General features: G+C 40.3%; 48 protein-coding genes and 1 tRNA gene (1 of these 49 running past the window's edge). 13 read left to right on the forward strand and 36 right to left on the reverse strand.

Annotation, left to right across the window (positions count from 1 at the left end; genetic code table 11):
* The first annotated feature begins 100 nt into the window (after window positions 1-100).
* From BIZ36_RS01260 to BIZ36_RS01285, 6 genes are all read left to right on the forward strand, one after another.
* Window positions 101-174 (forward strand) — tRNA-Arg (locus BIZ36_RS01260).
* Window positions 175-655: 481 nt separating this feature from the next.
* Window positions 656-913 carry a GIY-YIG nuclease family protein gene (locus tag BIZ36_RS01265; RefSeq protein WP_187456049.1) on the forward strand — a complete coding sequence of 86 codons (258 nt, stop codon included), beginning with the start codon at window positions 656-658 and terminating at the stop codon, window positions 911-913.
* Between the two features lie 320 nt (window positions 914-1,233).
* A complete protein-coding gene (locus tag BIZ36_RS01270) occupies window positions 1,234-1,539 on the forward strand; it encodes a hypothetical protein (RefSeq protein ID WP_187456050.1) in 306 nt (101 codons plus the stop codon).
* Window positions 1,540-1,594: 55 nt separating this feature from the next.
* A complete protein-coding gene (locus tag BIZ36_RS01275; RefSeq protein ID WP_187456051.1) occupies window positions 1,595-2,230 on the forward strand; it encodes a SanA/YdcF family protein in 636 nt (211 codons plus the stop codon).
* A gap of 54 nt (window positions 2,231-2,284) precedes the next feature.
* Entirely contained in the window at window positions 2,285-3,538 is a 1,254-nt protein-coding gene (locus BIZ36_RS01280; RefSeq protein ID WP_187456052.1) for an NRAMP family divalent metal transporter, read from the forward strand.
* A 102-nt stretch (window positions 3,539-3,640) separates the two neighbouring features.
* The gene (locus BIZ36_RS01285) at window positions 3,641-3,832 is read left to right on the forward strand and encodes a hypothetical protein (RefSeq protein WP_187456053.1); all 192 of its coding nucleotides are present in this window, start codon (window positions 3,641-3,643) and stop codon (window positions 3,830-3,832) included.
* Here the strand turns inward: BIZ36_RS01285 and BIZ36_RS01290 are convergent.
* The 7 genes from BIZ36_RS01290 to BIZ36_RS01320 form a co-directional block, all read right to left on the reverse strand.
* Complete coding sequence (locus tag BIZ36_RS01290; protein ID WP_187456054.1) at window positions 3,829-5,763, reverse strand: OmpA family protein; 1,935 nt, start codon at window positions 5,761-5,763, stop codon at window positions 3,829-3,831. The two genes, BIZ36_RS01285 and BIZ36_RS01290, sit on opposite strands and share 4 nt — an antisense overlap.
* An 8-nt stretch (window positions 5,764-5,771) precedes the next feature.
* The gene (locus tag BIZ36_RS01295; protein ID WP_222937150.1) at window positions 5,772-6,758 is read right to left on the reverse strand and encodes a PorP/SprF family type IX secretion system membrane protein; all 987 of its coding nucleotides are present in this window, start codon (window positions 6,756-6,758) and stop codon (window positions 5,772-5,774) included.
* Window positions 6,758-10,465: a T9SS type B sorting domain-containing protein gene (locus BIZ36_RS01300; protein WP_187456055.1), complete on the reverse strand. Its 3,708-nt coding sequence runs from the start codon at window positions 10,463-10,465 to the stop codon at window positions 6,758-6,760. Before BIZ36_RS01300 ends, BIZ36_RS01295 begins: the two co-directional genes overlap by 1 nt.
* A gap of 158 nt (window positions 10,466-10,623) precedes the next feature.
* Complete coding sequence (gene fabD, locus BIZ36_RS01305) at window positions 10,624-11,511, reverse strand: ACP S-malonyltransferase (protein WP_187456056.1); 888 nt, start codon at window positions 11,509-11,511, stop codon at window positions 10,624-10,626.
* A gap of 97 nt (window positions 11,512-11,608) precedes the next feature.
* Window positions 11,609-12,118, reverse strand: a complete 510-nt coding sequence (locus BIZ36_RS01310; RefSeq protein ID WP_187456057.1) for a gamma carbonic anhydrase family protein — start codon at window positions 12,116-12,118, stop codon at window positions 11,609-11,611.
* Between the two features lie 20 nt (window positions 12,119-12,138).
* Window positions 12,139-12,867, reverse strand: coding sequence for a LytR/AlgR family response regulator transcription factor (locus BIZ36_RS01315; RefSeq protein WP_187456058.1), 729 nt, complete (start codon window positions 12,865-12,867; stop codon window positions 12,139-12,141).
* Window positions 12,868-12,879: 12 nt separating this feature from the next.
* Window positions 12,880-14,814 carry a tetratricopeptide repeat-containing sensor histidine kinase gene (locus tag BIZ36_RS01320; protein WP_187456059.1) on the reverse strand — a complete coding sequence of 645 codons (1,935 nt, stop codon included), beginning with the start codon at window positions 14,812-14,814 and terminating at the stop codon, window positions 12,880-12,882.
* 205 nt (window positions 14,815-15,019) lie between these two features.
* On the opposite strand from BIZ36_RS01320, the gene BIZ36_RS01325 reads away from it, so the two are divergent.
* The gene (locus tag BIZ36_RS01325) at window positions 15,020-16,201 is read left to right on the forward strand and encodes a vWA domain-containing protein (RefSeq protein ID WP_187456060.1); all 1,182 of its coding nucleotides are present in this window, start codon (window positions 15,020-15,022) and stop codon (window positions 16,199-16,201) included.
* Window positions 16,202-16,256: 55 nt separating this feature from the next.
* On the opposite strand, the gene BIZ36_RS01330 is transcribed toward BIZ36_RS01325, so the two are convergent.
* Complete coding sequence (locus BIZ36_RS01330; RefSeq protein WP_187456061.1) at window positions 16,257-17,270, reverse strand: PorP/SprF family type IX secretion system membrane protein; 1,014 nt, start codon at window positions 17,268-17,270, stop codon at window positions 16,257-16,259.
* A gap of 216 nt (window positions 17,271-17,486) precedes the next feature.
* Between BIZ36_RS01330 and BIZ36_RS01335 the strand changes: the two genes are divergently transcribed.
* From BIZ36_RS01335 to BIZ36_RS01360, 6 genes are all read left to right on the forward strand, one after another.
* Window positions 17,487-18,398: a NifU family protein gene (locus tag BIZ36_RS01335; protein ID WP_187456062.1), complete on the forward strand. Its 912-nt coding sequence runs from the start codon at window positions 17,487-17,489 to the stop codon at window positions 18,396-18,398.
* A 79-nt stretch (window positions 18,399-18,477) separates the two neighbouring features.
* Window positions 18,478-18,678: a dodecin family protein gene (locus tag BIZ36_RS01340; RefSeq protein ID WP_187456063.1), complete on the forward strand. Its 201-nt coding sequence runs from the start codon at window positions 18,478-18,480 to the stop codon at window positions 18,676-18,678.
* 17 nt (window positions 18,679-18,695) lie between these two features.
* A complete protein-coding gene (locus tag BIZ36_RS01345) occupies window positions 18,696-20,774 on the forward strand; it encodes a thioredoxin domain-containing protein (protein ID WP_222937152.1) in 2,079 nt (692 codons plus the stop codon).
* Between the two features lie 85 nt (window positions 20,775-20,859).
* A complete protein-coding gene (locus BIZ36_RS01350) occupies window positions 20,860-21,711 on the forward strand; it encodes a mechanosensitive ion channel family protein (RefSeq protein ID WP_187456064.1) in 852 nt (283 codons plus the stop codon).
* A 110-nt stretch (window positions 21,712-21,821) separates the two neighbouring features.
* Window positions 21,822-22,529 carry a hypothetical protein gene (locus BIZ36_RS01355; RefSeq protein ID WP_187456065.1) on the forward strand — a complete coding sequence of 236 codons (708 nt, stop codon included), beginning with the start codon at window positions 21,822-21,824 and terminating at the stop codon, window positions 22,527-22,529.
* A 90-nt stretch (window positions 22,530-22,619) separates the two neighbouring features.
* On the forward strand, window positions 22,620-23,351 hold the full coding sequence (locus tag BIZ36_RS01360; RefSeq protein ID WP_187456066.1) for a hypothetical protein: 732 nt from the start codon (window positions 22,620-22,622) through the stop codon (window positions 23,349-23,351).
* A 38-nt stretch (window positions 23,352-23,389) separates the two neighbouring features.
* Here BIZ36_RS01360 and tsaB read toward each other — a convergent pair whose 3' ends face one another.
* The 28 genes from tsaB to ruvB form a co-directional block, all read right to left on the reverse strand.
* Complete coding sequence (gene tsaB, locus BIZ36_RS01365; RefSeq protein WP_187456067.1) at window positions 23,390-24,064, reverse strand: tRNA (adenosine(37)-N6)-threonylcarbamoyltransferase complex dimerization subunit type 1 TsaB; 675 nt, start codon at window positions 24,062-24,064, stop codon at window positions 23,390-23,392.
* 81 nt (window positions 24,065-24,145) lie between these two features.
* Window positions 24,146-25,498, reverse strand: coding sequence for a TolC family protein (locus tag BIZ36_RS01370; RefSeq protein WP_187456068.1), 1,353 nt, complete (start codon window positions 25,496-25,498; stop codon window positions 24,146-24,148).
* 33 nt (window positions 25,499-25,531) lie between these two features.
* Window positions 25,532-26,662 carry an efflux RND transporter periplasmic adaptor subunit gene (locus tag BIZ36_RS01375; protein ID WP_187456069.1) on the reverse strand — a complete coding sequence of 377 codons (1,131 nt, stop codon included), beginning with the start codon at window positions 26,660-26,662 and terminating at the stop codon, window positions 25,532-25,534.
* A 58-nt stretch (window positions 26,663-26,720) separates the two neighbouring features.
* On the reverse strand, window positions 26,721-27,983 hold the full coding sequence (locus BIZ36_RS01380) for an ABC transporter permease (protein WP_187456070.1): 1,263 nt from the start codon (window positions 27,981-27,983) through the stop codon (window positions 26,721-26,723).
* A 1-nt stretch (window position 27,984) separates the two neighbouring features.
* Window positions 27,985-29,214 carry an ABC transporter permease gene (locus tag BIZ36_RS01385; protein ID WP_187456071.1) on the reverse strand — a complete coding sequence of 410 codons (1,230 nt, stop codon included), beginning with the start codon at window positions 29,212-29,214 and terminating at the stop codon, window positions 27,985-27,987.
* Window positions 29,207-29,908 (reverse strand): ABC transporter ATP-binding protein, encoded by a 702-nt coding sequence (locus tag BIZ36_RS01390; protein ID WP_187456072.1) that lies wholly within the window; start codon window positions 29,906-29,908, stop codon window positions 29,207-29,209. Before BIZ36_RS01390 ends, BIZ36_RS01385 begins: the two co-directional genes overlap by 8 nt.
* A gap of 108 nt (window positions 29,909-30,016) precedes the next feature.
* Window positions 30,017-31,126 (reverse strand): efflux RND transporter periplasmic adaptor subunit, encoded by a 1,110-nt coding sequence (locus BIZ36_RS01395; protein WP_187456073.1) that lies wholly within the window; start codon window positions 31,124-31,126, stop codon window positions 30,017-30,019.
* Window positions 31,127-31,173: 47 nt separating this feature from the next.
* A complete protein-coding gene (locus BIZ36_RS01400) occupies window positions 31,174-32,433 on the reverse strand; it encodes an ABC transporter permease (RefSeq protein ID WP_187456074.1) in 1,260 nt (419 codons plus the stop codon).
* A gap of 26 nt (window positions 32,434-32,459) precedes the next feature.
* Window positions 32,460-33,704, reverse strand: coding sequence for an ABC transporter permease (locus BIZ36_RS01405; protein ID WP_187456075.1), 1,245 nt, complete (start codon window positions 33,702-33,704; stop codon window positions 32,460-32,462).
* Window positions 33,705-33,814: 110 nt separating this feature from the next.
* Entirely contained in the window at window positions 33,815-34,045 is a 231-nt protein-coding gene (locus tag BIZ36_RS01410) for a CAMCR motif-containing small membrane protein (RefSeq protein WP_187456076.1), read from the reverse strand.
* Window positions 34,045-34,584, reverse strand: coding sequence for a DUF420 domain-containing protein (locus tag BIZ36_RS01415; RefSeq protein ID WP_187456077.1), 540 nt, complete (start codon window positions 34,582-34,584; stop codon window positions 34,045-34,047). The genes BIZ36_RS01410 and BIZ36_RS01415 overlap by 1 nt, the downstream gene beginning before the upstream one ends.
* On the reverse strand, window positions 34,584-35,309 hold the full coding sequence (locus BIZ36_RS01420) for an SCO family protein (RefSeq protein WP_187456078.1): 726 nt from the start codon (window positions 35,307-35,309) through the stop codon (window positions 34,584-34,586). Before BIZ36_RS01420 ends, BIZ36_RS01415 begins: the two co-directional genes overlap by 1 nt.
* A gap of 12 nt (window positions 35,310-35,321) precedes the next feature.
* Window positions 35,322-35,945 carry a hypothetical protein gene (locus BIZ36_RS01425; protein ID WP_187456079.1) on the reverse strand — a complete coding sequence of 208 codons (624 nt, stop codon included), beginning with the start codon at window positions 35,943-35,945 and terminating at the stop codon, window positions 35,322-35,324.
* Window positions 35,946-36,047: 102 nt separating this feature from the next.
* Window positions 36,048-36,431: a cytochrome C oxidase subunit IV family protein gene (locus BIZ36_RS01430; protein ID WP_187456080.1), complete on the reverse strand. Its 384-nt coding sequence runs from the start codon at window positions 36,429-36,431 to the stop codon at window positions 36,048-36,050.
* Between the two features lie 39 nt (window positions 36,432-36,470).
* Complete coding sequence (locus BIZ36_RS21010) at window positions 36,471-37,460, reverse strand: cytochrome c oxidase subunit 3 (RefSeq protein WP_187456081.1); 990 nt, start codon at window positions 37,458-37,460, stop codon at window positions 36,471-36,473.
* A gap of 96 nt (window positions 37,461-37,556) precedes the next feature.
* Window positions 37,557-38,138 carry a cytochrome c oxidase subunit 3 gene (locus BIZ36_RS01440; protein WP_187456082.1) on the reverse strand — a complete coding sequence of 194 codons (582 nt, stop codon included), beginning with the start codon at window positions 38,136-38,138 and terminating at the stop codon, window positions 37,557-37,559.
* A 4-nt stretch (window positions 38,139-38,142) separates the two neighbouring features.
* Window positions 38,143-39,042 carry a heme o synthase gene (gene cyoE, locus BIZ36_RS01445; RefSeq protein WP_187456083.1) on the reverse strand — a complete coding sequence of 300 codons (900 nt, stop codon included), beginning with the start codon at window positions 39,040-39,042 and terminating at the stop codon, window positions 38,143-38,145.
* 192 nt (window positions 39,043-39,234) lie between these two features.
* Window positions 39,235-39,939: an energy transducer TonB gene (locus BIZ36_RS01450; RefSeq protein WP_187456084.1), complete on the reverse strand. Its 705-nt coding sequence runs from the start codon at window positions 39,937-39,939 to the stop codon at window positions 39,235-39,237.
* A gap of 53 nt (window positions 39,940-39,992) precedes the next feature.
* A complete protein-coding gene (locus tag BIZ36_RS01455) occupies window positions 39,993-40,394 on the reverse strand; it encodes a VanZ family protein (RefSeq protein ID WP_187456085.1) in 402 nt (133 codons plus the stop codon).
* Window positions 40,387-40,767: a glycine cleavage system protein GcvH gene (gcvH, locus tag BIZ36_RS01460; protein WP_187456086.1), complete on the reverse strand. Its 381-nt coding sequence runs from the start codon at window positions 40,765-40,767 to the stop codon at window positions 40,387-40,389. The genes BIZ36_RS01455 and gcvH overlap by 8 nt, the downstream gene beginning before the upstream one ends.
* Before the next feature lie 75 nt (window positions 40,768-40,842).
* Window positions 40,843-48,036 carry a T9SS outer membrane translocon Sov/SprA gene (gene sov / locus BIZ36_RS01465; protein ID WP_187456087.1) on the reverse strand — a complete coding sequence of 2,398 codons (7,194 nt, stop codon included), beginning with the start codon at window positions 48,034-48,036 and terminating at the stop codon, window positions 40,843-40,845.
* 5 nt (window positions 48,037-48,041) lie between these two features.
* Complete coding sequence (gene ruvA, locus BIZ36_RS01470; protein WP_187456088.1) at window positions 48,042-48,623, reverse strand: Holliday junction branch migration protein RuvA; 582 nt, start codon at window positions 48,621-48,623, stop codon at window positions 48,042-48,044.
* Between the two features lie 16 nt (window positions 48,624-48,639).
* Window positions 48,640-50,934 carry an NADP-dependent malic enzyme gene (locus BIZ36_RS01475; protein ID WP_187456089.1) on the reverse strand — a complete coding sequence of 765 codons (2,295 nt, stop codon included), beginning with the start codon at window positions 50,932-50,934 and terminating at the stop codon, window positions 48,640-48,642.
* A 177-nt stretch (window positions 50,935-51,111) separates the two neighbouring features.
* Window positions 51,112-52,563, reverse strand: coding sequence for an MFS transporter (locus BIZ36_RS01480; RefSeq protein ID WP_187456090.1), 1,452 nt, complete (start codon window positions 52,561-52,563; stop codon window positions 51,112-51,114).
* A 116-nt stretch (window positions 52,564-52,679) separates the two neighbouring features.
* Entirely contained in the window at window positions 52,680-54,122 is a 1,443-nt protein-coding gene (gtfA, locus tag BIZ36_RS01485; protein WP_222937154.1) for a sucrose phosphorylase, read from the reverse strand.
* 261 nt (window positions 54,123-54,383) lie between these two features.
* Complete coding sequence (gene queG / locus BIZ36_RS01490) at window positions 54,384-55,304, reverse strand: tRNA epoxyqueuosine(34) reductase QueG (protein WP_187456092.1); 921 nt, start codon at window positions 55,302-55,304, stop codon at window positions 54,384-54,386.
* A gap of 53 nt (window positions 55,305-55,357) precedes the next feature.
* Window positions 55,358-56,692, reverse strand: a complete 1,335-nt coding sequence (locus BIZ36_RS01495) for a cytochrome P450 (RefSeq protein WP_187456093.1) — start codon at window positions 56,690-56,692, stop codon at window positions 55,358-55,360.
* 10 nt (window positions 56,693-56,702) lie between these two features.
* On the reverse strand, window positions 56,703-57,671 hold the 3' portion of the coding sequence (gene ruvB, locus BIZ36_RS01500) for a Holliday junction branch migration DNA helicase RuvB (protein ID WP_187456094.1). The gene runs 54 nt beyond the window's last position; 969 of the gene's 1,023 nt are visible here — the last part of the coding sequence; its start codon lies beyond the right edge, outside the window — the gene reads right to left on this strand; the stop codon is at window positions 56,703-56,705.

The following is a 57,671-nucleotide window of genomic DNA, read 5'->3' on the forward strand; positions in this document are numbered from 1 at the left end:
GGATAGAGCATCCCGAACCTTGTTCGGGACGGTCGAAGCGCCCAGATTGCCTTCTAAAGGCAGAAAAAAGGCTTCGTAAAATAATGAAATTGGGAACAATGGTCGCGTAGCTCAGCTGGATAGAGCATCTGCCTTCTAAGCAGACGGTCGAAGGTTCGAATCCTTCCGCGATCACTCCTTAATTAAAAACCACGCTTCTTGGCGTGGTTTTTTATTTGGACACCCTAATAAATCTAGCAACTCCCCTTCATTCTTTATTAACAAATCGATTCCGTACTTAGGCCTCGGTCTAAACCTTAAGCTCACAATCCCCAACTCAACAGAGCATCCCGAACTTCGTTCGGGACGGTCGAAGGTTCGAATCCTTCCGCGATCACTTCTTATTTAAAACCACGCTTCTTGGCGTGGTTTTTTATTTGGACACCCTAATAAATCTAGCAACTCCCCTTCATTCTTTTTTAACAAATCGATTCAGTACTTAGGCCTCGGTCTAAACCTTAAGCTCACAATCCCCAACTCGATAGAGCATCCCGAACTTCGTTCGGGACGGTCGAAGGTTCGAATCCTTCCGCGATCACTCCTTATTTAAAAACCACGCTTTCTGGCGTGCTTTTTTTCGTTATATTACTTCCTATCGGACCCACTCAGTTGCAAAATGATATACTCCGTTTACATTTTATATTCCGAATCACTTGATAAATATTATGTCGGGCATACAAGTGAAACCATCGAAATAAGGTTACGAAAGCATCTGTCCGACCATAGCGGTTTTACCGCTAAAGTGAAAGATTGGAAAATTGTATTTGTCGAAAAATTCTCTAGCAAGGCCGAGGCTTACCAAAGAGAAATGAATATTAAAAAAAGAAAATCTAGGAGGTATATAGAATCTATTATTGTAAAATCATCTGGATAGAGTATTACTTTAAATTTGTTCCACAGATACAGCTGCCCTTATTGAGACTATTTATAGCTTCCTAAATCAATAATTTATAAATTCTACACCTCCTCCATTATTATCTTCTCTTTAGCAACTGATTGTTCGTACTGTTACTAGATAATGATTCTATCTCTAATTTAGATTTATAGAACTTCATGACATTCTTAATTTACCTTTCATCGAAAAAATAATACTAAGCTCTCCTCTTATCCCGTTATTGTTGGTAAGAAAATTAGCACTATTAAGCAATTGTAGCGTTCAAAGCTCCCGCCGCGACAACTCAAACCCTAAAAGTTATGGCTACTACAATCTCAAATTATGGTAAGCAAACCAATCTTCTAAACACACAAGCAGATGTCCTAAAAACCAAGGCTTCCAAACTATATAAACTTAAGACCAAATTCGAGAAGAAGTATTTTAAATTATCTGGTTGCCGGAAGTATGAAAAGGCAAGGGATTTTAATATCAATTTAAATTCTGCACTGTACCAAGTCAATCAAATGCTTCATGTTTCTTCAAACAAAACCAATACAAACAACTACCAAAAGATTGATTTTCAAATAAGTCAATTGGAACAGCAATTGGCCAGCCTCATAGCCTAAAAATCAGGCTCGGCAGACTTTTTTACGTATCTTTATACGTCCTATACCAAACCAAATGAAACGTAAGCACTTTAAGATTATTGGGCTGCTTTTGGCTACCCTATTGTTTACCATCTTTTTGTGTAACCTTATTATCACCAATACAACCGAAGGCAAAACCTTCAACCAAACCTCCAAAATATTCAAAAATAGGGTAGGCTTGGTATTAGGCACCTCAAAGAAACTGATTGGAGGCCTGCCCAACCCTTATTACACCTATAGAATAAAGGCTACCGTTGAGCTCTTTAAAGCAGATAAAATTGAATATGTTTTGGTAAGTGGGGACAATGGAACCCGTTATTACAACGAACCCAATACCATTAAAAAAGATTTAGTGGATGCAGGTATCCCTGAAGAAAAAATTTATCTGGACTTCGCCGGATTTCGTACATTGGATTCCATGGTGCGTGCCAAAGAAGTATTTGGATTGGATAGCGTAACGGTAATTTCCCAAGAATTCCATAACCAACGTGCTATTTATCTCGCCGAAAAAAAAGGGTTAAACGCCATTGGGTTCAACGCCAAGACCGTTATGGGCAATCAGGGTCTGAAAGTACAGTTGCGTGAATACTTGGCTAGGGTAAAAGTCTTTGTAGATTTAATTTTCAATACCCAACCCAAATTTTACGGGGACTATGTTGAAATAAAGTAAATTGGAAAGTGTTCCGCAAAAATGGGCTATTTTAGGTCAGCAAAACTACCGACCATGTCCACCTTAAGAACTCTTATAAAAAATTTGGGCCCAGGGCTGTTATTTGCCAGTATGGCCATTGGCACCTCCCACTTGGTCCTTTCTACCAAGGCTGGAGCCCAATACGGTTGGATGATGCTCCTCCCCATAATTCTGGCCAATGTGTTTAAGTATCCATTCTTTGAATTTGGGGTAAGATATACCAATATCACGGAGAAATCCCTTATTGAAGGCTATAAAATCCGAGGTCGGCTGTATCTCTGGTTTTACGCTCTCATAACCTTTATAACCACCTTTACCATATTAGCTGCCTTATACACCGTTACCGCAGGCTTGTTCATCAACCTTTTTAAGGTAGATTTCCTGTCGCTAACCTGGGTGGCATTAGGGCTGTTCATTTTTATTGGTTTCACCTTGATTATTGGACAATATAAATTTATGGAACTGTCCTTAAAACTTATCATTACCATTCTCTTTCTTGCCCTTTTAGCAACCACGGTAATTGTCCTATTTAAAGGCACCGTACCCCATATGCCCAACTTTCAACCTCCCTCGATTTTTAATGATGTGGGCATTCTCTTTTTAATTAGCCTAATGGGTTGGATGCCCACCACAGTAGAAGCTTCTAGTTGGGTAAGTCTTTGGAGTATTGAAAAATGGAAATCCGAGAAAAATAAACCTCTTTTAAAAGATTCCTTAAGGGAGTTTAATACAGGTTATTTCATTACGGCTATTCTGGCCATATTTTTCCTAATAATTGGGTGGGCAACTTTGTATGGAACCCAAACGGAGTTAAGTAATAATGCCGTGACTTTTGCCGATCAAGTAGTACAATTATTTACCACCCATATTGGACCTTGGTCTTATATTTTTATAGCCTTATCCGCCTTTGCTACCATGTTTAGTACCTGTATGACGGCCCATGACGCTCTGGCAAGGGTCTGCTTGGATATCCTTCAACAATTAAAACCAAAAAAGAGGAGTTTCAAGCATAAAAGTTCATTTTCCATCGCCATTGTATCCCTTGCACTTATCAATTTCTTGGTGGTTTCCATATTTAGGGCCAATATGGGAGATTTGGTAGCGTTAGCAACTTTTGTTTCGTTTGTGGTGGCTCCCATCATAGGATATATGAACCTAAAGAATGTTACCAGTGCTGAAATACCCCAAGGTGACCGGCCCCAGAAATGGCTACAAATACTAACCTATTCTGGAATTGTGTTCCTTGCCTTTTTTTCCATCTACTATTTTTGGCTAATGGTGTTTTAAACAGGGGAATCTAGACTTCAACAAAATCTTAACGCTTGAAGGTTGTTATTGCGTTATAGTTTTATAAGTTTTGTGAATTAACACAAAAAACCCGGAATTTTCATGAAGTTGATTTACATTCAAAGGAACACCAAACAGGAAAAAAGATTTACGGAAAAAATGGGGATACTTTATACCAACGTAACCTACGTAAAAAAGGCCTTTTTGGGAATCCCACTAAAAACCTTACACACCTACAGAAAAACGTATTACGGGGAAGTAAAATCCTGTGTGGATTGTAGCATGGCCTCCTAAAGTCCTAACTCCTCATAATTTTCCACCACAAAAAGGGTTCTTAGGTTCTGCTTGTGCAAGAAATCCAAACAGTAAACCCCATCCGTACAATTGTTGAGAATCTTCTCCTCTCCTAAACCTTCGGTCTTAACTATGTTGGATTCGGACAGCCCTTTTTGCAATAAATAGGCTTTGATTGCCTCTGAACGCTTTTCGGAAACCCGCTTATTGGAGGTTCTCCCTCCCCTACTATCCGTATGGGTTTCAATGGACAATTGAATTTCTGGAAACATTTGAACCATTTCAACCACACGATCCAGAACACGATTGATTTCAGGGGTCAATGTGCTTTTTCCGCTGGCAAAATAGAAGTCGTTTACATCCAAGACTTTTTTGCCCTCCCTATCTCTCATGATATCCCCAATAGAAGATAATTGTACCTGTAAAGGAGCCCTTTGCATCTCTTCCAAGGTTTTAGGGTTATAGGTCTCCGTAAAGGATGAAAAAGATTTTTTAGCTATGGACAAGGTGACCACATCGGTATATGGTATTTCCATATGATAGGAACCATCTCTTCTGGTTACCGCTTGCTTTAATAGATTTCCATTGGCATCTGCCAACGAAATATTTACGTCCTGTATGGGTTCGTCATACGGTGGTTGAACCACTTTACCCCTAAATATAATAGTTCGCAATCCTGGTTGGCCGCTAACCCTATACCCATAAATATCATCCGCTCCTTTACCACCCGGCCTGTTGCTGGAGAAATATCCCATCATCCCATCCGTAATATCCTTTTTGATGATAAATCCGAATTCATCATATTTGGTATTAATACCAGATCCAAGATTCACCGGTATGCTTAAACTCTGATCAGATAAGATGTTGCTCTTATAAATATCCATCCCGCCTAGACCGTAGAATACATCGGAGGAAAAATATAGGCTACCATCAAAAACATAGGGCGCTATCTCATTTCCCGGGGTATTGATTCTTGGTCCTAGATTTATTGGCTGAGACATGACCTGTCCATTGTTGGTTACCACATAATAGATGTCCGTACCGCCGTAGCTGTCCTTGAAATTAGCGGAGAAATACAATCTTTCCGATTCTTCATCAAAAAAAGGATAATAGAATGAAGTACTCAAGTCTTTTAGTAAAAACCTAAAAAAGCCATTATCATAGGCCATCCCAATGGAAAGGGCGTTTTTACCCTTCTCATCAAAAGCAAGGTTTTTACCATCCGTATTGGAAAGGACATAATAGATGCTACCTGAATTTGCTAAATAATAAGGGGTGGATTTGTGATAGGGCGAATCAGGAATACCCTTAAATACACTCGCGTTTTTAAGGTTTCCGCCGTTATCAGCCTCCGCTACATAAATATCCAAATAGGATTCCCCTGATGGTCCATAAACTCTTTTGGACTTCGATTTTCTACTACTGCTAAAAAGCACCTTATTATTATAAAAGGTTGGAGAAAAATCTGCCTGACTCCCGTTAATATCCAAGTTAAAAATAAAGAAACCCGAAGCAGGTTCTTTCTCCGAATCCAACATCTGATAGTTGAAATCCGCATTCTCGACCAACTCATTGGCCAACCCTTCCTTAGACTTTAGAAAAGCGCGTACCCTTTCCTTTTCAGAGGTTTTTGCCAAACTCTGTAACATCTTGTTGAACCTATGGTCAGACATGATGGTATCGTTCTTGTTGATGTCCAAATAGAGCTTGGTGGCCTTATCATACTGTCGCGTCTTAAAATAGGAATCTGCCAAATTAAGAAGCTGATGATTGGTCATGATTTTTCCATTGGCCATCTGCTTATGGTACTCCCTAATGGCATCTTCGTAATTATAACTATAAAAATATTGGTCGCCCTTGGAAGCAAACTCTTGCGAAAAAGCCAAGTTTGCAGTCAAAAGAAAAATCGAAATGAAGAGTTTAAGTTTCATAATATCCGTTAGAAAAATCTAGGCGTATCTATTTGCTTAGGTTTTCCTTTTAATTTTTTATCATTGGTGTTGGTTCCGTCTCCTTTTCCTAAGTAGAATTTAACGATGACCTCATGTGATCCACTACTAAATTCCCCCAATGGATTGGTATTGTAATCATAGGAGTAGCCAATAAACGTACTGCTGGCTACTTGAAAACCGGCAAGACCGCTAACGGCATTGCCAAACCTATAACCGGCCCCTAGCGTAAATCTATCATTGATCAGAAAGTTGGTAGACAAATTGGTACTCACGGGGGCCCCATTGATATAATTTAATAAAAATGCCGGTTTAAATTTTAAACTTTCCGATAGGTCAAAGACATATCCCCCTATAAAATTAAATTGCATTTTATCATCTATAATGGTGGCAACCTCATCATTGTAAATACCATCCGTAAGAAAGTTGGGAATGGAAACGCCTAGATACCAATCCTCATCATAAAGGAACATTCCGGCACCCACCGTTGCATAGAACTTATTGATGTTTTCAGCGTTCAGGATGGGTTCCCCGGGATTTTCAAAAGTACCCTTAGAAAAATCGACGTTTAAAAAGGATCCACCCACATCCATACCAAAAGATAATTTGGTGCTTTCCGTAACATTGAACTGATAGGCATACGCCAATTCCACATAGGTTTGGGCCGAAGGACCTATTTCATCCCGTATGATATTAAAACCTATCCCCATTTTCTCATTGGACAAAGGCACATTGGTACCTACACGTATCGTACGCGGAGAACCCGGCACATCTAACCATTGGGCCCTATAAAGACCAGCTATTTCAGGTGTTTCTACAGTATTTGAATAAGCAGGGTTAAAACTGCCTATATTGTACATATACTGTGTATAATGGGGTTCTTTCTGTGCTTGAACGCCTAGACCGATCAGTAATCCAAAAAGGGGCAATAAGCGTAAAGAAGCAAATTTTAAAGTTCTGTAAACCATTCTCAGCATTATCTTATGAGTTGTATCCAGCCTTTTTTGGTAGTATTTGTTTCCACGCCTTCCACTTCTTCTTGCAGGGTAACATCTAGCACGTAAAAGTATGTTCCATCCGGCACTTCATTACCTTCTCTATTACCGTCCCAAATGATATCTCCGGTCATATTGGCTCCTTCAAACATGAGACTACCATATCTATTGAAAATCTTTATGTCATATACAAGGTCAATGATTTGCTCAATACCGTTCTCACCCACAAATCTTCTATTGATTTTCAAATCATCGTTTACCCCATCATTATTAGGAGAAAATTGGTTGAAAATGATTCCGAATTCAGCAGAAGTACGTTCTGATACATTAACCGTTACCTCGTCTGTATTGTTATCATAATTACCTTCACTATCCAAAGGCGATGAGCGTACAATTTCCGCCCTGTTCACAAAAGTACCTGTTTCGGGCACTCTTACCCTAATCTCTAATTCGGCCACTTCGTTTCTCAACAGCTCGGGGATAAGCCATATTCCCGTTCTTCTATTGAATACACCCAAGGTGGCTTCATTAGAAATGTATTCAAACCCATCTGATATGGTATCCAATACTTGGATATTGGACACCGCATCTTCTCGGGACTTATTAATGACCCTAAGGGTAAAAATGATTTCCTGCCCCACTAAAGGATTTACTTCAGATAAATTTCTGTTGTCGCTTAAATTGAGGGTATCGTTTGAATCCACAATTCTGGCCCATTTTTCCAGTACCAGATCTATTCCTTCCGGCAGGTCTACATTTAGGGTTACCTCTGATGTATTGTTGCCTTCATTGTCATCCACTGGAAAAGATTGTAACAGTTCTGCCGTATTGGTATAGGGGCCACCTTCCACCACGTCTACAGTAATTGTTAGGGTAGCAGTAGCATTTGCAGGAATTTCAAAGATGGTCCACATGCCATCATTTTGATCGTAAGTGCCCACGGACGTATTGTGCGTTTTATAGGCAAACCCCATTTCCAGCATGTCGCCAACGATAATATTTCGGGCCGTACGTGCGGTCAGGTTGGTCACCTCTACCGTAAATATTACCTCATCACCAACTACGGCATCCGGTTTATCCAAGGTTTTTATCACCTGTAAATCAATGGGTGTTGGGTCACAGTTTTCGTGGTTGATGTTTGGGCTACAAGCATCAAACGGATCACTACCGTCCCTAATTTCATCCCCATCTGAGATTCCATCTTCATCCGTATCGCAAAGCCCCACGGAATTATCGGGAACACAGGGATTATCATTACCAGGATCTAGATAATCCAAAGTACCATCATTGTCGGAATCCAAATTATTGGAATCCAAGGCGTCTATAATACCATCCTCATCAGTATCAATAGGATTGGTGGGATCATCCCCTACTTCATTGCCATCCGTAATTCCATCCCCATCCGTATCTGGATTATTGGGGTCTGTACCAAGGGAAGCTTCAATACCTCCAAGAAGTCCGTCATTATCATCATCCGTATCACAACTGCTAACGGAAATGGTTATTTCGGCAACATCGTTTTCACAGGGTGCCTCTGCTTCCGTAGTGGAATAGGAGAACACATATTGTCCATTGGGCAAGCCTTGAAAATCTATAATGTTACTACCATTGATTTGAGGGCTTCCAGGACCATCCACAAAAGCCCAAACACCTGTACTGGGTACAGCGGTAAATAAATCGTCCAAATCCAAAATGGTATTTCCGTAACGGCTATCATTACAGGAAGAGCCGTTTTGAGGCGCTCCGGCCAATGGCTGGGCAGCTACCTTTGCCTCTACCGCTACCCTTTCTGTAGTACAGTTGTTGGAAGTTGCCTCAACATAATATGTTCTTGTTATATTAAGATTAGGCGTAGTAAAATTTCTTCCGTTGCCTACAGAAGTTCCTCCTGTTTCTTGGGTATACCAAAGAATCGTTGCGTTTTCGCTAGCCGTAGCCCTTAGCGTAAGGGTTCCCGGTCCACATCTTTCGGCTCCTGTAGTGGTAAGCAGTTCTGGAGAGGGAGTCACCGCAATATTTATCTCCAAAAGGGCCTTACTGGGACAATCGTTCGTGGCATCATAATAAAACCCGTAATAGGTGCCTGGTAACGGGTTATCAATTCTGTTTTGTGGCACAAAACTACCTGTGGGATCACTATCATCACTAGCCCAACGCAAAACCGTTCCGTTAGGTCCGCTGTTGGGTGCATAATCGTTCAAAGAAATGTTGTCGTCAATTTCATCACAAAAAGTGGTGGGTACATTTTGGTTCAATACCGGCGCATCGTTACCTGCCTCACAAGGATCACAATCATTTACGGTAACGGTAACACTAGAGGTTTCAGAACCACAAGGTCCCGAAGGATTGGTTGTATAGGTGTATACATACGCTCCAGCAGGTTGCCCACTAAAATTCACCGTACCATTGGCCCCTGTAGGATTTACAGTGGCAGGCCCAGAAGTGAATGCCCATGTACCGGGGTCTTCGCCGGTAAGCTGCGCACTTAAATTTATCTGTATGGGTCCAAATTCATTGGTAGGGTTGTTACAGGCTGGCGTATCTGTTGGATTACCTGCGGAAGGTTGGTCTACAAAAGTGATGGAAACATCATCTGATGGACTTGCACAAGAATTATCATCTGCCCAATAAACAGCATAATACGTACCCCCTTGCGTACTGGTTCGCGTAGAATTAGGTAAAAGCTGCCCTGCAGCGGTTGGGTTGGCAACCGTACTCCATCGTAAAGATGCACCAGTAGGTGCACTTCCGGCTCCTCCAACTACATAAGAGTTTAAATTTATCTGGTTGTTTGGAGGGTTACAAACCGTGTTTGGATTGGCATTTATTTGCGGAGCCGTATCCCCCGCTGCACAGTCATTATCAGTTATAGTTACGGTTCTATTTTCCGCAGGAACCTGATTGAATGTAAAGAGCGTTTGATTACTAGGTTGCCCTAGTGTAAGAATAACCGTTTCGGTAGTCTCAGTTTCGTTATCGTCAATAGGGTTTACATTAAAGGCTCTTGTCTGCGCTCCTCCGGAAGGAAAATTAAGAACCCCTGAGGCCGTGGCACCACCACTTCCTGCCAATGCATAATCCGCATTTGCCTGGCCTGGTAACGTAGCCGTACCACTAAAAGTATAGGGAATGGTAATATCCTCTCCGGTTCCATTGGGCTTGTCCAAAGTGATAACAAAGCGACCCCTTACCGTATTTTCCTCTGCTGCTTCACCTTCCGGCATGGTTAGCGTGAATGTACCGGTGTCATTGTCTGCGATGGTAAAACTAACACTATTATCTGTCGCACTTATAGTTGCTCCATTAGAAGCACTTGCTATGGTAACAATGATAGTTTCGTCCAATTCTACTAAATCGTCGTCATTAATATTAACATCAACTTGCTGAACTCTATCACCAGAATTTAGTAAATAAGAAGTAGTTAGTGCTTGAAAATCATCGCCACTAGTAGCAGTACCTGTAACAGCTAAGGTTACATTACTGGCAGCAAAAAAACCACCTCCGGTCAACTCAAGGGTAAAAGAGCCATTAGCTCCCCCCTCGGCAGGGTCTGTGGGAGTCCGTGTAATAGATACGGTCTGGGCATTTACGGCAAAACTGGCAAAACCCATCAATAACACCAATAAAAATGCCTTACCATAACCGTTTAAGCTATTGGCAAAGCGTAACATTCTTTTTTTCATTTTCATAAACTGTCCTTTGAATTCAATTGAAATTCAATACACAGCACGTTAAGTAGGTTCTCGTAAAATGGGCCTCAATAATACTAAAAAAATAAAAGAGGTCCGTAAATCTGGGGTTAAATAGAACTTTGTATAGATAAAATACAATTTACCTAACAAAAACCCTACTCAGGTATTTCAGCAGATCGTCCTGTTACATCCTTTGCTATCTTTCGTATTAATCCCTGTAGCACTTTTCCGGGTCCCACCTCTATAAAAGTGGCTGCTCCGTCCTTCACCATATTTTCCACGCTTTGGGTCCATTTTACAGGAGCGGTCAACTGTGAAATCAAATTCTTCTTAATTTCCGATGGGTCCTTCACCGCGGTGGTGGTAACATTTTGGTACACCGGGCATTTTGGCTCTTTAAACACGGTATTTTCAATAGCGGACGCCAACTCTTCCCTTGCCGGCTCCATTAATGGCGAATGAAACGCCCCACCTACCGGTAAGACCAAAGCTCTTCTTGCTCCAGCTTCCTTCATCTTTTCACAGGCAGCCTCAATAGCAGTTACTTCCCCGGATATCACCAATTGCCCGGGACAGTTATAATTGGCAGCCACTACGATACCTGGAGTTTCCTCGCATAATTTTTCAACTACGGCATCTTCCAATCCTAAAACAGCGGCCATGGTACTTGGTTGTAGTTCACACGCCTTCTGCATGGCCAAGGCTCTTTGAGATACCAACTTTAGACCATCTTCAAAATTCATGGTGCCATTGGCAACCAGAGCAGAAAATTCTCCCAAGGAATGACCAGCTACCATATCCGGTTGAAAACTATCTCCCAGCACCTTGCTTAAAATAACGGAGTGTAAGAATATGGCCGGCTGGGTAACTTTGGTCTGTTTTAAATCTTCTGGGGTTCCCTCAAACATCGTATCCGTAATACTAAAACCCAAAATTTCATTGGCCTGCTCAAACATTTCTTGGGCTATTGGAAATTTTTCGTACAGGTCCAATCCCATACCCACAAATTGGGCACCTTGTCCCGGAAAGATATATGCGTTCATAGTTGTTCTTCTTTAAGTGCGCACAAAAATAGGAAAATAGTTAGCAGTACCATATCCTAACAGCAGCTAAAACCATAAAGTTCAACAACCAAGGCCACTACTCCTTGAACCAACCGGAGTACGTTACGTAATTATTGGCTATACGATCAATTTCACCCGAGCTCAATTCTGGACTTATATCCTTGATTTTTTTCGCTGGCATTCCGGCAAAAACAGTGCCCGTAGGCACATGGGTACCCTTGGTAACGACCGCACCAGCGGCAATTATGCTATTGCTTTCTACCACACAATCATCCATTACAATACTTCCCATACCAATCAACACATTATCTTTTATCGTGCACCCATGAACAATGGCGTTGTGACCAATGGAAACATTATTACCAATGGTGGTGGGCGATTTTTGATAGGTACAATGAACCACTGCCCCATCTTGTACATTTACCTTGTTCCCCATTTTTATGTAATGTACATCTCCGCGTAGTACAGCATTGAACCAAATACTGCACTGGTTTCCCATGGTTACTTCCCCAACAATAGTGGCATTTTCGGCAATAAAGCAATCTTCACCAATAATTGGACTCTTGCCATTCACTTCTTTTATCATCTTTACAACTTAGGTTTCTTTTAAAAATAGGCCAGTAGGTCTTTCTTCTTGGAAGCGGAAACCAGCAATTCCTTGCCATTGGAAATAACCACGCTGCCCCCTTTTCCTTTTCGGTATTTCACCACTTCGTTTACGTTCACCAAATACGACTTATGGATTCTGGCGAAATCATAACTTTCCAAAGCTTCCTCAAAATACTTTAGTGTTTTACTTACCAGTATTTTCTTCTTTTCCAGATATATTTCGGTATAATTATCATCAGCCTTGCAATAAAGAATATCGGCTACATTCAAAACTTCAAATCCGTCTTGCTGCGGAAGGGTGATTTTTCCATTCAGCGCTTTGGTTTTTGGTCGCAACACGGCATCCGCCAAAGAACTTTCTTTTTGACGCACCTCCTGAACATATTCCACCGCTTTAATAAGTTCATCTATATTAATGGGTTTCATTATATAATAAGCCGCATGATGGTTCAAGGCATCTTTGGCGTAGTGATCGTATGCCGTCACAAAAACCGTCTCAAAAGTACGGTCCGGCAGTTGCTCCAATAGGTCAAAAGCATTGCCAAAAGGCATTTCCACATCTAAAAAGACCAAATCCGGTTCTTGGCTCTGCAATAGTTTAATTCCTGTTTGAATGGAATCTGCCTCGCCCAGAAGCTCCACTTGCGGACAGTACTTAGCCAAATAGTTGCGTAAAATTTCACGACTATTGCTTTCGTCCTCAATTATGATTGCATTCAGTTTCATGGACTTCAAATCTTAAGCTGCTTTATTTCTAAGGGTAAAAATCACCTTGGTACCCGTGCCATCTTCGTTTAGATCGGAAATTTGTACCCCCAATTTATTCTTGTACATATCATTGAGTATTTCAATACGTTTTTTGATGTTACCCATCCCTTTTGACTTTTGTTTTCGCTGATTTCGGGTTTTTAACTCCGCAGATTTTTTTCTCCCTATACCATTATCTGTGATAGTTATTACAATTGATTCTTTGTCATTTTGTTCTAGCTCGATGTGTAAATATCCCTTTTCCTCTTTGTACCGAAGTCCGTGCCATATAGCATTTTCAATATAGGGTTGTAATAACATGGGCGGAATTTGAAAGGCGGCCACATCTGCCTCCTCTTCTACTTTTACTTCATAATCGAACTTTTCCGGAAATCGGGAATGTTCCAATTTGATGTACAATTTCAAAAGCTCCAATTCTTTTGTCAAAGGGATAAAATCCTCTTCTGAATTTTCCAGAACCGAACGCATCAAAGTAGAAAACTCGCTTAAATACCTATTGGCACTGCGTTCGTCACTTTTAGCAATATAGTTGTTCACAGAATTTAAAGCATTGAAAATAAAATGCGGATTCATTTGTGAACGCAATGATTTTAAGGCTAAAAGATTGTTCGCCAGTTTTTGTTGCTGATTGCTTCGGTAAAAAAAGAAGGTGGCGAGCCCCAATAGAACAATACCGCCCAAAAGGGAATAGATGACCCATTTTTGCCTTTTATTGGTTTCCTCTATCAACTGACTTTCGGTACGGGCCAGGTCATATTTGCTTTGGGAAAGTTCCCGTTCCTGCTCCAAACCTGAAATTCGGCTTTGCTTAGCCGATATTTCCCTGTTAAAACGGGCCGCTCGTGAGATTTCCTGTTCTTTTCTGATGTAGAGCGTATCTACCAATGCCACATAATTTCGGTAGGTTTCGAGGGCTTTGGTGTATTCCCCCTTGTACTCCAAAACCTCCGAGAGCTTACGCGTAGCGTCTTTCTGCACCACCAAATCATCTTCGGTATCTGCGCGCTCTATGCTCTCCTTTAAATACGGAATGGCCTCATCATACTTGTCTTGGGCAATATAGGCATTGGCAATCTTATAATTGATGCGCTGCGGAGTAATGGAATCCGCTTTTGGCAAGCCTCTACTTTTGGCCACCTTGGAACGCGATAATTGGTTCAATTCACCCAAACTTTCTTTTCGCAGCTGTATTTCGGCTCCGTATTCGTTTTTTTGGTTATAGTAATCCGCTACTTTTTCCTTTTCCTGCAATGCCCTTTCAGGAGCCAGCTTTTTTGATAACTGCAGGGAACTATCATAAAAGGCATCGGCCTCAATTAATTTGTTATCGCTGGCATAGGCATCGGCAATCTTGGAGTTTAAATCGGCCAATTTAGGGGTGATTTGGTTCATCTGCGCCAATTTTACCCCCTCTTGATAGAAGGAAACAGCCTTTTCAACCTGACCTTGACCTAAATAGGAGTCGCCCAAAAACTCGTACAAACTCACTTTTTGATACGGAATAAGGGTTTTTACCTTCAACAAAGGTGTCAATAGGTCTTTCGCTTCGGTGTACTGACTATTTAAATTATAGGCTTCGGCTAAAAGAAGGGTGGTTTTTGAAGTTTTATGCGCTTCAAGGGCATCCTTATAGTTGGTAATGGCCAGGTCATATTGCTGATGGTACTGATAAATTTCGCCCAAAACAGAAAGTGACTTCGCCAAGGCTACCGCATTAGCATTTTTACCCAATTGCGCTATGGATTGTGCCACAAAATCAATACTCTTTTCAATATCGGTTTTTTTATACACATTGGCAGAATCAAGATATGATTCATGTGTATTTCCGGAAGAACTTCGGCTTTGAGCTCCCGCGGAAATACATATAAAAAATAGACCAAAAATAAGAAAACGGATCGCTTTCATTTCTTAGATTATAAGGTAAACTTAATTCAAATAAACGGTTTCAAAAAATAGACAAGCTCCCTTAAATGGCTATTTTTAGAGACATTCTACTAGTTGACGAATCCGTTAGTACTGTTCACGCATTCAGAAGCCTGTTTGCCTCAATTCAACTATTTCTTTTCAGAATCCACATCTACATTTACTCCAGAAATTAAAAATTGACAAGATGAAAACCAGACACGTATTAGTAACAGGCGCCCTATTGGCCTTCGGACTTGCGGCCTACGGCTGTGAAACAAAAAATAAGCCAAAGAAATTGGCCATAAATGAAACGGAAATAAATCTTATAAAGCCCCATCCGAAAGAGTCAAAAAACAACACCGTCAAAATTGCCCTGCTTTTGGACACAAGTAACAGTATGGACGGACTTATCAATCAGGCAAAAGCCCAGCTTTGGGATGTAGTGAACAATTTCACTCACGCCAAATGCGGGAATGAGGCAAGACCAGCCCTACAGATCGCACTCTACCAATACGGCAATGACAATCTTTCAAGCAGTGAAGGATACGTACAACAAATATTGAACTTTACCGATGACCTTGATGAAATTTCAGAAAAGCTTTTTTCCCTTTCCACCAATGGGGGTGAAGAATACTGCGGAAAAGTCATACAAACTTCTTTGAACCAACTGGATTGGGGCAATAATCCCGATAACCTAAAAATGATTTTTATTGCCGGAAACGAACCTTTTGACCAAGGCCGTACCTCCTTTAAGGAAGCAGCATCCAAAGCCAAAAAACAAGATGTAATCATCAACACCATTTTCTGTGGCAATTATGAGCAGGGTATTCATGGCAAATGGAAAGAAGGGGCCCTTTTGGCGAATGGAGATTATATGGCGATAGACCACAACCGGCAGATTGTGCATATTGAAACGCCTTATGACGATGTCATCATTCAACTGAACAAAAAACTGAACAACACCTATATCTCCTATGGAAGTTTGGGTAGTGCGAAAAAGGAAAAACAAGCCTTGCAAGATAGCAACGCCGAAGCCCTAGAAGAGGTAGTGATGGTAAAAAGGGCCATTAGTAAAAGTTCCAGAATGTACAAAAACAGCGATTGGGATTTGGTAGATGCATCCGAGGAAGCTGAATTTGATGCCTCAAAATTGAAGAAAAAAGACCTTCCCAAAGAACTTCAAAACAAATCGAATCAGGAGATTGAAGCGTACATAGCCGAGAAAAAAACGGAACGACAAGAAATTCAAAATCAAATAAACGAACTCAATGCAAAGCGTGAGGTCTACATAGCTTCCCAACAAAGCGAGGAAAATGGAGAATTGGAGAATGCGATGATCAATGCCATCAAAAAACAAGCGGCCAAAAAGAACTATCGCTGGGAATAAAGAATTTTTTATTGTTGAACAGGGCGCCTAGGAAATTTCTCTTTCGGGCGCTCTTTTATTGGGCCGCAGGGCAGTAGCAATCGTACTTTCTTTCCGATTGGCCAAAATCATAGCCTAAAGTAATCTGATGAAACCCACCACTATCAAAACGGATATCGCCGGATTGGTAGGAATAATTATAGCTCACCATAAAATTCTTGATATTGGCTCCAACAATAGGTGTGAATAGCTGTAGTTTTTGTTCGCCAAATCCATCCGCCGTCGCAAATGGGGTTCCATCCAAACTTCTACGATAGGAAATTCCTCCCCAAAGCCGACCAAAATCAACATCGCGGTATATCTTAAAATTCAAGTCTATGGTTTGCTCTGCAGTAAAATCGGTCATTTGAAAAAGAACCGAAGGCTCATATTGCCATTCTTGCTTTCCAAAAATATATCCGGCAGACACCAAATAGCGTCTTAGGTTATCTACGACGGGGGTAATATCGTTTCCTTTACCATAACGGTACAGGTTTCGGTCACTACTCAACAGGTTATTGATGGCAAAATGGGCATAGAAATCCATTAAGCTATAGGACATTCCTAAATCTACATTGAAGTAGCTTTCACTCAATCTTGCTCCGGTAATGGCATCATCCGGTCCAGCCGAAACAAACTCGGACTCATCTAAACTTGTCTGCAAATAGGTTGGACTTAACCCAAATGAAACCTGATTAAGATATCGTTCATCGCCACCCAATTTTAGATGATGGGCATAGGTCAACTTTAGACCGGTTTGGGAATGATACCCATTGGCATCATTAAAAAAAATGGCGCCCACCCCACTATTACTTTCTCCTAACCTAAAATTGGCATTCAAGGTTTGTAAGTTTGGGGCATCCTCCACACTAAACCACTGCATCCTTGCGGTAGCCCTTATTTTCCCACCTTCACTAATACCAGCCATTGAAGGATAAACCAAGTAATAGTTATCCGCCAGGTAATCAAAATAAACGGGAATTCCTTCTTGTGCTTTGCCAGTAAGGCCAAAAAGAAGGGAACAGAGCAATAAAAGCAAACGATTTTTCATCTATGTAGGTATGGCGGCAATATTGAGAATCGATTAAATATATGGTATAACGGATGAAATACCACAATATTATGCATTCAGCTTAGAGCTTAGGGCCGTTTAACTGTAAGTACGTACATGTCATAGTTGAAATCTATAAAACCATAAAAAATATTCCTGGTTCATTTAAAATAGTGGCTCACGTATTTATCGTAATTTTGCATCAAATAATTAGCGATGAAGGAATATACCATAACGGTTGAAAGAACCAATAATCCCAAGATACTCAAGTTTGAAACCAATCACTTGTTAACGAAGGGGAAAAACTACGAGTTCAAAAATATAGACGATGCCAAAAACTCTCCTTTGGCACAGCAACTTTTTTACCTTCCTTTCATTAAAACAGTTTATATCTCAGGCAATTTTATTGGTCTTGAGCGATATGATATAGTGGAGTGGGATGATGTAAAAGGGGAAGTAGCCCAACAGTTGGTAGAATATTTAAATGCGGGCGAACCTATTGTAAATGATGATGAAGACGGACAAAAGGAAGTATATACGGTATATGCCGAGGTAACCCCTAATCCGTCCGTAATGAAATTTGTTGCCAACAAGAGGATTGTTCCCGGAATTTTTGAGTTCAAGAATATTGATGAGGCAAAAGATTCCGGTTTGGCCAAAAAACTTTTTCAATTTCCGTTTATCAAAGAAGTATTTTTTGACCTCAACTACGTTTCCATTACTAAATATGATGTTGCGGAATGGGAAGATATTACCATGGAACTACGGGAGCTTATCCGCAATTATTTGACCGATGGTAACGAAGTGGTTTCCGTTGGGGCCGAAGCAGCTTCCAAACCTGGTGTTTCACCCAACAAGGAGAAAAGTAATACACCTACGGATTTGGACGATACCTCGCAGGAAATTGTAGATATCCTTGAAGAATATGTAAAGCCGGCAGTTGCCAGCGACGGAGGAAATATTTTGTTTCAATCCTATGAAGAGGATAGCAAGACCGTAAACGTAATCTTGCAAGGTGCCTGCAGCGGTTGTCCCTCATCAACCTTTACTCTAAAGAACGGAATTGAAACCATGCTTAAAAACATGATGGGCGATAAAATTAACGAGGTAGTGGCCATCAACGGTTAATGCGTTCATTTTTAACGCATTTCAATTAATTTTCACTGTCTTAATGCGTATCTTTTAGGAAATCTAAAAATTTATAACCATGGCAGTTTTAAAAGTTATTGAAGTATTGGCCAATTCTGATAAGAGTTGGGAAGATGCCGCCCACAATGCGGTAGCACAAGCGTCAAAATCGGTAAAGAATATTCGGTCGGTTTATATCAACGAGCAAAGTGCCACAGTAAAAGATGGCAAAATGGATAATTACCGCGTAAACGTTAAGATTACCTTTGAAGTAAAATAAAAACTATTGAAATATTGATGAGCGCCCCTTATGGGGCGTTCTTTTTTTACACCCTTTTTTATATGCCCCAAAAATTCACGAACGAGCTCATTCACGAAAGTAGCCCTTATTTATTGCAGCACGCCCATAATCCTGTAGAATGGGTGGCTTGGAACGACGATACCCTAAAAAGGGCGCAGCAAGAAAACAAACCATTACTTATCAGCATAGGCTATGCCGCCTGCCATTGGTGCCATGTAATGGAGCATGAGTGTTTTGAAGATGTTGAAGTGGCCAAAGTAATGAACGAGCATTTTGTAAACATAAAAATAGACCGTGAAGAACGGCCTGATGTGGACCATATCTACATGGATGCCTTGCAAATGATGACCGGCAGTGGTGGCTGGCCCTTGAACATTGTGGCATTACCGGACGGGAGACCCTTTTGGGGAGCCACTTATGTGCAAAAAGATAACTGGAAAAAGGTCTTGTTACAATTGTCCGATTTACATAGAAAAGAACCCCAACAGGTTTTGGACTACGCGCGTAAAATGGAGGAAGGAATCCAGGCCATTAACCTAGTAGAACTAAGCCAAAATAGTGACCTTATTAATTTAGAGAATATAGAGAATGCCGTACGAACTTGGTCACAACATTTTGATGAAGAAATGGGTGGTTACAAAAGAGCCCCTAAATTTATGATGCCCGTCAACCTCAACTTTTTATTGCATTACGCAGTAAAAAGAAAAAGTCAAAAGGTACTGGAATATGTTAACACCAGTCTAACCAAAATGGCCTGGGGCGGTATTTTTGACCATGTAGGTGGCGGATTTTCCAGATACTCCGTGGATGCCAAATGGCATGTGCCGCATTTTGAAAAAATGCTGTATGACAATGGTCTACTGGTTTCTTTATATGCCCAGGCCTACGCCCAAACAGGTAAAAAGTTGTACATGGAGACAGTGGAAAAAACCATCGATTTTGTCAAAACGGAACTGATGCATGTAGAAGGTGGATTTTATTCTTCGTTGGATGCCGATAGTTTAAACGACAATAACAAACTTGAGGAAGGTGCTTTTTATGTTTGGAAGGAAATTAATCTAAGATTTTTATTAAAGGAAAACTTCGAGATTTTTGCTTCCTATTTCAATGTGAACGATTATGGATATTGGGAACATGGCAACTACGTACTCATCAGAAACACTGATACATCAGAAATTGCAAAGCTGTTCAACAAGCCAGAAGCAGAGATAGAGCAAATAATTACTGAATCCCTAGAAATTTTAAAAACCGAGCGAACCAAAAGACATCGTCCAAGACTTGATGATAAGATCCTGACCTCTTGGAACGGACTTATGCTAAAGGGTCTGGTAGATGCCCATAGATATTTGGAGAAAAAGGATTATCTGACCTTAGCCAAAAAAAATGCGCAGTTTATAGAAAATAATCTTACCAAAGAAGATGGCGGACTCTACCATAACCATAAAAATGGAAAGAGCACCATTAATGGTTATTTAGAAGACTATGCCACCATTATTGAGGCTTACATAGGACTGTATGAAATTACATTTGAAGAAAAGTGGTTATTACGCTCCAAAAAGCTGGCAGACTACGTTCTGGAAAATTTTATGGACGATAAAAGCGGAATGCTCTTTTTCACCTCCGCTAAGGATTGTTTTGTAATCCGAAGAACAGTGGAAACCAATGACAATGTTATACCGGCATCCAACTCTATCATGGCCGTGAATTTCTTTAAATTATCCCGTTTTTTCTCTCAGGATAATTATGAAAAAATAGCCCTGCAGCAATTAAAAAACATCCAGGAAAATTTAGAAAAAAATGCCCAAAACCATGCGAATTGGATGCAATTAGCACTTTACTCTAATCTGCCATTCTTTGAATGTGCCATTGTAGGACCGGAAGTGGAAACGAAGGCGCAAGAAGTACGAAAGGCCTACCTTCCCAATACTATTTTTGCAGGTACTCAAGAACAGTCTTCTTTAAGCATTTTACGAAATAGATCCACCAAAGACACAACTTCCTTTTTTGTCTGTGAAAAGGGAGCATGTAAGCTCCCTGTAACCCAATCAAACGAAGTTTTGACCCAATTGATGTAGGAAGTCTGCATTAACAATAGTTTAAAGAAAGTTGTTTGATAGGAAAGCAGATGTTTTGTAGGTTGCCGGCTTTAAAAAAAGTACCATGAAAGAATTCACCAATTTGGAAGAACACATTGAAAAGGCAATTGATTTTGCCTGGAAAATATTACCTAACCTTATCCTTGCACTTATCATTCTTGTTGTAGGATTGTACATTATACGATTCTTAAACAAGTTGGTCAGAAAGTTCTTTGAAAGAAAGGATTACGACCTTGCTTTAGAAAGCTTTTTGCAAAGCTTTATCAATATTGCACTCAAAGTGGTACTTTTTGTAGTGGTAGTTACTCAATTGGGAGTACAATCCTCCTCATTGGTGGCCATGATCGGGGCCGCAGGTTTGGCCATTGGTCTAGCTTTACAGGGTTCCTTATCCAATTTTGCAGGAGGCGTGCTTATACTTTTATTTAAACCGTTTAAAGTGGGTGATTGGATTTCCGCGCAAGGGGTGGATGGTTCCGTTAAGGAAATTAGTATATTTTACACCAAGTTGAACACCTTTGGAAATCAGGTGGCCGTAATCCCTAACGGACAACTTTCCAATAACAATGTTATAAATTATAACGCCATGCCTACAAGAAGGGACAACATTAAGGTAGGAATTGGCTACAGCTCCAACATTAAGCAGGCAAAAGATATTATGTTACAAATATGTGCCGAAAACGAGAATATTTTAAAGGAGCCAGCACCGGAAGTGTATGTGGATGCCCTAGGGGATAGCTCCGTAAATTTGAGCTTGCGCTTTTGGGCCGAAAATAGTGTCTTCTGGGCCGCTCACTTTCATGTAATGGAAGAAGTAAAAAGACGATTTGATGGTGCCGGCATTGAAATTCCTTTCCCTCAAAGAGTAGTACATAGCCTACCCCAACAGACGAGAGCTAAAGAAGAAAAAAGTTAATCATTAGTTACTTTTTAAAGAAATGTATAGAGGTTAGCATTTGAAGTGCTAACCTCTTGTTTTTCATAGCATTATTCAGTACCTTAAGTATCTAGTTTAAAATAAAAGCTATGAAAAATCTATTTTACCTGATTTTCTTTTGCACCATACCTATGATTTCGCAAACCATAGGAAATGGCGATGGAATATCTACTGATATACAGGCCGGAATTGTTATGCGAGAAGTGGACATTCAAGGATCGCCCTACTTAAATGAGGTATACAAGAAAGGAGAAACAATTATTAACGGTAAATCAAGAACATCTGCGCTGATGAGATACGACGCCTACCACGATGCGGTAGAGATTCTTGATGAAAACCGTAAAGCACGAAAGTTGCTACGACGTCCTAGTATTAAGGCTGTTTTTGATGGAAAAACTTACGAGGTACTCGAATACAAAGAGCGCAAGCAGGTTAAAATGGGTTATTTCAATTCGTTGAACCAAGGCCACACCCAGCTCTTATTCAAGCCTAAGAAAAAATTTGTTCAGGCCGAAAAGCCTGAAAATGGTTATGACGATTACGACCCTCCTGTATACAAAGATATCTCGGCTTATTTTATAAGGAAAGGAGATCAATCGGCAACAATGATTAAACTAAATAAGAAAGGCCTGTTGAAGGCTCTCAATGACCAAGAGGCCTTACTTAAAAAGTTTATCAAAAAACATTCGCTAGACCTCAAAAAAGAAACCCATGCCATCAGGCTAATTCAATACTATAATTCAATTAATAAGACTACAGAAAGATTGATTGATTTAAATTCTACTGCTACAGGATAAAAAATGTAGTAAAATTCTTATTATGGAATGATTTTTGAGCCTTATTTTCAGAATCCCCCGCAACATAATACAAACTTAAAATTTACTTTTATGAAAAATGCTTTGTTGCTTTTGATTCTTCCTTTTGCGGGATTCTCCCAAAGTGGTTCCCTAATGTCATCTTCTATGCAAAAATCAGGATTTAATTATCCTTTCTTTATGAACGAAACAAAAGAAATAACTTACGTGAATGAAGGCTCTCCTTATGAATCGGAAGAATTTAATAATGGAAATCTAAACTTTAACGGTAAAGAAATTCTAGTTGCACCAATGAGGTTTAATTCTATAAAACAAGTTATAGAGTTCAAGGATGAAAATAGCACCGTTCGAGAAGTTCTTAGAAGACCTGAGTTTAGTGCCACCTTTAATGGTAAAACCTATAAAATTTTCGAATTTGAATTACCCAATAACCAAACTCAATTAGGGTATTTCAACCCTCTATTCATAGGAAACCATATTTCTTTTTTACTCAAACCTGGAAAATATCAGACCATTAGTGCTCCTTCGAGCCATACCGCATACGGAAGTTCTACAAAAGTAGCAATCGCAAATTATATTGAGAATTCTTCCTATTATATTAAGCATGACAAAGCCCTTGCACAGCCAATAGAGTTAAATAAAAGCAACATATTAAGGGTACTAAGCGACAAATTCATTGAGGTTTCAAACTTTATGAACACCAACAACCTCAACTTAAAAAAAGAGGCTGATGTTATTCGCTTGTTAAGCTATTATGATTCTTTAAAATCGATAAAACCGATTGCGAAACAGGGTAAAGGTTAAAACTAAAAGCCTCTCATTTTCCAAAAAATTGACAAAGGCTATTTTTTCTTTTGCTGAAGTATAAAGTCCTTTAGATAGTAAGGTTCAAAATAAGCTACATCTTCGAACTCAGAAGATTTATATTTTTCGTACGCCAAGTGGGCCATTTGGCTAGAAGAAGGAACCACCCCTTCATCAAAAGAGATATGGTCGTGACATAATACTTCCTTACATTTTTCAGCTCCTGAGCCCAATAAGAGCACCTTCCCTTTTTGCCAAAACACTTCGAAAGAGGATTCAGAGACAATCTCAGCACGAGTATCCCTAACCTGTTTCAAGTCTTTATCAAAAACTGCAGAATACACCTCCATTCTACGGGCATCTAAAAGGGGAATGACAAAGTCTACATCCGAATCTTTTGCCTGAAATGTCATACTTTTAAGCGTTGCTACAGAAATTAGCGGACAATCAAGCGAAAAACAAAGTCCCTTTGCTGCAGAAACCCCGATTCTCAATCCCGTATAAGAACCAGGCCCTTTGCTTACGGCTACGGCATCCAAATCGTTCAGAGAAAGCCCTGCTTCCTTTACTACCTCATCTATGAAAACATGTAATTGTTCCGAATGGGAATAGTTAGGGGTGTCATGCTCTTTAAGAGCAAGTAATTCTCCATTTTTGGCAATACTGACCGAACAGTTGGTCGTTGCCGTTTCCAAGTTTAAAATCAATGCCATAGGGCGCAAATATACCTTTAATCCACAAAAAAACCTTCCCAAGTTATCCTTGGGAAGGTCTAATATATTATTTCTTATAATCTATTCCAGTTCTAAAGGCAATCCAAAATAAAACTCCAAAACCTTGATTCTAAAAATATAGTCGTATTTGGTACGTACCAAATCTGCCGCAGCATTGTCTACCCGACTTTGTGCCTGGCTAAAATCAAAGGCATTCATCAAGCCAACTTCATATCTTTCCTTTGAATAGTCATAGGCAAGTTGTCTTGCTTCCAAGGTTTTTTGGGCCGCCTGGTAAGCTTTTGCAAAACTTTTCACATCCACGTAGGCCTGATTAATATCCGTTTCCAAATTCAACTTATCCTGCTCTAATTGAAGTTCTGCCTTTTTCACATTGATTTCAGACCTTTTAATGCTGTTTCTTGTACTAAATCCATTGAATATAGGAATGTTCAATTGGGCACCGTAAGAGATACCGTCATTGATCCACAATTGATTGGTGAAACTTTCTGCAGGTACAAAAGTGCCGGTACTACCATCAAACCCATCCTGATCGGAGTATCGGGTATTGTAATTAAAAAAGGCGGCCAAAGTTGGGTACAACGCCCCTTTACTTAATTTCAGGTCTTCTTTTGCCAGTAAAATATTGGACTCGGAAAATTTAATATCATTTCTAAAGGTGAGGGCCTCTGCAAAAATTTCCTTCGCAGAACTATTTAGTATATCAGAAGGAGGCACCTCATAGTCCACGTCCGCTATATCAAAGTTTTCATAATCCGTAATCTGTAATAATTGTGCCAGCCCAATCCTCGAAATAAGCACCAAATTCTCCGTGTTCACGATTTGCTGCTCCAAACCGGCAGCGGTTGCTTCAATTTCCAACAAATCGCCCTGTGGCAGAACTCCTGCATCTACCAGTTCCTTGGTCCTTTTCAAATCCTGCTCCGTTACTGACAATTGCGCGTTCAATACTTTGAGCGTCTCCTTGTTCGATAGAATTTGAAGATAGGAATTGGCCACATTAAGACGAATATCATCCTTTAAATCATCCAATCGATATTGATTGGCCACCTCGTTCATTTTGGCCCTATTTAGTCGGTTTATATTACGTAAACCATCAAAAAGTGTCAATGAAGAAGTTACTCCACCATTGGCCGTCAAGATAGTTGTTGTTACAGGCTGATTGGTGGTGGGATCAAAAGAAAGACCTGTGTTCCCTGACAGGCTCATGGAACTATTGACATTTGGAAGCAAACCGCCTACGGCATCAGAATAATCTATTTGGGCATTCTCCAAATCCAGTTCAAACTGTTCAATACTAATATTATGTTCAACAGCGTATGCTACGCACTCTTCCAAAGTCCACTTCTTATTCTGGGCAGATAAACTTCCTACGGCACAGAGGACTAATAAAACTATAAGTTTTAGGTTCATTTTTCGTTTTTTTGATTATGATTGATGATTGATTTATTCGCCTTCCCCTGTTTCGTCTTCTCCTCTTTTAATAGGCTCGGTTTTGTTCCAGACCTTTACATTGTCGGATTCCGATAGTCCGGAAACGATTTCAACATTCACCCCATCTGAAATTCCTGTTTCAATATCACGACGTTCAAAATTCTGTTTCCCTGTAGACACTTCCACATAAGGCTTGTCCGTTTTACTATCAAATTGCAATAAGGCTTCAGGTATGACCAAAATATCTTCTTTCTTCTCCAAAATCAAGGAGGCGTTGGCACTGTAGCCGGCCCTAATAAAGATATCATCTTGGGTCTCCACATCACCCTCAATTTTAAACTGGACAGCTCCGGTTTCTTCAATTCCTTTAGGCGCAATAAAGCGTAATTTGGCATCCAATTCCTTTCCTTCAACAGCTCCAAGACTTATCTTAAGGGGTGTACCTACCTCTAATTTGGCCACCTCGCCCTCGTCTACCTTACCTTCAAAAATCATTTTCCCAAGATCGGCAATGGTAGCAATGGTAGTACCATCGTTGAAATTATTACTTTGAATTACCTGATCACCCTCCTCCACGGGAATTTCCAGAATAGTTCCATCTACAGTAGCCCTAATATTGGTATTGGCACTAGAGGAGCCACCGGCCGATCCCAAACGGATAATCTGATAGTCTGCCTTGGCGTTTTCCAATTCCTGTACCGCTTGATCGTACTGCAGCTTTAAATTATTGAAATCCTGACTTGAAATAACCCCTTTATCAAAGAGGGATTTATTACGATCGTATTCAATCTTGGTATTGTTCAGAGCCAATTCCGCATTTCTAACCCTTCCCTTTGCCTGGTTCATAGATTGCTCATTGGGCACCACCTTAATAGTTGCGATAAGGTCTCCGGATTTTACCTTTTGCCCTTCCTCCAACATTATTTTTTGGATGATTCCAGAAATTTGAGGTTTAATTTCCACCTCATCCTCGGGTATTACTTTCCCCGTGGCAACGGTTTTCTTTTCAATGCTAGAAATAAAAGGTTGTTGGGTCTCATAAGTAATGGCCTCCTTACTATTGGATTTGATAAAAAAAGCAGCGGCCCAAAGTGCGCCCAAAACGAGGACTCCAATTAAAATATACTTTACGATCTTATTCATTTCTAAGTTGTGTTTGTCTATTGGTATAGTTGTTTTTGTTTTTGTTACTTAAAAGCTCTTATTCTTCCCTCAAAGCATCTATTGGTTTAATACTTACGGCTCTTTGTGCCGGTATGAGTCCAATAAGGGTTCCTAACACCACCATAATTACCAATGCTCCTAAGACATAGGGAATAGGCACGGTAGGATTGGTGTACGGAAAGTCTATATCTTGAGTAAAACTATTGATCATGGCCAAGACAGCGGCTCCTAGGATAATTCCCATGATTCCGGCAATTACGGTAAGAAAAACTGATTCCAAAACTATTTGGTTTCTTACTTCGGCCGGAGTGGCCCCCAAGGCTCTCCTAACTCCTAATTCCTTGGTGCGTTCCTTAACCGAAATCAAAAGAATATTCCCAATACCGATGACTCCCGCCAAAATGGTAGCAATACCAACTATTAGGGACAAAAAGGTAATTCCGTTAGCAAAGCCTACAATTTTATTAAACTGCTCCCCTAGGTTAAATGAACCAAAGGCCCGATCATCATCTGGGTGTACCTTATGGGTATTTTTCAAAAGGTTCATTATATTTTCCTCTACCTTAACCACATCTGCATCATCAAAAGCCGCAATGGAAAACCAACCTACATTTTCTCCGGTGTTGTAGAGTTTCCTAAAGGTCGTAAAGGGTATAAAAATATCACCATCCCCTCCAAAGCCACCGCTTTGATCGAACTTGTGTACGCCTACCACCTGAAAATACACATCGTCTATTTTAATATAGCCGCCAATGGTTTCTTCATCCTCCTCAAACAATTCCTTTTCTGCCCTCTCCCCAATTACTGCCACTTTTCTAGCTTGGGCAATATCCTCATCATTGATAAAGCGGCCCCCATCATAGATTTTTTTGGGTGCAATCTTCACAAAAGAAGGAAAATCACCAAACAAGGGATAACTTCCCGTTTTGTTGTTCCTTCCAATACTAGGCGGGGTAGAGCCAAAAAATCCTCTTACGTTTCTAGGGGCTATAAACTCCACCTCTGGTATCCTGTTCTCGATGATGTCCGCATCGCTAAGCTTTAATTGCATTTGTCTACCAGTTTTGTAGCCTTCATAGGGCATACTGGTATTTTGGGCCCAAACGAACATGCTATTTTTAGCTATGACCTCGAACATACTTTCAAAGCCGTTATCCATGCCTTTTGCAGCACCGGACAAGGCGATATAAATAAATATCCCCCATAAAACCCCAACCACGGTAATCACCGTTCTCACCTTATTTTTGCTAATAGAGCCAAAAATCTCTTGCCAAGTATTTCTATCAAGTATAAATCTCATATTACTCGTCTCTTAAGGCCACAATAGGTTTTATATTGGCTGCTCGTTTAGCCGGAACATAACCTGCAATTCCACCAAAAATTATTAGGATAATCGTAGCTATGACCGCCATGGGCATATCTATATAAGGGTTGGTAATAAAAAAATCCTCAAGACGTTCACCCATAGAACTAAGGATACCTACCCCTATAAGCATCCCTATAAAACCAGATACCGTGGTAATAAATACGGATTCCAGTAAAATAGTTCCAATCACGGACTTTGGCGTAGCCCCCAATGCCTTACGGATACCCAATTCTTTGGTACGTTCCTTGACCACAAAAACCATGATATTACTAATTCCTATGATACCAGCGATTATGGTTCCAAAGGCCACAAAGCCCACTATTATCTGAAGTACCCTTGCAAACTGTTGGTTTTGCTTTAATTGATCAGCAACATTTCTTATAAAAATACCGTTGCGATCTTGCGGATTTATGTATTTTTTCTCCCTAATGAACTTGTCCAAACTCTTTTCAAAGGCCATAGCCCCAGCGTAACCGATGGAGGGTTTAAAACCAATGACCATGGCGTCTATCTTATCGGTATTTTTTTCAATTAGCTGCCTAGTGGTATAGGGTATAAATATGTTTCTTTCTTCGTTATCTCCCCCATCGTCTTGAAAAACACCTACGACCTTAAATGAACTACCACCAACATCTATGTATTTACCAATGGAATTTTTGGCCCCAAATAAATCTTCCTCGACCAACCTACCAATAACCGCGTTTTTGGTTTTGTTATTGATATCGCTTACATTCAAATAGCGGCCTTTCATCATAATGGTCATCTCGCTAAACTGATGTGCGGGCCCTACCGCCCAAGTGGCGTAACTATTGCTTTCATTTTGGTAGCTTACCGTATCCTGTCTTGTGATTCTTGGGCTTATGTACTCCAAGAATAATGGAAAATTCTTTTCAATATCCTCTAAATCACTATTATCAAATTCAATGGACCGGTTGGCCTTGTATCCTTTATAGGGCATAGTGGTTCTTCCTCTAAAAACCATGAAGACGTTGGTGGCCTCATTGGAAAAAAATTGATTGAACGTATTGATCAATCCGTTACCAAAGCCGAATAGAACAACAAAAATGAGGATACCTAGGGCTACGGTAAAACCGGATAAAAATGTACGGAGCTTATTCTTTTGAATAGTCTCAAAAATCTCTTTCCAAATATCCCTACTAAACATATTGTGAGGCCCTAACCTGATCTACTGTTTTATCTTCCACTATAACACCATCCTTGAGGTGAACAATTCTCTTGCACATGTGGGCAATGTCCTCCTCATGGGTAACCACCAAGATGGTATTACCTTGATCGTTTATATTCTGAATGAGGTCCATAACCTCATACGATGTTTTACTATCCAAAGCCCCTGTAGGTTCATCTGCCAACAGAACTTTTGGCTCTGCCGCCATGGCCCTGGCAATGGCCACACGTTGTTTTTGACCACCGGAGAGTTCATTGGGCAAGTGGTGCGCCCACTCCTTTAAACCTACTTGTGATAAATATTTTATTGCTTTCTCTTCGCGTTGCTTTCTAGGTACTTTTTGATAATATAGGGGGAGTGCCACATTTTCCATGGCACTCTTATAATTGATCAAATTAAAAGACTGAAATATAAAGCCAAGAAATTTATTTCGGTATTTAGCAGCCTTGGTTTCATTCAGGTTTTTAATGGGAACTCCATCCAACGTGTATTCCCCGGAATCTGCCTCATCTAGCATACCTAGGATATTTAACAAGGTAGACTTTCCAGACCCAGAGGACCCCATAATGGCCACAAGTTCTCCCTCCTTAATACTAAAATTCAATCCCTTTAAAACATGAAGGGAATTGGATCCCATCTTATAGGATTTGTGAAGATTATTTATTTCAATCATTATTGGTTTTGTTTGTAGTTAGTTGTCTACAGGTAACTTAGCCATTGGACACTCAAGTTGTTGATTTGTTACGGAATAATGTCAAAATATTCTGTTAAATAATGAATTTTACATGTTTTCATCCGAAACGATGGCGTTCCAAACCTTTATTTTATCGGCTTCGGAAATCCCAGATTTCACCTCAACGAAAATTCCATCACTAATTCCTAAATCTATGTCCTTCCGGGTAAAATTTTGTTCTCCGTTGGCTATTTCCACATAGGGCTTTTTGGTTTCATCATCATACTGTACCAATGCTTCCTTAATGGCCAATACATTATCTGCTTTGGCTAGGATTACCGATGCGTTGGCACTCAAACCGGCCCTAATAAAAACCGAATCCTGCTTGTTGAGCGTTCCCTTGATTTCAAATTGTACCGCACCATTCTCCTCCTTACCTTTTGGAGCGATATAATCCAAGACCGCATCAAAAATCTTACCCTCAAGAGCACCTACCGTAATTTCCAAAGGTAAATCCTCCTTTATTTTTCCTACTTCAGATTCGTCTACCTTGCCCTCAAATATCATTTTATCCACATCTGCAATAGCAGCAATTGTGGTTCCTTCATTAAAGTTGTTGCTTTCGATCACTTGGTTGCCCACCTCTACTGGAACCTCCAAGATCATTCCACTCACGGTGGCCTTTATATCCGTATTGGCTGCATTTCCATAGCCTTTGGCCGTACCCGTTTTTACTATTTCATAACGCTTATTGGCAGCTGCATACGTCTGCTTTGCTTGATCATAAGTTACTTGTGCCCTTTCCAAATCTACTTGGGATATAACACCTTTAGCAAACAAGGACTTCTGCCTTTCAAGGTTTCGAAGTTGGTCGTCCAAATTTATTTTGGATTCATCAATGGTGTTTCTCGCATCATTTAGAGCGCTAAGGTTGGGTACCACTTTAATTCTACAGATCAGGTCACCGGATTTTACATAGTCGCCTCCCTCTACAAAAATCTCTTCTATTACTCCTGATATATTGGGTTTGATGAGCACCTCTTCTAGGGGCAGGATACTTCCTGTTGCCACCGTTTTCTTAACAATGGTCTTTGTTGAGGCCTGTTCGGTTTCATAGGTCACAGGATCTTCTGCATTCTTTTGGTACAGATAATACATGGCACCACCAAAGGTGACTACAATGAGCAGAAGAATTATTCTGGTTACTATCTTTTTCATACGGGTTGATGTTTATTTTTTGATTACTATTTAAAGTCTATAAATTGCTATTCTGTTCTCAATGCCTCAATAGGCTTTACTTTTATGGCGCTTTGGGCGGGAATAAAACCGGCTAGAAGCCCGGAAACAATCAAAATAAGAAGGGCCGCAATTACTACTCCCAAACTCACACTTGGGTTGGCGAACATATCTACCGGACCGTTCATATCCAATAAGGCATTGATCAGATAAATGACCAAAGCGCCAAACGAAATACCGGCCATGCCAGAAATAATGGTCAAAAAAATGGATTCCATTAAAATCTGAATTTTTATGGACCAGGGGTCCTCCCCCAAAGCGCGACGGATACCAATTTCCTTGGTCCTTTCCTTCACCACAATAAGCATGATATTACTAACCCCTATGACTCCGGATAGTAGAACTAGGATTCCAACAAAGTAAGCTACAAATCGTAGCGCCCCAAAGAGGCTCTGGACCCTATTGAACTGTTCGTACAAATCAAAATGCCCAACAGCCCGTTGATCTTCTGGATGCACCTTGTGGTTTTCCTTCACCACATCCATTATTTGATTTTTTATACTGGTTATAGAAGTGCCATCCTTGGCCGTAATAGCCATCCACCCTACATCGTTCCCTCTATTGAAGGCTTGCGAAAAAGAGGTAAAGGGTACAAATATCTGTTTCTGTCCCTCTTCACCATCACCACCATTACTCTTCTTTTTGTAGACACCTACTACCATAAAGTTGACGCCCTGAATCTTTATATAAGTTCCTAAAACATCTTCGTCCTTGTCATAAAGTCCTGTTTTTACACCATCTCCAATGACCGCTATTTTGCGTTTTTCCTCTATATCACTATAATTCAAAAACCTACCCTGTGTAATGCTCATGGGATCTTGCTTAATAATTTCCGGATAGTCCCCATAGACATTAAAAGCGCCCGTCCTAAGACCCCTGACCACGTTATTGGCATCACCAAAACCGCCCAATTGATTACGGGGCGAAATAAAGCGTAGGTTGGGCACCTGTTCCTTGATGGAAGATACATCCTCGGTCTTGAAGAGAAAACTTCGACCTTTTGGCAATCCTTTATGGGCTTTGGTAGTAGCCCTAGACCACATGAACATTGTGTTGGTAGCTATATCTCCAAAATCCTTCATGATTCCATTCTCCAAACCCTTTCCGGCAGATAAGAGTACTATGAGAATAAAAATGCCCCAAAAAACCCCAAAAGCGGTCAAAACGGTTCTAAACCAGTTACTGGTAAGCACCTCTAAAATTTCTTTCCAACGGTCCTTATTGAACATGGTCAATATTATTTAATGGATTGAATCTATTCATCTCTCAAAGCATCTATGGTATGAATATTGGCTGCCCTCCATGCAGGAAAAAATCCAGCAACGGCACCGGCAAAAACCAGAACAAATACAGTGGAAAGGGCCACATTGAAATTTACAGATGGATTTACCACATAGTCCACCTCAATGTTAGGACCCAGAAGTTCCAACAACCCCATACTCAAAATGAGGCCAACAAAACCCGAAATGGCCGTAATAAAAATAGACTCGTGAAGTATCATCCCTACAATGGACCAAGGTTTGGCACCCAACGCCTTTCTTATTCCAATTTCCTTGGTACGCTCCCTTACTACAATAAGCATGATGTTGCTCACCCCAACGACTCCAGCAATAATGGTACAAACTCCCACAAACCAAAAAAACAGTTTAATGTTATCGGTTAGGCTGTAAAACCGTTTGGCTTCTTCAAGGGCGCTCCACACATGAATGGCATTGGTATCATCCGGGGCAACTGTGTGCGCCTGTTGAAGGTTACTTAATAGCTGACTTTTGAATTTAATGGAATTGGCAACAGCGTCGTCAAAATTTTCCGCCATGGGAAGTGTAAACGCCAAATTGTTGACTTTATCACCTCCATTAAAAACTTTTTGAGCCGTTGTTATGGGAATAAAAATGCGCTCCTCCTCCCTATCCTCCGTCTCTTTAAAAGTACCCACAATCTTAAAGGGGATTCCGGAAATATCAATAAACTCGCCAATAGGGGTGTCCACCTCATTAAAAACATCATGGGCAATTTTATTACCGATCACCGCAATTTTAGCGGTATTGATTTCATCTTGATAATTTATAAATCTACCGCTGGACATTTTAGCATTCTCAATTTCCTGAAATTGATAAGAAACTCCTTGAACACCATACACCAAAGCCTCATTGCCATAATTGACTGAAATGTTCCGAACAAAAATTCTGGGAGATTTTAAATCGATCTGCTCTGCCAAAAGCTCTGAAGAAAAGTTATAGTCCGAATTACGAAGCTGAATATTTCTACCAGGATTAAGGCCTTTGTATTCCTTTGTAGTTGTACCCGGCCAAACCCAAACGCTCGTAGCGGCGTCTTGCGCAAATTCTTGGGCGATGCCATTTTTAAAACCTTGGCCAAATCCTAGAAGAATTACAAGAATAAAAATACCAGAGGCCACGGAAAGTCCCGTGAGAAAGGTACGCAACTTATTTTTTCGGATGGTATCAAGGATTTCCTGCCACCTTTCGATGTCTAACATGTGATTGATTGATTTATTGATTGATGAGCTCGATTATAGCAATCGTGCATTTATAAGACTACCTTAAAATCTTATTGTTACACCAATAAACCAAAATAAATGTTAAATAATTAAGACTGCTTGGTACGCATTTTCCTATAAATAAAGTAGAAAAGACCAGCTACCAAAACATAGGGAATGGCCATAAGATATACTATACCGTTATTGACGCCTTCTGCCACATCTGTATTCCCATTACTTTCCAAAACGGCCCTGCACATGGCACACTGCGCCCCTACCATATCCGGAAGAACCAAAAGTAGTAAAATGAAACCTATATGCACAATTTTTCGCAAACCCATTATGCAATTGGATAGTAAGGAGATATCATTAAATACACAATTACCCCTGTTACAGCAACATATAACCAAAGGGGAAAGGTAAACTGAGCCCATTTTCTATGCCTTTCATACTTACCTAAATACCCAAAAGAGTACGTTTTAAGAACCAATGGAATAATAACAATGGAAAGAATTATATGGGAAATAAGGACAAAATAGTAAACATATTTCATGGTCCCCGTTCCCCCATAAACCGTTGATTCCGATGTCATGTGATAGGCAATGTACATCACCAAAAAAGCGAGTGACAAAGCAATACAGATATTAATAAGTAATTGATGCAGCTTTTTGTTATTTCTTAAAATAGCCAAGACCGCCATACACAACGCCAGGGCGGTAATACCATTTACGGTAGCATATATGGGCGGCAAAAATCCCAATCGTTCTACATTAGGCAGTTTAACACCAAATAAAAGTGCGACCACTACAGGTACAATAACAGAAACTATAGTTATAAGTTTGTTGAACCTTTTTTCTTTTGCTGATACCACTTCACTCATTATTCTGCCAATAATTTTTTAATGTCCTGCTCTAAAATAGAAATCTGCTCCTTTTCCCCGTGGTCGTTCTCTCCTTGTTCTTGAGTAATGGCACCCCGATAATATATAATAGGATTACCAAATTGATCCACCCTAGAACGTAAATATCCCTTTTTATCCACTAGAGCAAAAAGACCTGAATGTTCAAAGCCTCCAGGAGCATCTGGCATTTCAGCCGCGAAAATATTGAAGCCTGAATTGGCAAGCTCATAGATATCCTCTTTGTTCCCTGTCATTAAATGCCAATCCAAGGAAGTAATTCCTTTTTTCTCAGCATACGTTTTTAGTACCGTGGGTGTATCAAATTGGGGTGTAATGGAGAAAGAAGCAATCCCAAAATCTTCTCCCTCAAATTCATTTTGAAGATAAACGAGGTTTTCGGTCATAACAGGACAAATGGAGGGGCAACTGGTAAAGAAAAATTCTACTACAAACACTTTGCCCTTATAATCTTTATCCGTGATAAGAAGACTGTCTTGATTAATTAGCTGAAAGGAAGGTACTCTGCGCTTTTTCCCATCCTTTAGGACATAGGCCAATTGCGCTGAATTATCCTTTACATTCATCCTATCGTTCTCCACCACGTCTCCCTCCTTAATCCGGTTAACGATTTTAGGAATGAAAATAATCCCGAAAACCAGAACAATTAAGGAAACCCAAACATATGTGTACTTATTTTTCTTCAACCTAACTGCTATTTATCTATCCGCATTATTCTTTTTGAGTGCCAAGCGATACTCTGCCAAAATGATTTTCACGTCATCTTCCATCTTATTGTTCAATTCTGAAACCCTATTGGTGTCATAACCAAACTTGATACCTTCGTCCTCATCATCTTCCCTACCCCTAAGCTTTAAGTCCTTATCTATAATAAATACATAGGAAGTTCCTAAATCATTGTCTAATTGATAACCTGTCTTTAAAGAAGAGAAATAGGTGCCAATATCACCTTTAGGTAAAAAGACAAAGTTCCATTTAGAGGTATCCCCTAAATGTCCGAGTTCACTTTTTAGATTTTGGACAGCCTTTTCTTGCCCTTTTGGCACCACCATTACGAACTGAAAATCCTTGAACTCGTGAAAGCGTTTGTATATTTTCTGATTAAGGTTAAATGCGTTGCCCTGTCTATCAACAACATTAGTACCCATGAAGCCCATTATGGTGATTTTATCTTTTAAACTAACCTCTCCATAAGAGGATATATCAGCCACATTTTCCGTAAGAACGGGTAATTTACCAAAGTTATTTACCCCTGAAGCAAAAAATAGATAGGCTACAATTGGAAGAACAAATAATGTAAAAAGAACTGCCGTTTTTTTCATCAGCAAAGTGAGTTTCAACTCTAAAAGTTAGCGAATACAAAAATAAAAAAGACGGTTGTGAAACCGTCTTAGTATGCTGTTAATTTATGATAAATTAAGAACTTAGAAGTTCCACTTAATAAATCCTTCTTTGTATACATTGTAGACATAATCCGCCTCGAACAATAAGATAAATACCAAATAGGAAACCAAGAATATAGGTGTCCAAACAATTGCCCTTCTTAAAGCGGTCTTTTCATCGCGTAGGTGCATAAAATCCCAAGCAATGTAATACGCCTTCACCAAGGTTAAAATGATAAAGATCCAGTTCAACAACTTCATTCCCAAAAAATAGGAATGTGTTAGTACACGAGGCTTATAGATACCCAAAACAACCTCAATTGCCGTTACGATGGACAAGAAAATCAAAACACCCCAAATTTTTTGGGTATTGTTCTTAAATTTTAAAAGGCCTCTAAAAATTTCTAGTTTATGTGCGTGTGCCATTATTTTATGCTATTTCTTAATTCCGATACCGGATAAATGTTAAACCAAGTAGAAAAATGTAAATACGAATACCCAAACAAGGTCTACAAAGTGCCAGTAGAGCCCTACCTTTTCTACCATCTCATAGTGCCCTCTACGCTCGTAAGTACCCAATATCACATTAAAGAAAATGATAATATTGATAACAACCCCTGAGAATACGTGAAATCCATGAAATCCTGTAATAAAGAAGAAAAAGTCTGCAAACAAACGGCTTCCATATTCATTTCTTACTAGATTGGCACCTTCTACGACGATGGTTCCATCCTTTATTTTTTCAAGAGACTCTTCTCTGGTCAGCAATGTTTTTTCCCCTACCTTCTCGCCTTCTTGATGAATTGCTTCCGTACGTATCAAAATACTTGGATTGGCCAAAAAGCCTTCCTTAACTTCATCAATGGAGAAACTTGGCATATAACCCTCTTCATAGTACCAAATTCCATTTTTACGTTCATGAGCCTCGCGTTCGCTTGGAAGTATTTTGGCAAACTCGGATAAAGCGGCCCTCTCACCAGTTTCCGCATTCACGAACTGTAGTATTCTACCACCTTTTGTCTCTACAGCTCCAAAATCACCTTTAATAAATGTTGCCCATTCCCATGCCTGAGAGCCCACGAAAATAGCACCCCCAATAATGGTAAGGAACATATACCAAATCACTGCATTCTGCTTCATTTTATGACCCGCATCTACCGCCAATACCATAGTTACGGAAGACATAATCAATATAAAAGTCATAAAGGCCACATAGATCATGGGGTAATTACCATGAAAGAAAGGAACGTGGGTAAAAACCTCGTCCGCAATGGGCCATGTTTCTATAAATTTAAACCTTGAAAAGCCGTAAGCGGCCAAAAAACCAGAAAAGGTCAATGCATCTGAAACGATGAAAAACCACATCATCATCTTTCCATAGCTTGCGCCAAGTGGCTTATTTCCACCTCCCCAGACATTTTCTGAAGCAGCACCAGTAGTTACTGTAGATTCCATTTATTATAAAGTATGGTTAAAATTTGCACAAATTTATAGTTTTCTTAGGTGAAACGAAAGCCGTTTGATAAGGAAAACCGACATATTTTTAAATTATTATCCAACGTAATACATGAAGCCGATTAAATACAGCCATAAAATATCCAAAAAGTGCCAGAAAGTAGCACCCAAGGACAAGCCCAAATATTCCTGTGAAGAATATTTGCCTTTCATTTGTCTATAGATCACAAACAGTAGGGAGATAATGCCCGCTACTACATGAACGATATGCACTGCGGCAATCAGGAATATATAGGACATTTTTATATTACTTGTTGGTCCCGTAAAATAATAGCCTTCTGCCACCATCTGGGAAAAGCCATTAAATTGCATAATAATAAAGATGATGCCTAAACCCAAAGTGGCCCATAACCAACTGGAGGTTAATTTTTGCTGATTCTCCATAATGGCTTTTTTAGCCAGGATATAGGTAAAACTGCTAAGCACGATCACAGCCGTACTTATAAAAAAGGATGATGGAAGTTTAAGTTCCGCCACCCAATCTTCCCTAGCGCTACTAACAATATACGCACTGGTCCAACCTGCAAAACCCATAATCAGACTCACTATACCAAACCAGAGCATCATTTTTTTTGCCCTATCGTTCTTCTCCTTAATCGTTCCTTGAGTTAAATCCATCAGCTTAAATAAACTTATCTATTACGTAAACAATCTGCATTAAAGTAATATAACTTACACTTGCCAACATCAGCTTGCGAGCGGTTACATTATCCCTTTTCTCATATAGTTTAAATGCAAAAACTAGCATAACCATACCCATTGCGAATATGACAACCGCTGCTGGGATGGAAAGTTCCAACCTTCCCGTAATACCGAAGACAGGTATAATGGAAATAAGCAACATCCAAATGGTATACATGATTATTTGCAAGGCTGTACCCTTATCCTTTTTTCCAGTGGGAAGCATTTTAAAACTACCCTGCTCGTAATCATCATGTAGCATCCAACCCAAGGCCCAAAAATGGGGGAATTGCCAAAAGAACTGAATCATAAACAAGGTTCCCGGTTCTATACCAAACTCATTGGTAGCTGCCACCCAGCCAAGCATAAAAGGAATAGCCCCAGGAAAGGCACCTACAAATACCGATAACGGTGTAATTGTCTTTAAAGGGGTGTAAACACTGGTATAAAGAAATATGGAAATGGCCCCGAACATAGCCGTTTTTGGATTTAGAAAATACAGGGAGACCACCCCTAAAAGGGTAAGGGTAACCGCTATGAACATCGCAAATCTAACGGACATCCTACCTGCAGGTATCGGTCTATTTTTGGTACGCTTCATAAGCGCATCCAAATCCTTCTCTATAACCTGATTGTACGCATTGGAGGCACCAACCATGCAATAGCCGCCAAAAGCAAGCAACAAAAGCGAAGAAATTTCAATTTGGTGGGCTCCTAACAAATAACCGGCCAATGACGAAAAGACCACGCTAATTGCCAATCTAGCCTTGGTAATTTCCTTAAAATCGGCAATCGATAATATCATCGAGGGAGTTGTAGCCGTATTTACAGCTGTTTTCATTCGTCTTTTTTCGAACTGCAAAGATAACCCTCAAAGGCTTTTTTTCCAACCAAATACACATCTTTAATACTTTAGTCCCTACGTTGCAAAAAGAGCCATGGATATAAATCTTAACACAAATGGAACACAAATAAAAAGTCCACCCGAATAACGAATGGACTTTGATTTATTTTCAAACTCTAAGAGTCGCGCTTATTGAAGCTTAAAGGTAATAGGAATACTAAATGGAACCCTTACTGGCCTACCCCTTTGCTTTCCTGGAGTCATTTTAGGTAGCTTACTTATAATTCGAGCTGCCTCTTTCTCAAGGTTTTTATCCGGACCACGCATTCTTACGTTACCGATAGAACCATCCTTTTGAATGGTAAACATGACACTTACCCTACCTTGAATACCCATTTCTTGAGCAATCTCTGGATAACGGAAGTTTTTACCAATGTGTTTTTGCATCATTTTCTGAAAACAAGCCCTTTTATCAGATTCGTTCTCACAACCTGGGAATACAGGTACATCTTCAATAACGGCGAAAGGAACGTCAACGTCTTCTATTTCCTCTTCTACTTCAACGTCCTCTACTTCAATAATTTCTTCTTCTTGACTGGTTTCTGTAGACTCGATAACAGTTTCCTCAACCTCTTCCTCATCCTCTACAACCTCAATAATTTCAGGCGCTGCAGGAGGTGGTGGAGGTGGTGGGGTTTTTATCTGTTCGGTCATTGGAACTTCCTCGTCCAATTCGTCATCAACATTCATGGAAATATCGTAATCATTGGTTTCATCATACGTTTTCCATTCCAATGCACCGTACACCAATGCCATGGTAAGTGCAAGTCCTATAACAAAGTACAGGCCACTGTTACGGCCTACATCTGCTTTCGGATTCTTTTTAGGTTCCATAAGTCTCGATTTTAATGTTCGCTAAAATAATTAAATATTCCATTAAAAAGCAATTAAATTTCCCATTTTAAACGGCCATTGCCGGAAAATAGGAATTTAACGGCCATAATACCTGCCAAGGCCCCAATGCTGTTCGCAAACGCGTCCCACACATCACCTTGTCTATCAGTCGTTAATGCGTATTGTAAAACCTCAATAATTATACCAAAGGCTATGGCAAATAAAATGGATATAGAAAATGCCTTTTTCTTGTTAATGGCCCGTCCCGAAAATTCCCTTAAACAAAAAACACCTAAGAAGGATGCTACAAAGTAAAAGGTAAAGTGTACCGCTTTGTCCAAATGTGGAATATTTAGCCCGGGCGTATCTACTCCCTCAAAAGAAGATAAGCTGGAATAGGTTACAAAAACCATCCAGCTTATAAATGCAATTTTAAACTTATTTCTTTTAAGCACTAATGAGCGCTTTGTAATCTTCTGCAGACATGAGACCTTCTATTTCAGAAGTATCGCTCAGTTTAATCTTGATCATCCAACCTTCACCGTAAGGGTCTGAATTGACATTTTCAGGAGCATCCTCCAAAGATTCATTAAATTCAATGATTTCTCCACTAAGGGGAAGAAACAAATCTGAAACCGTCTTAACCGCTTCAACCGTCCCAAAAACTTCTTCTTTCTCCAAAGACTCATCCAAGGTCTCTACTTCTACATAAACAATATCCCCTAGCTCCCCTTGGGCAAAATCCGTAATGCCAACAGTGGCCACATCACCATCAATTTTTACCCATTCGTGATCTTTGGTGTACTTAAGTTCTTCTGGAATATTCATTTGCTCCTTTTTTAATTGCAACAAATGTAAAATAATCCCTAAAGGTTTTCAAAAAAATAAAGCGAACGCAGGTTTTTAGTTACCGAAATTATATCTTAAAGTAAAACCAGAGTTAATGGTGGTTTGCGGAAATGCCGTGGAGACCGCAAATTTGGAGAACGAGTGATCATAGAAGAAAAGTGCGTTCAGGTTTTTGGTCAAAGCATAATCTGCCGTAAACTTTACCGATAATAGATTTTGGCCAGAAGTAACCTGATTGTTATCTATATCCAAATTCCGAATAATAGTTATGTTGTCACGCAGCGTCATATCTGCCTTAAGGTTCAAATCTCCCTTTAAACGGGTCTTATTACCTCCAATATTGGTAACGAATTTAACATCCTTGAACCTATAACCCAAACCTACAGTATACTCGCTACCGTTGGTCTCCGTCATTAAGTTATTGTCAAAGCTTAAGGCCATTATTCTGCTTGTACGCATTTCGGCCAATACGCTTACTGAATTCTTCATTTCAAAATCCAACCGCACCAAGGGGTTGAACTCATCGTTTAAAACTACGTTGTTCAAAATTAAATCCGGCATTACATCTCCGTTCTCTGGATTGACCGGAGAGTTTCCTTCCTTAATTAACTGCACCTTTTCCAAATTGGTCTGGAAGGAATTGATACTGTAGGCAGCCCTGTAGCCATGACTCAACGAAAAACGTTGAAACTTCTTCTTGAACCACTTATTCCTCATTAGCCCTGTATATTTCAAGTTCCAGTTGGGAATAGGGATTTGACGAAAAGCATCTAGATTTACACGTTCGGCATCTTGCCCGGTATAGGCTGCAAAAAATGCCGGTAACAATACATCTTGCTGGGTCTTTCCATAACGCTGGGGAAATCCTTCCTCGTCCACATCACCTAAGGTCTCACCTCTGTCCGACACCAATCTGTTAGCGATGGTAATCCTATTTTCCTTGAATTTTTGAAAAGTTTCCGAATCAAATTCATCGCTCTTACCAAAAACGGTTCCTATCATTGACGTAGAAATACTAAAGTTGCCGTATTCATTTCCTAGAGGAAGTCGATTATCGGCCCATAGATCCACATCGTAATTTTCCTGATAACTGCTGGAATACTGTCTATCTGCAGATAGGTCAATCGTTAAATCCTTAAAAGGCTGAGCAGTTGCGGTAATATTCAATTGCTTATTTACATTCTCGATGTACTGCTCGTTAAATTCATTAAAATCGATCAACCACCCCTTACGTGCAGCATTGAAACGAACATCTGACTGGCTACCAAATACAAACCCTAAGGAAGGCCTCAAGGAACCTACAAACCCTACTGACTGAGTATATCCCGGAAGTACCTTACCGCTACTTTCATTGTAATTGACATTAAGCCTTTTTACCATGGTAACTACATCCACGAACGTATTGAAAAGCCCACTGGTTTTCTTTGGAGTTTTCTCTCCACCCTTTACAGGATTTCCAGCTTTATCCTTTCTAATAGGTGCAGCACTTGCTTTGGACTTCCCGTCTCGCTTTTTAAGCCCTATCATATCATAGAACTTTTGCATGTTGAGATTGGCAGTTAAATTATGGGTGCTCGCATTTTGCACGGTATTTACTGAAACTACGCCTGCGGCGTTTCTTTGTTCCTGAATAGCAAGGTTCAAAGCGTCTCCACCTCGTTGCCAATCAAAATTGCTGGTATAGCTATATTGGGAACTGATGAAATCCAATATTGGAATTTTTGAAAACGGAAGCTCATAATTCACTTCCAATTGTTGGGCGTGCCTGTTGGGTTGTCCTAAATCCCAAAAACCGTCCCATAGACCTAAAGTTTGGTCAATTTCGGAATTAGGGTCATTGGGGTCCTCCAGATAATTTCTCACAATGTGATTGTTGCTAGCAGACATATTCAACCTTAAGGACTTGGTTAGACTATAGTTAACCGCATATTGCCAATTGAACAGGTAATTGCGCTGCCTTAAAGTGGGCAGTTCCAACTTATCTACACCTTCTTCTACCACATCACGAAAACGTTGCTGATTGAATTGCCTATCAAAATTAGAATTGACAGAAACACTTGTAGGCAACAAGTTTAGGTTCAACTCTTTTAACCATTGCAAGTATTTACCAGTAAACAAGGAGTCATTCTTAGCAAAAGGGGCCACCTCTACCGGTTCAAAATTATGATTGTACAATAATCCCGCTACAACACTGCGATCCTCCAATGCAGCAATTTCAAAATCGCGATGATTGGTTTCGTTATAGGAATAGTTAAAAGTAAAGTTTTCAATATCATAGAAATTGGCGTCCGCTTCTTCTCCCCTATCTTTTCTAACCCCAATTAGATTGATACTTGTTCTTTTGGTATAATCTTCCGCTTGGGTCTGAATATCATCTGCCGCTTCCTCCGTTTCTGCAGCATCTATTCTGTCCTGCAGTTTTAAATCATCATAAACGGGATCGAATTCTGGAGTAATTAAGGTTTCGGATACCCCATAATTAAATGGAATTTGAATGTTCCAATCTTTGGGCAGTAACTGACCTACATTTACATTGGTTACCAAATCATAGGAAATGGCATCTTCACGGGCCCTTTCATTTGGCATTTGATCGATGGAACCAAAGCCGGAAGTACTGGTACTACCTGTAGCACTTACGTTCGCAAAATCCGCAACGTTGGCATCAATAGCCGCAATAGCAGCCCAACCGCCGTTATTGTCCAAACCGGCCAAACGAAGCTCATTGAACCAAACCTCACCACGGGCAGGGAAATTGCTGGTGTTTTTAACACCCACCATCATACTTCGAATGCTACCTAACGATGGATTACCCCTTATTCCAATTCTAAGCCTTCCCGGTGTTCTTGGAGCAAATTCGCCAACAGGCACTACCTCACCGTCCACGACCTCAAAATACCGAATCTCATTGAGGTCATCGCCGGCGATCCATACTGATTTCACTTTGTTCAAATCTGCAAGAATCACCTCCATCTCATTGTTCTCCGGCCAAATTGCTCCCTCGGAGTTAGCAGTAAACGGAGTAAATTCCAATGGAAGTTCTAATTGGTAGAAATTTTCCGAAAAATCCGTCCCTATCCTTAAGAACCCTACTAGCGGACTTTCAACATCATAAATATCGCTTTCCAATATTTTTTCAGCATGCATGAACATTTTTAGTTTTTCATACTGGCGGATGTCTATATTCAAGTTTTTGAACACCCCTCTTGAATCTTGAGATTCCAGGTTTTCGACCACCAATGAAAGTGATTGTTCGTTCTGCTGAATAATGGTGTTGTTATTGTTCAATTGCTCTCTTCTCACACCTGGCGGTAGTACATAAGGTATGGGCGTTCTATTTTCGTTTTCCTGAATATTAACGGCATTTACATCTACCGTGGTTGCATCGTCCCCAACATTTGGATCATCTGGGTCCAAACTTTTAACGTACGTACGCCAATCCCCACGAACCAAATCCATGGTAGCAAAACGAAGCAACACGTCACTATTGAAGCCTGTAAGATACATTCTCATGGTGCTGATGGAGCGAAAATCCGTAATTCCGCCAACGGCATCCGTAAAATCACTTAAGGGTATTTTGTATTGAATCCATCTTGTCCTGACAGTGCTCCCATCCGGAATTCTATTACCAGAAAGCACCAAGGAATCTCGAATATCGGTTACATAAAGGTCGTTGATATTGGTATTGGGCTTGATCGGAATGCGATACTCGTAGTAACTATTAACTGTATTCATGGTCAAATCCCTATCTACATCTTCCACGTCTGGCAAGGTAGTTGAACCACGATTATCATTTGTGACCTGCACGGGAGAGTTGCCTTGTGGGTTGTTAAAATTCAAATACCTGTTCAACACCCCACCATCTCTTTGCAAGAAATACTCATAGTTATCCAGAGCTGGATCATCACCATTTGAAGTACCATATATGGCAGCTTCATTTTGATCATCAAGCCCATCAAACCCTAAATCCTGTTGCGCCCTGGCACCTTCATTTACATCAAAGGCATAGACCAATGCCTGAGTTGCGGGTACAGGACCCCAAACGGGATCTGCCGGCTTTGTACTTCCTTCGCCATTAACGGGAAGTCCGTTTTCATACTGCTTTAAACCATCGGCTAAAATATCCTCTGAAATATTACCAAAATTCAACACCAACTCACCTGTACTGGTAGCATCACCGTCCAAATACGGGTCCATTACCCAAAACTGGACAAACTCCACATTTGCCTGCTCAAAGTTGGTACTGCTCAAAGAACGCATAATACCTCCCCATTTTTCATTGGGATTTGCCGTATCAAAGTTATCATTGGCATTATAGGGTCCTTTTTGAGTTGGATAATACGCCAAATCCAAGGTAGTCTGCTGTCTGGTCTGACCTTGGGCAATCTCCACCTTTGGAAAAACCTCATCAACAAAAATTCTACGTGTAGCATTACTAGAAAGGTCACTATCGCTCATACCCGCTGGACGCTGATTAGTATAAAAAACCGGATCGATGGTATACCACGCCAACTTTGCACGGGTAAAGCCTGTTTCCAGACCTTTTTGGGTAGGGTTATCCAAAAACTCCACTGGCACACTTGCCATGGTCCACCCCAAAGCAGACCTAATATCAATTAAGGATTGGGACCCCTCAAAATCATCTAAATAAGTAGTTGTTTCCCCCTGAAAATCGGCATTTTTAGGAGAATTGGGTTTCAGCCACGCCACTTCGCCCCTAACCGAAACATTGGAAGGAACATCTGTATCAATATTGGGAAGTTTATTGACCATGCGAGTCAAAAAGGGAACTTCTGTTGAAAAGTTTCCGTTGATACCAAAAATGGTATTGTTTACGGGCTCTACCCCAAAATTTGATTTCTGGGTCAACGGTCGTTCATTCAAATTGAGCAAGGTTGCCCCCAAAACAAAGTTTTTATTGAATTGATGTTCCACATTTACCCCGGTGAACCTTCTAGTCTGTTGGCCAAAAACAGCATTATTTTCCACAGAAATATTGATTGGAACATTGGAGGCTTCCAAACTAGGGTCCAATATTTGAACGGTACCGGCCTGGTAGTTCACGGTATAATCTATTCCTTCTTGCAATTGACGTCCACCTGCGGTTACCCGAACTGAGCCCCTTGGAACATTGAACGCCCCAATAGGAATACCGTTACTACCTTCGGATTTATACCTACCCTTTAGTAAGAATTTATTTTTTTCCGGGTCTTGTAGGGCCGCAGCCTTGGTAAGTTCATACATATCCCTAAAGACATACCTTTCTTGGTTGGGATTGTAACTATTGGCGGTATTATAATCCCCACCTCCCAGTTGCTCAAAAAGATATTCCCCAAAGGGTTCTACCTTGGTAAAAATAATCTGTCCATTTTGGGTATCTACGGTTAAACCGGAAATAAAGTCAAAGAACCCATCCCCTCCCGGCTGCACATCATTATAAGCGTTTAATCGGTCAAAATTGAAGACATTCAAAAGAATTTTATCTTGAAGTCCGTCTGGCCAAGTAGATTCATCTATTGGTGTGATATAGTTTCTGGGCGTAGGGTTGCTGTACAGAATATTCATCTTGAAGTCTTCTTGACTTAGACGAAATGCCCCTGTTGCGTAGATGTTCTTCATCATCAAATCCCAAATAGGATCTGAGACATTGGTAATATTACTCTTAAGAAGCTTCAACACCAAGGTGTTGTTATCAATAATTTGATTCCCTACCGTACCGGAAACGGTGGTAGCATCCAATCCTCCATTAGCAAACTCACCTACCTGATACACATTCCCATTATAGGTATATTGAAAGGCTACGGCCAATATTTCATCATTGCTCAAGCGTTGATTCAAAGACACGTAACCCAACTGTGTGTTAAAGGTATAGTCCCTACCCTGCTCCAATTTTCGAGCATTTTCCAAGAAGGCATAATCAAATCCTTGATTTGGCTGATAACCGGTAATATTGAATCCTTCTTCAACCGTTGCTACATCCCGAATATTATCATTCAATGCCGCACCGGCTTGTCCAATGTTAGCTGGGTTGTAATTATTGGCGTTATTACGGGGCAATTGATTAGGCTGCCCACCTGTATTCAAATTGAAAAAACCACCTGGGGCGTTACTATTTATTCTGGTTTTCCGATCTTCAGGGTTGCTGGTCAAGGGGTCATATTCCCCTAAATCCTGAATACCTACAATATTGCGCACGTTAAGAGTTTGTTGGCTTCTATTGGTTACCCAAACCTCGAGACGCGTTATTTGCACTTGACTGCGGATGTATGGGTAACTTGCCAAAGCGTCATCATAATTATCCCTGAAATACTGCGCTAAAAAGAAATGCCGGTCCTCATCGTAATCCAAAGCCGTTACGGAAAACTCACTTACCGTACCACCTCCCTGAGCTACTACCGTATTATTTTGTGATTGCTGCTGGGAAAAAACTGCGGTTACGGTTGTTTTTCCAAACTGCAACTGGGTCTTTACACCAAATAAACTTTGTGAACCCTGAATTAGGGAACTGTTCAAGGGCATAGAAATATTACCTACCTCTATAGACCTAATAATATCATCCTCTGTGGGGGTATAATCCAGTTTTACAATATTCTGAAAATCAAAAGTAGCCTCTGTATCATAATTTGCGGTGACCTGAAGTCTTTCCCCTATTTTACCCAACATACTTAGGCTAATACGTTGATCAAAATCAAAAGAGGTATTGGTCCTATTTCTTGGAGAAAGAGAGGGATTGTCATTTTTCTGCCAAATTACTCCCAAATCCATGGCAACGGAACCTTGCGGAATAACTTCTATGGTATTGCCTCCAAAAACGGATTGAAAGAAATCATTGTTTACGTAGAAATTGGGCAACAAGTTTTTTCGGGCTTCTTCGCTTCCTTCCTTTTTACCGGAATAGGCATCGGATTTTTCCTTAAAATAATCCTTAATGCCCTGTTGTTCTACCAAATTATAATATTGCTCCGGAGTAAGGATAATGGGATAGCCAATATCAAAATCACCTACCTTTTCAGAATAGATGTACATTTTTAGTTGTGGGTCGTAAACGTACTTGGATACAATGCTCTCAGGGTTCTGCATACGGAGTCTCCCCAAAGAAAACCCTGTCTTGACAGAATCTACCTGTTGCTCATCGCCCTGCTCATTTTCCGTTTCCTGTGCCCAAAGAGCACCTGAAGAAAGCAAGAAAATTGAGAATAGGAGAGTAAGCTTAAATGGTAATTTAAGAATTAGTTCGGCCCCTGTTTTCAAACTTGTTACAAATTTTTAAGCGCAAGTTTTATAATGTTCTCCACGCTAAGAGAAGGATCTTGCCCGAGCACTTTGTCCACTACCTTTTCGGCAGCTCTTCTTGCAAAGCCAAGAACCTCTAAAGCAGATAACGCTTCTTCTTTATTTGTATTGTTTGTTGGTGCGGAAACTTCACCAATATCGTAAACTTTAAGAATTTTGTCTTTAAGGTCCAGAATTACGCGTTGAGCGGTTTTAGCTCCTATCCCCTTAATAGACTGTATGGAAGCCACATCTCCATTGGCAATGGCATCCCTAATTTGTGGGGGTTCCATAGAAGATAACATAGTTCGGGCAATGCTGGAGCCAATGCCCGAAACCGATATCAGTAAACGAAATATTTCCCTTTCCGATTTCTGGGCAAAACCAAAAAGGGTATGTGCATCTTCCTTAACCTGTAAATGTGTAAAAAGTTGAATACTTTCCGAATCCGATAGATTAGAAAATGTGTGTAGCGATATATTCACAAAATAACCTACTCCACCGCATTCAATAACTACATACGTTGGAGTCTTTTCTACCAGTTTTCCTTTAAGGTGGTGAATCATATTCGCTATTCTACTTTTAGTTGGTTGCCTTTGCTTTTTTTCTCTTTTCCCTTTCTTGGGCATCTATTACGGCAACAGCCGTCATGTTCACCATTTCATCTACACTGGCACCCAATTGCAAAATGTGAACAGACTTACGCAATCCCACCATGATCGGACCAATAGAATCTGCCTTGTTTAATTCCTTTAATAGTTTGTAAGTGATATTTGCAGATTCTAGATTAGGGAAAATTAGGGTATTTACCTTTTTTCCTGCAAGCTTAGAGAATGGAAATTGGCTTTGTAGCAATTCTTTATTTAAAGCGAAATCTGTTTGAATTTCACCATCCACCACCAACTTTGGATTGCTTTCATGAAGGATACTTACCGCATCTCTCACCTTTTTTGCGTTTTGATGTGAAGAAGATCCGTAGTTTGCATAAGATAGAAGCGCCATAACCGGGTCAAAGCCAAATGTACTGGCCACATTGGCGGTGTTTAAGGCAATTTCTGCCAATTCCTCTGCATTGGGGTCTATATTAATGGAGGTATCCGCTAAAAACAAAGGCCCCATATCGGTTATCATAATATTGACCGTCGCAGCTTTTTTCACATTTGCCGCCCTACCAATAACTTCAAAAATGGGTTTCACTACAGTTGGATATGCCCGTGAATATCCTGATATCATACCATCGGCATCCCCTTCCAATACCATCATGGCACCAAAATAATTACGCTCTCGCATTTTTATCTTTGAACTGTACAATGTAGTTCCGCTACGCTTTCTACTTTCCCAAAATTTAGTCGCGTACCTAATATGCTTTTCATCAAACTCTTGGGATGTAGGGTCAAGAATGGGTATATCCGCATCAAACTCCAACTCTTTTTTAAGTTCAAGAACTACTTCCTTTTTACCCAAAAGAATGGGGTCTGCAATACCTTCTTCATAGACTATCTGTGCTGCCTTGAGCACATCTAAATGATCTGCCTCTGCAAAAACAATACGCTTTTTATTACTTTTTGCCCGGTTGTGCAGTAAGCGCACCACCTTGTTATCACTCCCTGACCTTTGTAACAGCTCTTCCTTGTACTTTTCCCAATCTTCAATGGGCTGCTGGGCCACACCACTTTCTATAGCCGCTTTTGCAACTGCTGGCGGAATCTCAGCGATTAGCCTTGGATCAAATGGCTTTGGTATTATATATTCACGATTGAAAGAAAGCCTGGTTTCCCCATATGCGATGTTTACCTGTTCCGGTACCGGCTGCTTGGCCAACTCTGCCAACGCTTTTACGGCTGCCATTTTCATCTCTTCGTTAATACCCGTAGCACGTACATCCAATGCTCCCCTAAAAATAAATGGAAAACCAAGAACGTTGTTCACCTGGTTTGGGTGGTCGGAGCGCCCCGTAGCCATTATAATATCCTTTCGGGTATCCAATGCCAAATCATAGGCAATTTCCGGGTTTGGATTTGCCATTGCAAAAACAATGGGGTTGTCTGCCATGGACAGCAACATTTCAGGAGAAACTATATCTGCTATGGACAGACCAATGAAAACGTCGGAATCCTTCATGGCCTCCTCCAGAGTTCTAATATCCTTATCGGTTGCGAATTCCAATTTGGCGGCGGACAAGTTTTCCGCATCCTTACGGATGACTCCTTTACTGTCCAACATCACAATATTCTCTGCCTTAGCGCCAAATGCCTTGTACAATTTTGTACAAGAAACGGCAGCTGCACCGGCACCGCTAATCACAATCTGCACATCTTCCATTTTCTTATCCGCCAATTCCAAGGCATTTAATAAAGCGGCTGCAGATATGATGGCAGTTCCATGCTGATCATCATGCATGACAGGAATATCTAATTCTTCCTTTAATCTTCGTTCTATCTCAAAGGCTTCTGGTGCCTTTATATCCTCCAGGTTGATTCCCCCAAAAGTGGGAGCGATATTTTTCACCGTACGAACAAACTCATCTACATCTTCCGTATCCACTTCAATATCGATCCCGTCAATATCCGCAAAAATCTTGAACAATAGGCCTTTTCCCTCCATCACCGGTTTAGAAGCCTCAGGCCCTATATTCCCGAGACCTAAAACAGCAGTACCGTTAGAAATAACGGCTACCAAATTTCCTTTGGAGGTATATTTATAAGCATTGGATTTATCCTTTTCTATCTCCAGACAAGGTTCCGCAACCCCAGGTGAATAGGCCAACGCCAAGTCTCTTTGCGTAGCGTAGGGTTTGGTTGGTACAATCTTAATTTTACCTGGCTGGGGCTTGGCGTGGTATACCAAGGCTTCCCTTCTCTGCTTTTGCTTGCTCATAGTGTTCTCCTTTGTAGACCAAATTTAACAGTATTCTCTTGAAAACATAGAAAAAGATGCAGGACTTATTATCCCCTAAATTGATTTTTTAAAATGGGAAAATGAAAAAATCAGAATGGGGTCCAAAGAAAAGAGCGGGAACAAAAATGGTACCCGCTCTAAACAAACAACTTAACTCTAAATTATAATTTTTTCTTCGTCTTTGGGAATACGCAACCTCATGGCCAAAATTGCCGCAATTATGAAAAACACCCCTCCAAAAAGGATGGCGTTAACAGCACTGTTCCCCAAAAAGTTTTTTATAATAAAACCAAAGGATACCGTTTGAATTAGCATGGGAATAACAATCATCATATTTACGATTCCCATGTATACACCCCTTCTGTCTTCGGGAATTACCTTAGATACCATAGCATATGGAATCCCCATCATTGCCGCCCAGCCGATACCGAACAAAATCATAGGAGCCAATAACCCGTATTGGTTGTTAATATAGGGCATACTCAACATGGCAATTCCTGTGAGTATCAAACTGCAGACATAAACCAACTTTGAGCTATATTTTCTTGCAATAGGCACCAACAATAATGCAACTAGCATGGTGACCAAATTATAAGTCCCGTTCATTAAACCAGTTTGCGCCAATGCTTGTTCCGATAGGTTTTGAATATTCTGGGCAAAAGCCATATCCCCGGTTCCTACAACCCCACCAGAATTACAGGCTGCCATAATAGATTCAAATTTTTCATTATCCTCCGTACTGATGCCGTACATGCTTGAACGCAGCATGGGAGTAATAAACTGCCAATAGACAAAGAGGGCATACCACTGAAAAAGATAAACCCCGGCCAATCTCCACATAAGCTTAGGCATGTCTCCGATGGCATTGAATATTTCCGCAAAAGGAGCAATCATTCTGGCAACCAGTGATTTCTTGGAGTGTTCTTGAATATGTGCAATTTCTTCTTCGGAAGGTGCAATTTCCGGCGTTTTGTAAACAGACCATAAGATAGTCCCCAAAGAGGCAACCGCTCCCAAAAAGAAGGAGTAATACACCCAAGTAGGAATTGCCGAAACCGTTTCAGTAGTTGTTGAACAAAGACTACCAGCTTCCAAAGCTACTCCAAACCAATCCTGAAAAAGAAAAAGTGAAAAGTTGGCCAAGGTAATACCTGCGCCAACGAACAGACTTTGCATCTGAAAACCATAGGTAAGCTGATGGTCCGGCAGCTTATCCCCAACAAAGGCCCTATAGGGTTCCATTGCGGTATTATTGGCCGCATCCAGAATCCAAAGAAGCCCTACTGCAAACCATAAATGGGAACTATAAGGAAAAGCAAAAAGACAAATACTGGCGGTAATCGCACCTATGAGGAAGAAAGGTTTTCTACGGCCCCATCGCGGAGACCATGTTTTGTCCGATATGGCCCCTATAATCGGTTGTATGAGCAAGCCGGTAACAGGACCTGCCAAATTTAACAGAGGCAGTTCCTCATGATGGGCACCTAAAAAAGAGAATATAGGATTAACGGCAGTTTGTTGTAGACCAAAACTGAACTGGATTCCAAAGAAACCTACATTCATGTTCCAAATCTGCCAAAAACTTAAGGCTGGCTTTTTAATTTTCATAAGATTGTAATCAAATCAATTAAATATGCCTAACAAGATAGCGTTTTAACAGGTACGCCACTAGGCCTTCTACCTTCATACCATTATTTGCGTGAACTAAGTTCTTTCTTCAATAACTAAATAAAGTTCAATTTCTTTACTGATGAAGACTGGGAGTAATTTATTTCCACAACCATGTCCTCCAAATAAACTATTAGCTCTGCCCATTCCTTTCCGTTAAGCCATTTAAGATGAAGAATATTGGATGCTGTGTCCTTCACCTCAAAAATACCTTCAAAAGCTGGATGGGAATTTCTTAGTTCTATGAGTTTTTTGAAATTTTGAAAGAAGGGAGAATCAATGCGTTGATCAATTTCCTCCAACGTATAAAAATGACGGTTAATATCACGACCTACATTGGTTTCCTTTAAAAGTTCCATATCATTTTCACCCGCTAGCAAGCCCACGTAATAAACTTGGGGTACACCGGGAACAAAAAACTGAATGCACCGCGCTATAAGATACTCCTTTTCCTTTCTGCCCAAGGCCTCAAAATAGGTACTGTTCACTTGGTACAGATCCAAATTGGAGGCAGCGGCACCAGTAGCTTTTCTACTAGTACCTTCACTATTTTCATGCATTTTTTCAACGATATCGCTAAGCGCGTCATCTTCGATCAATCCCGGTTTTCCATCTTCCGAAGCAACATCCACAATACCAATTCCGTCATGGGTGTCCAACACCGTGATTACATTTCTGGGAGAGACCGCTAACCAGTTTTTTAAATTACTTGCATTTTTGTTGAACAATGTATCAAGTACCAAAACAGGTAGCGCAAAATCATAAACATAATCTACTCTTTTCGCAATTTCTATCTGGGTCTGGTAAAAAGAATGAATCTCTACCAATACGGCGATTCCCTTTGCACGGGCCCTTTCCGTAATGGCCGATATAAACTCAAAAGTTTCATCGATCATAAAGCAGGAAGTTCCTGCTTTTTTAATGGCATAACCTGCTGCATCTAAGCGAATCATAGTAACACCGGAAGCCTCAAATGTTTGGAGTATGTTCTCTAAATACTCCTCCCCCTTTTTTGAAGTAACGTCTATGTCTATTTGATTGGAGGTAAAAGTGGTCCAAACATTCTTTTCCGCACCATCTGCCAAAGTGAATTTAGTAAACGGTAGACCCGGTCTGGGCCTATAAATCTTGGCAATTTCTTCCTTGGATGCGCCATTTGGAAAAACCTTATCTTCCGTTAAGATCAACTCATTAAATTCAGACTTCTCCCCCTTTTCAAGGTAATCTTGGAATTGTTCCGATTCTGCCGAAATATGGTTTACAATTAAATCGGCCATAATATCCACTTCTTCGCTTAATGATTTTAAGTCATTCCAATTTCCAAGTCTTGGATCTATCTGAGCATGGTTTTTTGGATCAAAGCCAGCATCTTCTCCATCTATAGGATTGAAAAAGGGAAGAAGATGGACTCCCCCGAACAACCCTTGAAACTGATTTTGAATCAAGCTTTCTAAATCGGAAATATTCTCGCAGCCTATTCGATCAACATAAGTGATCAATTGCACCTTGTTTTGCATGTATGAAATTCGTAAAAGTTGAGCCTTTTGGGGTGAAAATAAAGCCGAAAATCATGGGAATCCTTTAATTTTCAGCTACTCTAGAGCAAGTTAGAAAACTAAAAACGTAATACGAACAATTAAAAAAAGAAGATATTAACCGAAAACGTTAGAGGATAAAAAAACTTAATTTTTTGTCTATAATATGGAATAAAATGAGCTTATCAACTTATAAAACAGAGGGTTTTCAAGTATAATTTGCGATTATTTCAGAAAATCGATATTCCTTTTAAGACCTGAAAATTTAGTACGTTTTACTGCTGATTTTCTAAATACCTTTTTAAAAACATCCTCCGTAATTTCTTCCCAATCATTTTTGGTCATTTCCAACAAATCCGGATGCGGATTAAAAAGAGGTTCTTGATGCGGTTTTGAAAAACGGTTCCATGGACAAACATCTTGGCAAACATCACAACCAAAGGCCCAATCATCAAGTTTTCCTTGAAAAGAAGTAGGCAATTCATTTTTTAGTTCAATCGTAAGATAAGAAATGCATTTACTGCCATCTACAACATAAGGCTCCACAATGGCGCTTGTAGGGCAAGCATCAATACAGGCCGTACACGTACCGCAATGGTCGGTAACAGGTATATCACAATCCAACTCAAGGTCAACGATCAACTCAGCTATAAAATAGAAGGAACCCACCTGCTGAGTCAATAAATTACTGTTTTTACCAATCCATCCCAATCCGCTTTTTGCCGCCCACGCCTTATCAAGAACTGGGGCAGAGTCTACAAATGCCCTACCGTTCACTTCGCCAATTTCCTTAAAAATAAACTCTTGCAGCTGCTTAAGCTTACTTTTTATAACATGGTGGTAGTCCTGCCCATAAGCATACTTTGAGATTTTATAGGTTTCGGACGTTTGTTGTTCTTCCGGATAGTAATTGAGTAATAGGGAGATTACCGATTTTGCTCCATCTACCAACAAACGAGGGTCTAGACGTTTGTCAAAATGATTGGCCATATAGCCCATTTCCCCGTGCATTTTCTTGTTCAGCCATTTTTCTAGGCGAGGTGCTTCCTCCTCAAGAAATTCCGCTTTGGAAATTCCGCAGGAAAGAAAACCTAGGCGTTGGGCTTCCTTCTTGATTATATTGCTATTAGTGGTTTTGGAACTCAATTGGATTAATTTAAAACGAAGGTACAATTAAACCGAAACCAAAAAAAGTGAGGCTATCTTATCGAGAACTGTAACGGCACGCTTTGTGGCTTTAAGGATATTAACGGATTAATGGCAACCTCCCTCATCTGGGTGCTCACCTTGTATTTCTTTAGGATCAAGCCTACGACCAAAACCATTTCAAACATGGCAAAGTTATTTCCAACACACATTCTGGGGCCGGCCCCAAAAGGATAGTAATAGGTAGCGTACCGCTTAGGGTCGCCATTTTTAAATCTATACGGATCAAACTTATCAGGGTCTTTCCAACAAGTTTCCGTTCTATGAAGTTCGTACATACTCATGAGCCAGACCGTATTCTTTTCATAGGTTCTTCCTTTCACCTTATCGGTTTCCAAACTCACCCTATCTATTACATACACGGGTGGATAAAGTCTCATAGCTTCCTCAATACAGTTTTTGGTAGAACTCAATTGAGAAATCGCATCCATCAGGTCCGCAGAAAAATCTATTTTACCAACTTCCTTAAAAACCTCCTCTTGAAATTTAGGGTTCTTTGCCAACAAAAAAAGCGTAAAACTTAGGGCATTTGCCGTGGTCTCGTGGCCCGCCGTAAACAATATAAGCACTTCATCTATCAACTGTTGCCTAGACATGGGCGTACCATCTTCATACCGTGCTTGAAATAACATATCCAACAGGTCATCTTTTTCAACCCCTGAAGAAATCCTCTCTTCAATGATAGTATCCAATAGTTTCTGGGCTTCCTTGGAAAGTTTCAAATGTTTACCAATTTCACCTTTTAGATGAAACCACCATTTAAAGAAAGGCTGCCTCATTTCTTTAATGAGCATTTTCTGGTTGGTTTCCGTAATTTCTTGAAGACGTCTCATTCGTTTACGAAGATTGTCCGCACTGAAGAGGGACTGGGCTACCACTTGAAAGGCGATGTCTCCCATTAGGGGAAACACATCATAAGCTATATTCTCCTTAATTCTTTGCAATTCCTGTTCAATACTTTTGAACATCACACCCAATAAACCTTGTAATTTCCTTTTATGGAAAGCAGGCTGAACCATACGCCGGTGAACCCTCCAAAAATCACCGTTTGAAGTCAACAAACCACGACCAATATATTTTCCCAAATCTTTGGTCTGTAAAGAAGATTTATGGTAGTTTTTATGATTCTTTTGTAGAATGTATTGAATGGTTTCTGCATCCCTAGTAAAAACCACTTGACCTCCTACACCTATATTTACCTTAAAGGTATCACCGTATTTCTCAAAATTCTCATGATGAAATGGCAAAGGATTTTTTAAAATCCTTTTTCTATTCTTAAAAACCTCTATTGGAGATACCGTCACAATTTCATTTACAGCTTTCTCCATAGGTACGGAATTAAAAAAGTCCTTGCTGGGTTCCGGGTTTGGTTTTTCCCAAATGCCTATAAGCAAGCTCTGTCACTTCCCTTCCCCTTGGTGTTCTCATTATAAATCCTTGTTGAATCAAAAAAGGTTCATAAACCTCTTCAATGGTTTCGGCACTTTCAGAAACTGCCGTTGCAAGGGTAGTGATTCCCACGGGACCTCCCTTAAACTTCTCTATGATGGTAGAAAGTATTTTATTATCCATTTCATCCAAACCATGAGCATCTACGTTAAGGGCCTTTAAGCTGAATTTTGAGATTTCCAAATCAATAGACCCATTACCCTTTATTTGAGCAAAGTCACGCACCCGCCGCAAGAGTGCATTACAGATTCGGGGCGTTCCTCTACTACGGCCCGCAATTTCTATGGAAGCCTCATTGCTAATGGGCACTTTTAAAATATCGGCACTACGTTGTACAATCGTGGAAAGCAACTCCGTATCATAATATTGCAATCGGCTGGAAATACCAAAACGGGCTCTCATAGGTGCCGTTAACAATCCGGAGCGGGTTGTGGCCCCAATTAAAGTAAACGGATTCAAATTAATTTGAACCGTACGAGCATTGGGGCCCGTTTCTATCATGATATCTATTTTATAATCCTCCATTGCGGAGTATAGGTATTCTTCCACAATAGGGCTTAATCTGTGGATCTCATCAATAAAAAGTACGTCCCTTTCATCTAGATTGGTCAATAAGCCAGCCAAATCTCCAGGCTTATCCAATACAGGACCGGAAGTCACCTTTATCCCAACACCCAACTCATTGGCCAAAATATGGGCCAAGGTAGTTTTTCCAAGTCCTGGAGGACCATGAAAAAGAGTGTGATCCAATGCCTCTCCCCGTTGGTTGGCTGCCTGCACAAAAATTTTAAGGTTTTCCAAAACCTGCTGTTGTCCCGTAAAATCATCAAAGGTAACCGGGCGCAAGGCTTTTTCAAT

The sequence above is a fragment of the Cytophaga sp. FL35 genome, from assembly GCF_014349235.1.
Lineage (GTDB): Bacteria > Bacteroidota > Bacteroidia > Flavobacteriales > Flavobacteriaceae > Euzebyella.

Coding starts and splice junctions, on each gene's coding strand:
- BIZ36_RS01335 (WP_187456062.1), top strand. CDS start 17,487: ATGAAGGAATATACCATAACGGTTGAAAGAACCAATAATCCCAAGATA.
- BIZ36_RS01480 (WP_187456090.1), bottom strand. CDS start 52,563: ATGAAAATTAAAAAGCCAGCCTTAAGTTTTTGGCAGATTTGGAACATG.
- BIZ36_RS01350 (WP_187456064.1), top strand. CDS start 20,860: ATGAAAGAATTCACCAATTTGGAAGAACACATTGAAAAGGCAATTGAT.
- BIZ36_RS01380 (WP_187456070.1), bottom strand. CDS start 27,983: ATGAGATTTATACTTGATAGAAATACTTGGCAAGAGATTTTTGGCTCT.
- BIZ36_RS01355 (WP_187456065.1), top strand. CDS start 21,822: ATGAAAAATCTATTTTACCTGATTTTCTTTTGCACCATACCTATGATT.
- tsaB (WP_187456067.1), bottom strand. CDS start 24,064: ATGGCATTGATTTTAAACTTGGAAACGGCAACGACCAACTGTTCGGTC.
- BIZ36_RS01495 (WP_187456093.1), bottom strand. CDS start 56,692: ATGGAGAAAGCTGTAAATGAAATTGTGACGGTATCTCCAATAGAGGTT.
- BIZ36_RS01295 (WP_222937150.1), bottom strand. CDS start 6,758: ATGCTGAGAATGGTTTACAGAACTTTAAAATTTGCTTCTTTACGCTTA.
- BIZ36_RS01280 (WP_187456052.1), top strand. CDS start 2,285: ATGTCCACCTTAAGAACTCTTATAAAAAATTTGGGCCCAGGGCTGTTA.
- BIZ36_RS01265 (WP_187456049.1), top strand. CDS start 656: ATGATATACTCCGTTTACATTTTATATTCCGAATCACTTGATAAATAT.
- BIZ36_RS01300 (WP_187456055.1), bottom strand. CDS start 10,465: ATGAAAATGAAAAAAAGAATGTTACGCTTTGCCAATAGCTTAAACGGT.
- BIZ36_RS01330 (WP_187456061.1), bottom strand. CDS start 17,270: ATGAAAAATCGTTTGCTTTTATTGCTCTGTTCCCTTCTTTTTGGCCTT.
- BIZ36_RS01275 (WP_187456051.1), top strand. CDS start 1,595: ATGAAACGTAAGCACTTTAAGATTATTGGGCTGCTTTTGGCTACCCTA.
- BIZ36_RS01270 (WP_187456050.1), top strand. CDS start 1,234: ATGGCTACTACAATCTCAAATTATGGTAAGCAAACCAATCTTCTAAAC.
- BIZ36_RS01340 (WP_187456063.1), top strand. CDS start 18,478: ATGGCAGTTTTAAAAGTTATTGAAGTATTGGCCAATTCTGATAAGAGT.
- BIZ36_RS01410 (WP_187456076.1), bottom strand. CDS start 34,045: ATGGGTTTGCGAAAAATTGTGCATATAGGTTTCATTTTACTACTTTTG.
- BIZ36_RS01415 (WP_187456077.1), bottom strand. CDS start 34,584: ATGAGTGAAGTGGTATCAGCAAAAGAAAAAAGGTTCAACAAACTTATA.
- cyoE (WP_187456083.1), bottom strand. CDS start 39,042: ATGAAAACAGCTGTAAATACGGCTACAACTCCCTCGATGATATTATCG.
- BIZ36_RS01370 (WP_187456068.1), bottom strand. CDS start 25,498: ATGAACCTAAAACTTATAGTTTTATTAGTCCTCTGTGCCGTAGGAAGT.
- BIZ36_RS01440 (WP_187456082.1), bottom strand. CDS start 38,138: ATGGATTTAACTCAAGGAACGATTAAGGAGAAGAACGATAGGGCAAAA.
- BIZ36_RS21010 (WP_187456081.1), bottom strand. CDS start 37,460: ATGGAATCTACAGTAACTACTGGTGCTGCTTCAGAAAATGTCTGGGGA.
- BIZ36_RS01290 (WP_187456054.1), bottom strand. CDS start 5,763: ATGAAACTTAAACTCTTCATTTCGATTTTTCTTTTGACTGCAAACTTG.
- ruvA (WP_187456088.1), bottom strand. CDS start 48,623: ATGATTCACCACCTTAAAGGAAAACTGGTAGAAAAGACTCCAACGTAT.
- BIZ36_RS01425 (WP_187456079.1), bottom strand. CDS start 35,945: ATGAAAAAAACGGCAGTTCTTTTTACATTATTTGTTCTTCCAATTGTA.
- BIZ36_RS01405 (WP_187456075.1), bottom strand. CDS start 33,704: ATGTTAGACATCGAAAGGTGGCAGGAAATCCTTGATACCATCCGAAAA.
- BIZ36_RS01395 (WP_187456073.1), bottom strand. CDS start 31,126: ATGAAAAAGATAGTAACCAGAATAATTCTTCTGCTCATTGTAGTCACC.
- BIZ36_RS01450 (WP_187456084.1), bottom strand. CDS start 39,939: ATGGAACCTAAAAAGAATCCGAAAGCAGATGTAGGCCGTAACAGTGGC.
- gcvH (WP_187456086.1), bottom strand. CDS start 40,767: ATGAATATTCCAGAAGAACTTAAGTACACCAAAGATCACGAATGGGTA.
- BIZ36_RS01385 (WP_187456071.1), bottom strand. CDS start 29,214: ATGTTTAGTAGGGATATTTGGAAAGAGATTTTTGAGACTATTCAAAAG.
- BIZ36_RS01360 (WP_187456066.1), top strand. CDS start 22,620: ATGAAAAATGCTTTGTTGCTTTTGATTCTTCCTTTTGCGGGATTCTCC.
- BIZ36_RS01375 (WP_187456069.1), bottom strand. CDS start 26,662: ATGAATAAGATCGTAAAGTATATTTTAATTGGAGTCCTCGTTTTGGGC.
- BIZ36_RS01315 (WP_187456058.1), bottom strand. CDS start 12,867: ATGAAACTGAATGCAATCATAATTGAGGACGAAAGCAATAGTCGTGAA.
- BIZ36_RS01285 (WP_187456053.1), top strand. CDS start 3,641: ATGAAGTTGATTTACATTCAAAGGAACACCAAACAGGAAAAAAGATTT.
- BIZ36_RS01345 (WP_222937152.1), top strand. CDS start 18,696: ATGAGCGCCCCTTATGGGGCGTTCTTTTTTTACACCCTTTTTTATATG.
- fabD (WP_187456056.1), bottom strand. CDS start 11,511: ATGAACGCATATATCTTTCCGGGACAAGGTGCCCAATTTGTGGGTATG.
- BIZ36_RS01320 (WP_187456059.1), bottom strand. CDS start 14,814: ATGAAAGCGATCCGTTTTCTTATTTTTGGTCTATTTTTTATATGTATT.
- BIZ36_RS01430 (WP_187456080.1), bottom strand. CDS start 36,431: ATGGCACACGCACATAAACTAGAAATTTTTAGAGGCCTTTTAAAATTT.
- BIZ36_RS01390 (WP_187456072.1), bottom strand. CDS start 29,908: ATGATTGAAATAAATAATCTTCACAAATCCTATAAGATGGGATCCAAT.
- BIZ36_RS01325 (WP_187456060.1), top strand. CDS start 15,020: ATGAAAACCAGACACGTATTAGTAACAGGCGCCCTATTGGCCTTCGGA.
- BIZ36_RS01310 (WP_187456057.1), bottom strand. CDS start 12,118: ATGATAAAAGAAGTGAATGGCAAGAGTCCAATTATTGGTGAAGATTGC.
- BIZ36_RS01400 (WP_187456074.1), bottom strand. CDS start 32,433: ATGTTCAATAAGGACCGTTGGAAAGAAATTTTAGAGGTGCTTACCAGT.
- BIZ36_RS01475 (WP_187456089.1), bottom strand. CDS start 50,934: ATGAGCAAGCAAAAGCAGAGAAGGGAAGCCTTGGTATACCACGCCAAG.